This is a genomic window from Streptomyces sp. NPDC058701, assembly GCF_042715295.1.
GTDB lineage: Bacteria > Actinomycetota > Actinomycetes > Streptomycetales > Streptomycetaceae > Streptomyces.
In genome coordinates, this window is sequence record NZ_JBHXSY010000003.1 from 49,255 (window position 1) to 105,897 (window position 56,643).

General features: G+C 73.2%; 47 protein-coding genes and 3 pseudogenes (1 of these 50 only partly in view). 21 read left to right on the forward strand and 29 right to left on the reverse strand.

Going from position 1 to position 56,643, the window contains the following annotated elements:
* Positions 1–412: 412 nt before the first annotated feature.
* Entirely contained in the window at positions 413–1,213 is an 801-nt protein-coding gene (locus ACFWW8_RS03760) for a crotonase/enoyl-CoA hydratase family protein (protein ID WP_386523146.1), read from the reverse strand.
* A gap of 187 nt (positions 1,214–1,400) precedes the next feature.
* Between ACFWW8_RS03760 and ACFWW8_RS03765 the strand changes: the two genes are divergently transcribed.
* On the forward strand, positions 1,401–3,038 hold the full coding sequence (locus ACFWW8_RS03765; protein WP_386523148.1) for an acyl-CoA synthetase: 1,638 nt from the start codon (positions 1,401–1,403) through the stop codon (positions 3,036–3,038).
* Positions 3,039–3,079: 41 nt separating this feature from the next.
* On the opposite strand, the gene ACFWW8_RS03770 is transcribed toward ACFWW8_RS03765, so the two are convergent.
* Both ACFWW8_RS03770 and ACFWW8_RS03775 read right to left on the reverse strand, forming a co-directional pair.
* Positions 3,080–3,586 (reverse strand): CAP domain-containing protein, encoded by a 507-nt coding sequence (locus ACFWW8_RS03770; RefSeq protein ID WP_386523150.1) that lies wholly within the window; start codon positions 3,584–3,586, stop codon positions 3,080–3,082.
* Positions 3,587–3,665: 79 nt separating this feature from the next.
* Complete coding sequence (locus ACFWW8_RS03775) at positions 3,666–3,881, reverse strand: hypothetical protein (RefSeq protein ID WP_386523153.1); 216 nt, start codon at positions 3,879–3,881, stop codon at positions 3,666–3,668.
* Positions 3,882–4,082: 201 nt separating this feature from the next.
* Between ACFWW8_RS03775 and paaK the strand changes: the two genes are divergently transcribed.
* The 7 genes and pseudogenes from paaK to ACFWW8_RS03810 form a co-directional block, all read left to right on the forward strand.
* Positions 4,083–5,396, forward strand: coding sequence for a phenylacetate--CoA ligase PaaK (gene paaK / locus ACFWW8_RS03780; protein WP_386523156.1), 1,314 nt, complete (start codon positions 4,083–4,085; stop codon positions 5,394–5,396).
* A 150-nt stretch (positions 5,397–5,546) separates the two neighbouring features.
* Positions 5,547–6,392 carry a YhjD/YihY/BrkB family envelope integrity protein gene (locus ACFWW8_RS03785; protein ID WP_386523159.1) on the forward strand — a complete coding sequence of 282 codons (846 nt, stop codon included), beginning with the start codon at positions 5,547–5,549 and terminating at the stop codon, positions 6,390–6,392.
* A gap of 482 nt (positions 6,393–6,874) precedes the next feature.
* Positions 6,875–7,426, forward strand: a complete 552-nt coding sequence (locus tag ACFWW8_RS03790) for an SseB family protein (protein ID WP_386523161.1) — start codon at positions 6,875–6,877, stop codon at positions 7,424–7,426.
* Positions 7,423–8,067 carry a hypothetical protein gene (locus ACFWW8_RS03795; protein WP_386523164.1) on the forward strand — a complete coding sequence of 215 codons (645 nt, stop codon included), beginning with the start codon at positions 7,423–7,425 and terminating at the stop codon, positions 8,065–8,067. Before ACFWW8_RS03790 ends, ACFWW8_RS03795 begins: the two co-directional genes overlap by 4 nt.
* Positions 8,067–12,767: a putative T7SS-secreted protein gene (locus ACFWW8_RS03800; RefSeq protein ID WP_386523167.1), complete on the forward strand. Its 4,701-nt coding sequence runs from the start codon at positions 8,067–8,069 to the stop codon at positions 12,765–12,767. The genes ACFWW8_RS03795 and ACFWW8_RS03800 overlap by 1 nt, the downstream gene beginning before the upstream one ends.
* A 27-nt stretch (positions 12,768–12,794) precedes the next feature.
* Positions 12,795–13,226, forward strand: a complete 432-nt coding sequence (locus ACFWW8_RS03805; protein WP_386523170.1) for an SMI1/KNR4 family protein — start codon at positions 12,795–12,797, stop codon at positions 13,224–13,226.
* Positions 13,225–13,452 (forward strand): annotated as a pseudogene (locus tag ACFWW8_RS03810) (penicillin acylase family protein); the annotation flags it as partial. The gene ACFWW8_RS03805 and the pseudogene ACFWW8_RS03810, both read left to right, overlap by 2 nt.
* Before the next feature lie 113 nt (positions 13,453–13,565).
* Here ACFWW8_RS03810 and ACFWW8_RS03815 read toward each other — a convergent pair.
* The 3 genes from ACFWW8_RS03815 to ACFWW8_RS03825 form a co-directional block, all read right to left on the reverse strand.
* The gene (locus ACFWW8_RS03815; protein WP_386523173.1) at positions 13,566–14,705 is read right to left on the reverse strand and encodes a calcium:proton antiporter; all 1,140 of its coding nucleotides are present in this window, start codon (positions 14,703–14,705) and stop codon (positions 13,566–13,568) included.
* A gap of 283 nt (positions 14,706–14,988) precedes the next feature.
* A complete protein-coding gene (locus tag ACFWW8_RS03820; protein WP_386523176.1) occupies positions 14,989–16,545 on the reverse strand; it encodes an acyl-CoA synthetase in 1,557 nt (518 codons plus the stop codon).
* A gap of 39 nt (positions 16,546–16,584) precedes the next feature.
* On the reverse strand, positions 16,585–17,691 hold the full coding sequence (locus ACFWW8_RS03825) for a nitronate monooxygenase (RefSeq protein WP_386523178.1): 1,107 nt from the start codon (positions 17,689–17,691) through the stop codon (positions 16,585–16,587).
* A gap of 149 nt (positions 17,692–17,840) precedes the next feature.
* Here ACFWW8_RS03825 and ACFWW8_RS03830 point away from each other — a divergent pair, with 149 nt between their 5' ends.
* Entirely contained in the window at positions 17,841–19,856 is a 2,016-nt protein-coding gene (locus ACFWW8_RS03830) for a serine hydrolase (protein ID WP_386523181.1), read from the forward strand.
* Positions 19,857–19,921: 65 nt separating this feature from the next.
* On the opposite strand, the gene ACFWW8_RS03835 is transcribed toward ACFWW8_RS03830, so the two are convergent.
* Positions 19,922–20,296, reverse strand: coding sequence for a hypothetical protein (locus ACFWW8_RS03835; RefSeq protein ID WP_386523183.1), 375 nt, complete (start codon positions 20,294–20,296; stop codon positions 19,922–19,924).
* Between the two features lie 414 nt (positions 20,297–20,710).
* Positions 20,711–21,349, reverse strand: coding sequence for a TetR/AcrR family transcriptional regulator (locus ACFWW8_RS03840; protein WP_386523185.1), 639 nt, complete (start codon positions 21,347–21,349; stop codon positions 20,711–20,713).
* 80 nt (positions 21,350–21,429) lie between these two features.
* On the opposite strand from ACFWW8_RS03840, the gene ACFWW8_RS03845 reads away from it, so the two are divergent.
* Positions 21,430–22,635 (forward strand): FAD-dependent monooxygenase, encoded by a 1,206-nt coding sequence (locus ACFWW8_RS03845; RefSeq protein ID WP_386523186.1) that lies wholly within the window; start codon positions 21,430–21,432, stop codon positions 22,633–22,635.
* Between the two features lie 74 nt (positions 22,636–22,709).
* Positions 22,710–23,159, forward strand: coding sequence for a nitroreductase family deazaflavin-dependent oxidoreductase (locus ACFWW8_RS03850; protein WP_386523189.1), 450 nt, complete (start codon positions 22,710–22,712; stop codon positions 23,157–23,159).
* A 131-nt stretch (positions 23,160–23,290) separates the two neighbouring features.
* Here ACFWW8_RS03850 and ACFWW8_RS03855 read toward each other — a convergent pair whose 3' ends face one another.
* The 10 genes and pseudogenes from ACFWW8_RS03855 to ACFWW8_RS03900 form a co-directional block, all read right to left on the reverse strand.
* Positions 23,291–24,889 (reverse strand): phytoene desaturase family protein, encoded by a 1,599-nt coding sequence (locus tag ACFWW8_RS03855; protein ID WP_386523192.1) that lies wholly within the window; start codon positions 24,887–24,889, stop codon positions 23,291–23,293.
* Positions 24,886–27,069: a tetratricopeptide repeat protein gene (locus tag ACFWW8_RS03860; protein ID WP_386523194.1), complete on the reverse strand. Its 2,184-nt coding sequence runs from the start codon at positions 27,067–27,069 to the stop codon at positions 24,886–24,888. The genes ACFWW8_RS03855 and ACFWW8_RS03860 overlap by 4 nt, the downstream gene beginning before the upstream one ends.
* Positions 27,051–28,115: an oxygenase MpaB family protein gene (locus ACFWW8_RS03865; RefSeq protein WP_386523197.1), complete on the reverse strand. Its 1,065-nt coding sequence runs from the start codon at positions 28,113–28,115 to the stop codon at positions 27,051–27,053. Before ACFWW8_RS03865 ends, ACFWW8_RS03860 begins: the two co-directional genes overlap by 19 nt.
* A 137-nt stretch (positions 28,116–28,252) precedes the next feature.
* A complete protein-coding gene (locus tag ACFWW8_RS03870) occupies positions 28,253–29,068 on the reverse strand; it encodes an anti-sigma factor domain-containing protein (protein WP_386523201.1) in 816 nt (271 codons plus the stop codon).
* A complete protein-coding gene (gene sigK / locus ACFWW8_RS03875) occupies positions 29,068–29,685 on the reverse strand; it encodes an ECF RNA polymerase sigma factor SigK (RefSeq protein WP_386523204.1) in 618 nt (205 codons plus the stop codon). Before sigK ends, ACFWW8_RS03870 begins: the two co-directional genes overlap by 1 nt.
* Positions 29,686–29,829: 144 nt before the next feature.
* Positions 29,830–30,282 (reverse strand): hypothetical protein, encoded by a 453-nt coding sequence (locus ACFWW8_RS03880; RefSeq protein WP_386523207.1) that lies wholly within the window; start codon positions 30,280–30,282, stop codon positions 29,830–29,832.
* A gap of 157 nt (positions 30,283–30,439) precedes the next feature.
* Positions 30,440–31,554 (reverse strand): annotated as a pseudogene (locus tag ACFWW8_RS03885) (ABC transporter substrate-binding protein).
* A gap of 191 nt (positions 31,555–31,745) precedes the next feature.
* The gene (locus tag ACFWW8_RS03890; RefSeq protein ID WP_386523209.1) at positions 31,746–32,936 is read right to left on the reverse strand and encodes an acyl-CoA dehydrogenase family protein; all 1,191 of its coding nucleotides are present in this window, start codon (positions 32,934–32,936) and stop codon (positions 31,746–31,748) included.
* Positions 32,937–33,134: 198 nt separating this feature from the next.
* On the reverse strand, positions 33,135–33,971 hold the full coding sequence (locus ACFWW8_RS03895; RefSeq protein ID WP_386523212.1) for a class II fructose-bisphosphate aldolase: 837 nt from the start codon (positions 33,969–33,971) through the stop codon (positions 33,135–33,137).
* A complete protein-coding gene (locus ACFWW8_RS03900; RefSeq protein ID WP_386523214.1) occupies positions 33,968–34,870 on the reverse strand; it encodes an SIS domain-containing protein in 903 nt (300 codons plus the stop codon). The genes ACFWW8_RS03895 and ACFWW8_RS03900 overlap by 4 nt, the downstream gene beginning before the upstream one ends.
* A 157-nt stretch (positions 34,871–35,027) precedes the next feature.
* Here ACFWW8_RS03900 and ACFWW8_RS03905 point away from each other — a divergent pair, with 157 nt between their 5' ends.
* Positions 35,028–35,807, forward strand: coding sequence for a DeoR/GlpR family DNA-binding transcription regulator (locus ACFWW8_RS03905; RefSeq protein ID WP_386523217.1), 780 nt, complete (start codon positions 35,028–35,030; stop codon positions 35,805–35,807).
* Positions 35,808–35,878: 71 nt separating this feature from the next.
* Here ACFWW8_RS03905 and ACFWW8_RS03910 read toward each other — a convergent pair whose 3' ends face one another.
* The 3 genes from ACFWW8_RS03910 to tdh all read right to left on the reverse strand — a co-directional run bounded on the left by ACFWW8_RS03910 (position 35,879) and on the right by tdh (position 39,208).
* The gene (locus ACFWW8_RS03910) at positions 35,879–36,793 is read right to left on the reverse strand and encodes a LysR substrate-binding domain-containing protein (protein WP_386523220.1); all 915 of its coding nucleotides are present in this window, start codon (positions 36,791–36,793) and stop codon (positions 35,879–35,881) included.
* A 12-nt stretch (positions 36,794–36,805) separates the two neighbouring features.
* Entirely contained in the window at positions 36,806–38,008 is a 1,203-nt protein-coding gene (locus ACFWW8_RS03915) for a glycine C-acetyltransferase (protein ID WP_386523222.1), read from the reverse strand.
* Positions 38,009–38,179: 171 nt separating this feature from the next.
* Positions 38,180–39,208, reverse strand: a complete 1,029-nt coding sequence (tdh, locus tag ACFWW8_RS03920) for an L-threonine 3-dehydrogenase (RefSeq protein WP_386523224.1) — start codon at positions 39,206–39,208, stop codon at positions 38,180–38,182.
* A gap of 198 nt (positions 39,209–39,406) precedes the next feature.
* On the opposite strand from tdh, the gene ACFWW8_RS03925 reads away from it, so the two are divergent.
* Positions 39,407–40,315, forward strand: coding sequence for an alpha/beta hydrolase fold domain-containing protein (locus ACFWW8_RS03925; protein ID WP_386523227.1), 909 nt, complete (start codon positions 39,407–39,409; stop codon positions 40,313–40,315).
* Positions 40,316–40,410: 95 nt separating this feature from the next.
* Here the strand turns inward: ACFWW8_RS03925 and ACFWW8_RS03930 are convergent, their stop codons facing one another.
* Both ACFWW8_RS03930 and ACFWW8_RS03935 read right to left on the reverse strand, forming a co-directional pair.
* Positions 40,411–41,148, reverse strand: a complete 738-nt coding sequence (locus tag ACFWW8_RS03930; protein ID WP_386523229.1) for a class I SAM-dependent methyltransferase — start codon at positions 41,146–41,148, stop codon at positions 40,411–40,413.
* A gap of 226 nt (positions 41,149–41,374) precedes the next feature.
* Positions 41,375–42,409, reverse strand: a complete 1,035-nt coding sequence (locus ACFWW8_RS03935; protein WP_386523232.1) for a magnesium and cobalt transport protein CorA — start codon at positions 42,407–42,409, stop codon at positions 41,375–41,377.
* A 68-nt stretch (positions 42,410–42,477) separates the two neighbouring features.
* Between ACFWW8_RS03935 and ACFWW8_RS03940 the strand changes: the two are divergent.
* The 3 genes and pseudogenes from ACFWW8_RS03940 to ACFWW8_RS03950 form a co-directional block, all read left to right on the forward strand.
* A pseudogene (locus ACFWW8_RS03940) lies at positions 42,478–42,804 on the forward strand (SpoIIE family protein phosphatase); the annotation flags it as partial.
* A 214-nt stretch (positions 42,805–43,018) separates the two neighbouring features.
* Entirely contained in the window at positions 43,019–43,480 is a 462-nt protein-coding gene (locus ACFWW8_RS03945; RefSeq protein ID WP_386523697.1) for a MarR family winged helix-turn-helix transcriptional regulator, read from the forward strand.
* Positions 43,481–43,648: 168 nt separating this feature from the next.
* Positions 43,649–44,848, forward strand: coding sequence for a PP2C family protein-serine/threonine phosphatase (locus tag ACFWW8_RS03950; protein WP_386523234.1), 1,200 nt, complete (start codon positions 43,649–43,651; stop codon positions 44,846–44,848).
* 62 nt (positions 44,849–44,910) lie between these two features.
* Here the strand turns inward: ACFWW8_RS03950 and ACFWW8_RS03955 are convergent, their stop codons facing one another.
* The 4 genes from ACFWW8_RS03955 to ACFWW8_RS03970 form a co-directional block, all read right to left on the reverse strand.
* A complete protein-coding gene (locus ACFWW8_RS03955) occupies positions 44,911–45,381 on the reverse strand; it encodes a MarR family winged helix-turn-helix transcriptional regulator (protein WP_386523236.1) in 471 nt (156 codons plus the stop codon).
* A 177-nt stretch (positions 45,382–45,558) separates the two neighbouring features.
* A complete protein-coding gene (locus ACFWW8_RS03960) occupies positions 45,559–46,743 on the reverse strand; it encodes a PP2C family protein-serine/threonine phosphatase (protein WP_386523238.1) in 1,185 nt (394 codons plus the stop codon).
* A gap of 547 nt (positions 46,744–47,290) precedes the next feature.
* The gene (locus tag ACFWW8_RS03965) at positions 47,291–47,920 is read right to left on the reverse strand and encodes a DUF305 domain-containing protein (protein WP_386523240.1); all 630 of its coding nucleotides are present in this window, start codon (positions 47,918–47,920) and stop codon (positions 47,291–47,293) included.
* A gap of 126 nt (positions 47,921–48,046) precedes the next feature.
* Positions 48,047–48,457, reverse strand: a complete 411-nt coding sequence (locus tag ACFWW8_RS03970) for a DUF6153 family protein (protein ID WP_386523243.1) — start codon at positions 48,455–48,457, stop codon at positions 48,047–48,049.
* 221 nt (positions 48,458–48,678) lie between these two features.
* On the opposite strand from ACFWW8_RS03970, the gene ACFWW8_RS03975 reads away from it, so the two are divergent.
* Positions 48,679–50,847 carry a SpoIIE family protein phosphatase gene (locus ACFWW8_RS03975; RefSeq protein ID WP_386523246.1) on the forward strand — a complete coding sequence of 723 codons (2,169 nt, stop codon included), beginning with the start codon at positions 48,679–48,681 and terminating at the stop codon, positions 50,845–50,847.
* A 180-nt stretch (positions 50,848–51,027) separates the two neighbouring features.
* Here ACFWW8_RS03975 and ACFWW8_RS03980 read toward each other — a convergent pair whose 3' ends face one another.
* Positions 51,028–52,356, reverse strand: a complete 1,329-nt coding sequence (locus ACFWW8_RS03980) for a serine hydrolase domain-containing protein (protein ID WP_386523249.1) — start codon at positions 52,354–52,356, stop codon at positions 51,028–51,030.
* A gap of 161 nt (positions 52,357–52,517) precedes the next feature.
* Positions 52,518–52,907 carry a VOC family protein gene (locus tag ACFWW8_RS03985; protein ID WP_386523252.1) on the reverse strand — a complete coding sequence of 130 codons (390 nt, stop codon included), beginning with the start codon at positions 52,905–52,907 and terminating at the stop codon, positions 52,518–52,520.
* Between the two features lie 140 nt (positions 52,908–53,047).
* On the opposite strand from ACFWW8_RS03985, the gene ACFWW8_RS03990 reads away from it, so the two are divergent.
* The 4 genes in view from ACFWW8_RS03990 to ACFWW8_RS04005 are tightly spaced (at most 1 nt apart) and all read left to right on the forward strand, a layout consistent with a single transcriptional unit that may run on beyond the window.
* A complete protein-coding gene (locus ACFWW8_RS03990) occupies positions 53,048–53,995 on the forward strand; it encodes an STM4015 family protein (protein WP_386523255.1) in 948 nt (315 codons plus the stop codon).
* Positions 53,992–55,155 (forward strand): STM4014 family protein, encoded by a 1,164-nt coding sequence (locus ACFWW8_RS03995; protein WP_386523257.1) that lies wholly within the window; start codon positions 53,992–53,994, stop codon positions 55,153–55,155. The genes ACFWW8_RS03990 and ACFWW8_RS03995 overlap by 4 nt, the downstream gene beginning before the upstream one ends.
* Position 55,156: 1 nt before the next feature.
* Complete coding sequence (locus ACFWW8_RS04000; RefSeq protein WP_386523699.1) at positions 55,157–56,002, forward strand: STM4013/SEN3800 family hydrolase; 846 nt, start codon at positions 55,157–55,159, stop codon at positions 56,000–56,002.
* Positions 55,999–56,643 carry the 5' end (the start) of an STM4012 family radical SAM protein gene (locus ACFWW8_RS04005; RefSeq protein WP_386523260.1) on the forward strand. Its footprint extends 699 nt past the window's final position, so only the first 645 of its 1,344 coding nucleotides appear in the window; it begins with the start codon at positions 55,999–56,001; its stop codon lies off the right edge, out of view. The genes ACFWW8_RS04000 and ACFWW8_RS04005 overlap by 4 nt, the downstream gene beginning before the upstream one ends.

The following is a 56,643-nucleotide window of genomic DNA, read 5'->3' on the forward strand; positions in this document are numbered from 1 at the left end:
GCGCGGGGCCGCACATCCAGCCCCGCCGGCGTTTGAGGCGCGGGGCCACACATCCAACCCCGCCGAGGTTTGCGACGCGGGGCCACACATCCAACCCCGCCGAGGTTTGCGACGCGGGGCCGCACATCCAGCCCCGCCGGCGTTTGAGGCGCGGGGCCACACATCCACCCCTGCCGGGCGATTGAGACGCGGGGCCGCACATCCAGCCCCGCCGGCGTTTGAGGCGCGGGGTCCGGGGCGGAGCCCCGGTCTTGAGCCCCGGCAGGGATGGACGCGGGAGCCGGGCTCGGAGCCCGGCGGGCCCAAGCCGAGCCGGGAGGGGTCCGGGGCGCCGCCCCGACGGGCCCGGGCCCGGAGACGGGCCCGGAGACGGGAGTGAACCCCGAGCGGGAGCGAACCGGCGGGGCGGGGGCTACTCGCGGCGGTACACCGCGGGCCGTTTCTCCGCGAAGGCCCGCGCCCCCTCCTTGGCGTCCGCCGTGTCGAAGACCGGCCACCCGCGGAGCAGTTCCGCGGCCAGACCCTCCCGCTCGGTCATCTCGGCGGTCTCGTACACGGAGGCCTTCACCGCCTCGACCGCCAACGGCCCGCACGCGTTGATCCGTTCGGCGATCTCCAGCGCCGTCTCCAGCGCCGTGCCGTCCGGCACCACCCGCCCGACGAGTCCGATCCGCGCGGCCTCGGCCGCCGCGTACGGGCGCCCCGTCAGCAGCATCTCCAAGGCGTGCGTGCGCGGGATCTGGCGGGGCAGCCGCACCGTGGAACCGCCGATGGGGAAGAGCCCCCGCTTGACCTCGAAGAGGCCGAAGGTGGCGCCCTCGCCCGCGACCCGGATGTCGGTGCCCTGCAGGATCTCGGTCCCCCCGGCCACGCAGTAGCCCTCCACCGCCGCGATGACCGGCTTGCGCGGCCGGTGGTGGCGGAGCATGGCCTTCCAGTGCAGGTCGGGGTCGGCCCGCAGGCGGTCCCGGTACTGGTCGCCCGCCATGCCCTTTCCGGCGAGCGCCTTGAGGTCCATGCCCGCGCAGAAGTCGCCGCCGGCTCCCGTCAGCACGACCGAGCGGATCCCGTCGTCGGCGTCCGCCTCCAGCCAGCCGTCGTACAGCCCCACCAGCAGCGGCAGCGAGAGCGCGTTCTTCGCCTCGGGCCTGTTCATGGTGAGCACCAGCGTGGCGCCGTGGCGATCCACGGTCAGGTGTTCTGTCCCACCCATTGCCGTCCTCCCGTCTCAAGACCTAGAACAGGTTGCAGTAGGGGCGGGTGCAGTTCAATAGTTTTCTGACACTCAGTCAGTTTTCTTGGGCGGCTCCCTTCCCAGTTGTGCCGGGCGGCGCTCTAATGACCGCCGAGCAGACCAGCCATGGGTCCGGCCATGGGAACTGTCAGGGTCAGGAGGAACGGTGGAGTACAACCTTGCCGACCTGTTCGAGTCGGTCGTGGACGTGGTCCCGGACCGCGAGGCCCTCGTGTACGTGGACCACCCGGGGACCGGCGCCGAGCGCCGCCTCACGTACGCGGAGCTGGACGCGGCGGCGAACCGCATCGCGCACCACCTGCTGGACAGCGGACTGACGGCCGGCGAGCACCTGGGCCTGCACCTCTACAACGGGGTCGAGTACCTGCAGACCGTACTGGCCTGCCTGAAGGCCCGGCTGGTACCGGTGAACGTCAACTACCGCTACGTGGAGGAGGAGCTGGTCTACCTCTACAACGACGCGGACCTCGCCGCCCTCGTCTTCGAGGGCGAGTTCACCGCGCGGGTCGCGGCCGCGCTGCCCCGGACGACGGGGCTCCGCCACCTGATCCGGGTGGGCGAGGTCCCCGAGGGCGCCCCGGAGCCGTCGATCGCCCCGGTGGCGTACGGGGACGCCGAGGCGTCCGGCTCGCCCGCCCGCGGGTTCCCGGCCCGCAGTGCCGACGATCTCTTCATCATCTACACCGGCGGCACGACCGGACTGCCCAAGGGCGTGATGTGGCGCGCGGAGGACCTGTTCTTCGCAGGCCTGTTCGGCGGCGAGCCGACGGGCGAGCCCGTGCAGCGGCCGGAGGAACTGGCCGAGCGGGTGGCCGCGCGCGGCGCCGGGCTCACCTTCTTCCCGGCTCCCCCGTTGATGCACGGCACGTCCACCCTGACCTCGTTCATCGCCTTCAACTACGGCCAGCGGGTGGTCATCCACCGCAAGTACGCACCGGAGGAGGTGCTCCGCACCATCGAGAAGGAGAAGGTCTCCAGCGTGTCGCTGGTGGGCGACGCGATGCTCAGGCCCCTGATCGACGCCCTGAACGGCCCGCTGAAGGGCACGGACCTCTCCTCGCTGTTCAGCGTCTCCTCGTCCGGCGCGATCATGTCGGAGACCGTGCGCGCCGAGTTCCAGGCACTGGTCCCGAACGTGATGCTCCTGAACAACTTCGGCTCGTCCGAATCCGGGTCGAACGGCCGGGCCACGGACGACTCGGGCCCGGAGAGGGGATTCCGGCTGGAGGTCAACGAGCGGACTCAGGTGGTCGATCCGGTGACCTACGAGCCGGTCCCGGTGGGCCAACCGGGGCGGCTGGCCCAGCGCGGACACGTCCCGCTGGGCTACTACAACGACCCGGCGAAGACCGCCGAGACCTTCTTCCGGAAGGGCGCCGAACGCTGGGTGCTGCTCGGAGACATGGCGACCGTCGACGAGGCGGGCATCGTGACGGTCCTCGGGCGCGGCTCGCAGTGCATCAACACGGGCGGCGAGAAGGTCTATCCGGAGGAGGTCGAGCAGGCGCTGAAATCCCATCCGGACGTGTACGACGCCCTGGTCGCGGGTGTCTCCGATCCGACGTGGGGCAGCCACGTCGCCGCCGTGGTCCAGGTCCGGGCGGGCGCCCCGGAACCGACCCTGGACGAGATCCAGAGCCACTGCCGCACGAAGTTGGCGGGGTACAAGATCCCGCGCCAGCTGGTCATCGCCCCCGCCATCCAGCGCTCGCCCAGCGGCAAGGCGGACTACCGGTGGGCCAAGTCGGTGGCGACGGAGGCGGATTCCGCACCGGCGGGGTAGGGACGGCCGCACCCTGCGGGGCGGCGGCCGGACCACGCCCCCTAGCGCGGAGTCGCGAAGACCTGGACCGCGCGGTCGCCGGACACCGCGACGCCGGTCTCCGTGTAGCTGCACCTCAACATGTCGGCCTTGTGCGGGGCACTGTTCAGCCAGCCGTCGACGTGGGCCTTCGCGGTGTCGTATCCGGGCCCGGAGACGTTCTCGCCCCAGGAGCCCCACGTGTAGCCGGCCTTCTCGATCCGCTGCGGCACGGTCGAACCGTCCGACCCGGTGTGTCCGGTCAGGTTGTTCTTGGACATGTCCGCCGCGTGGGCCTGGGCGGCCTGGGTGAGCTGTGCGTTCTCCGCGAGCGGCTGACAGCCGGCCTTCTCGCGCTCGGTGTTCACGAGCGAGAGGATCTCGCTCGCGCTCGCCTGCTGGACGACGCCCTGGGCTGCGGGGGTGGCGGCCGTGGTGGCCGCGCCGGCGGTGCCGGCTCCGGCGAGCAGCAGGGGGGCCGCGCAGGCGGCCACGGCGATGCGGCGTATGCGGTGGGACCCGGTCTTCATGATGTTCCCTCGGGGTAGGCGGCAGTGGAGGGCGCCCCGTGTCCCGCGGGACGAAGGGGTCCTGCCCGGAGGCGGGCGGCTACAGTCCGGCCCTCAGTTCGGCGGCCAGGGAGCGGCACCATTCGGCCAGCTCCCGGCGGTCCGTGCCCTGCCCCAGCAGGTCGGCCTGCGCCTCGGTCAGACGCAGCGGGCCGGGCTCCTCCAGCAGCTGCGCGGCCTCGGCCAGCATGCGGACCAGCCGCCGGGCGCCGGCGGCGCTCAGGCGTACCGATACGGCGGGATCGACTACTGACATGACCGCCGCTCCCTTCGCCGTACGGCCGCGGGGCTCTCCTTCGACCGTACGCCCGTCCCGGGTGGCCCGCCGCCCGGGTGCGGGGACCCGGCCGCCACCCCCCGGGACGGGACGCCCACTCGTTCGAGTCATTGATTTACCCGGCGGGGTCCGGCAATGTACCGAATGATCGGTCGGTTGGTTGTCGGATGAGGTGACGGCATGACGGCGTACGCGGATCTCCACGACGAGGGCGAGCGGCTCAGCCGCGACGAGCTGACCGCACTCCAGCTGAAACGGCTGCGCGCGACCCTGCACCGGGCCTACGACCGGGTGCCCTTCTACCGTCAGGCCTTCGCCGAGGCCGGGGTGCATCCGGACGACTGCCGCTCGCTCGCGGACCTCGCCCTCTTCCCCTTCACCACCAAAGCCGACCTCCGCGACCAGTACCCGTTCGGGATGTTCGCCGTACCGCGCCCGGACGTCCGCCGGATCCACGCCTCCAGCGGCACCACCGGACGCCCCACCGTCGTCGGGTACACCGACGGCGACCTGGCCACCTGGGCGGACGTGGTGGCGCGGTCCCTGCGCGCGGCGGGCGGCAGACCCGGTCAGATCGTCCACATCGCCTACGGCTACGGCCTGTTCACGGGCGGGCTCGGCGCGCACTACGGCGCCGAGCGGCTGGGCTGTACGGTCGTGCCCGCCTCGGGCGGGATGACGGACCGCCAGGTCAGGCTGATCCAGGACTTCCGCCCCGAGGTCATCATGGTGACCCCTTCCTACATGCTCACCCTGCTGGAGGAGATGGAGCGCCAGGGCATCGATCCGCGCTCGACCTCCCTCAGGACCGGCGTCTTCGGCGCGGAGCCGTGGACCGAGGAGATGCGCCGGGAGATAGAGGAGCGGCTCGCCATCGACGCGGTCGACATCTACGGCCTGTCCGAGGTGATGGGACCGGGCGTGGCGCAGGAGTGCGTGGAGACCAAGGACGGCCTGCACGTCTGGGAGGACCACTTCTACCCGGAGGTCGTCGATCCGCTCACCGGCGCGGTCCTGCCGGGGGGCGAGCCGGGCGAACTGGTGTTCACCTCCCTCACCAAGGAGGCGATGCCCGTCATCCGCTACCGCACCCGGGACCTGACGCGGCTGCTGCCCGGGACCGCGCGGCCGGCGTTCCGGCGGATGGAGAAGGTCACCGGCCGTACCGACGACATGATCATCCTGCGCGGGGTGAACCTCTACCCGACGCAGGTGGAGGAGATCCTGCTGCGGACGCCGGCCCTGGCTCCGCACTTCCAGCTGCGGCTGACGCGGGAGGGCCGGATGGACGCCCTGACCGTACGGGTCGAGGCGCGCCGGGAGGCGGAGGCCGGACAGCGGGAGGCCGCGGCCGCCGCCGTGGCGCGGGCCGTGAAGGAGGGCATCGGGGTCTCGGTGCGGGTCGAGGTCGTCGAGCCGGAGACCCTGGAGCGGTCGGTGGGGAAGATCAAGCGATGGGTGGACCTGCGGGGCACCGGCCAGGGGGTGTCGTGACGGTCGTTGCGTACGCCCGGAGGGCAGGAGGGAGTGTGAGGACACCCCCCAGGGCGTCGTTCCGCCTCCGGGAGGTCGACACAACCCCTTCGGGTCCATTCCGGGCGGGCTTCCGGGAGCGGGCGGCCCCTCGCGGGTAGTGCATGAGGCGTGACCTCGATCCTCCGGCGGCTCTACGACCGGCTCCAGGGCTCCCAGGCCGGCCTGGCGTGGAGCCGTGGCCGTGAGATCGAGCTCATGCACCGGGCCATGGGCTTCGCGGCTCTGGGGTTCCTCACCCTGGTGCCGCTGCTGGTGGTCGTGGCGGCCGCCGCGCCCGGCAGCGGTTCGGGCTTCGGCCGCTGGCTCGGCCAGGCCCTGGGGGTGGCGGAGTCCTCGCGGGCCCGGGTCGAGATGCTGTTCGGCGCGGCGGACCTGGCGCTGGAGCGCACCACCGCGTTCGGCCTGGCCGCGCTCGCCGTCTTCGGCCTGACGTTCGGCTCGGCCGTGCAGACGGGGTACGAGAAGGTCTGGGACGTGCCGACCGCCCGCTGGCACACGATGTGGCGGCACGTCATCTGGCTCGCCGTGCTGGTCTGCTACCTCGCGCTCCTGGTGGTCATCCCCGCCCCCTCGGACGACGCCTTCGGCACGCTTCTCGGCACCCTGGGCGACCTCTCCGGCACCTGTCTGTTCTTCGTCCTCTCTCAGCGGATCCTGCTCGGCGGCCGGGTCCGCTGGCGCGCCCTGGTGCCGGGGGCCGTGGCGACCAGCGTCGGCCTGCTGGGGCTGCGGCTCTTCTCCCAGCTGGTGTTCTCCCCGCTGATCGCCTCGAACGCCGTGACCTACGGCCCGTTCGGCACCCTGTTGGTCGTCCAGTCCTGGCTGGTCGGCGTGGGTTTCGTGGTCTACGGCGGCGCGCTCGTCGGCCGCCTCCTCCACGAGCACCTCACCCTGCGCCGCCTGCGCCGCGACGGAGTCCTCCCCGGCGAGGACCCGCCCGCCACAGCGGCCTGACCACCACCCGCCACCGGGTCCGCCGCACGGCCGCGCCCAGACGCGCGTTGGTTCGTGACCGTCGCCGGGGAGCCCTCGCGCTGGTTCGGCCCCACCGCGGCGCCCGGCGGATCCCTCTCCTCGCCGGCGCGTTGACAATCTCCTGCACGAACGCGCCGATGAGCTTGCTGCTCGCCTCATTGTTCTGCGCGAGGTCAGGGGCTCGGCGCACACCTCTCGGCGGGCGTCACGGTGGCTGCGATCAACCCGTGCGCCGACATGCGCGCCCCGGACCGCGAGGTCATGACGCACCATGTGGCTGTTCGGCAAGTGCCCGTCCGCTCCCGAGGCGACGTAGCTGACCGCCGACTGTCCGGCACTTCTCCAGCGTCGCCGTCACCACGCGACCGGCCGGATCCAGGAGCGCCCCGGAGAGCCACGCGCAACCGTCCGGCTTAGAACCACGTCCCGGAAGAGAAGATCAACATGGCAGAATTCGAACGGTGAGTGATCACGGGGAGCGCATACCTTCACCAAGCGGGCGTCTGAGGTTGACCGATCTGGCAGCAGCGAGTGGTGACCTGCACGATCCTGCGGCGAGCGCGTCAGCCGCCGAGTCCGAAGCGCCGCCGAGCGAAGCGGTGCCCGCGCCGGAGCCCGACCCGCTGCCACATGGATCGGAGGACGACACGGTGGCCGCAGCGCGGTGGGAGTTCGCCGCGCTGCTCGGGGAGTTCCGGCGTACGGCGGTGCTGGTGCCGTTCGACGAGCAGGGCAGCCTGTGGACGGCGGATCTGAACGGGGTGCGCTGGATCTGTGCGTTCTCGAACGAGGAGGCGTTGGCGGCGTTCGCGCGGGCGCGGGGGGCGGCCGGGCGGGAGTGGGCGTACCGGGCGGTGCTCGGTGCGCGGTTGCTGGACGTGATGGTGCCGATGCTGCCGGGCCCTGGTGGGGTCGCGCTGGACGCGGGCAGTGAGGGCGGCGGCATGTTGTTCCCGCCGGTCCGCGGTGTCGTGCCCGACGCCGTGACCGTCGATCTGGAGGAAGCGCAGTGAGTGGTGGGGAGCCGGGCCTGGAGGCGCCGGCGCAGGCGCTGGCGGAGATCGCGGCCGGGATCGATCTCGCGCATGCGGAGTTGAAGGATCTCGGGATGATCGGGCAGGCGTCCGCGGGGCGGGGCTTCTCCGGGCTGGCGCTGTCGGGGCTGGAGTTGGGGGATGCCGGACTGACGGCGGAGTTCAAGACGTTCTGCGACCGCTGGGAGTGGGGCGTACGGGCACTGGCCCTCCGGGGCAACGGCTTCGCGCAGGGTGTGGGCCTGTCGGCCGGGTCGTATGCCGAGCAGGAGCAGTACGTGAAGGACTCGTTCAAGATCGCGGTGAACTCGGTCAACGGGAACCCGCATCTGACCGAGGACGAGGTCAAGCAGATGAGCTGGGACAAGATCAGCACCCAGACGATGTACGACAACCCGGACTACAGCGCCGAATCGTTTGTGCAGGCCCACCAGGAGGTCAAGCAGACCTGGCAGGACACCGGGTACGACGTCATGGACGCGCAGCTGGACTCCATGCAGCGCAACGGCCTGCTCGATCCGGCGACCCGGGCCCGGATGGACCAGGAGTTGCTCGATACGCTCGACCCCTCCCAGGGCGTCGTCGAGCAGGCCGAGCAGCCGCGCTGGGGTGACAGCTGATGGTGAGCTGGGACGACCTGGGCAGGCTCACCGACAAGGGCATCGACCTCGTCGACAAGGGCATCGACAAGGGCAAGGAACTCGTCGGCGAGGGCATCGACAAGAGCACCGACGCCGTCGGCTGGGGCCTGGAGAAGGTCGGCGCCGAGGGCTGGGCGGATTCCGTCGAGGACTGGGGTGATGAGACCGCCTCCTCCCTCGGGGCCGAGGTCGGCGAGCAGCAGCTCGGGCAGACCGGGGAGCCGAACGAGCTCGTGCACGGCAACCCGGGGAAGATCCGGGAGTCGGTCACGAACCTCCGTGACTTCCAGCGGGCGTTCGACCTGGTCGGGGCCGGGATGAAGAAGCTCGACTCGGCGAGCTGGAAGGGCGAGGCCGCCAACAGTTTCCGCGAGAACTTCCAGACGCTGCCCACCGACTGGCTGCACGCCGCCGACGCCTTCGAGAACGCCGCCCAGGCCCTCGAGACGTACGCGAGCGCCGTCACCGCCGCCCAGGGCAAGGCGCGCGAGGCCATCGACCTCTACAAGGAGGCCCAGCAGGACTACAAGGTCGCCGCCGCCGCGCACAACAAGAAGGTCGACGCCTACAGCGACGCCCGCAACAGCGACACCCCCCTCCCCCGCCCCGCCGACTTCACCGACCCGAGCCAGGACAAGCGGCAGCGCGCCCAGGAGATCCTCAAAGCCGCCCGCAGCGCCCGCAAGGAGGCCGCCGACACGGCCAAGGCGGCGGTCACCGCGGCGATGGCCCACGCCCCGAAGGAACCCACCGGCCGGGAGAAGGCCAAGCTCGAACTCGCCGACTACGCCTTCGGGCAGGGCGTGGAGATGACGCACTTCGGCGGCGGCATCGTGAAGGGCGGCGCGGGCCTGGTCAACTTCGTGCGCTCGGTGAACGCGCTGGACCCGTACAACATCACTCACCCGGCCGAGTACTACAAGAACATGAACATGACCCTGGCCGGGCTCGTGTCCACCGCAGCCAACCCCGACCGGGCCCTGAAGAACGCCTGGGACGCCGCCAAGGGCGACCCCTCCGAATTCCTCGGCCGGCTCGTCCCCGAACTCATCGGCACCAAAGGCGCCGGCGTCCTCCGTACCGGGCTCCGGGCCGGGCTGAAGCCCACTCCGGGCAGCACGCTGCGCAGGACCGTCAACGGGGCGCCGATGACGAACAGCCAGATTCCGAGTTCGGTGTGCAAGGGGCCGACCGACCCGGTGAACCTCGCCACGGGGGCCATGTATCTGCCTCAGGTGGACGTCGTCCTTTCCGGAGCCCTTCCCCTCGTGGTCTCACGCAGAGCGCAGTCCACCTTCAGTGCAGGCCAGTGGTTCGGGCCCCGGTGGGCGAGCACCCTGGATCAGCGGCTTGAGATCGACCCCCAAGGCGTCATCCTGGTCAGCGAGGACGGCCTCCTCCTCGACTACCCCCATCCGGCGCCCGGGGTAGCCACCCTGCCGGCGCACGGGCCTCGCTGGCCGCTCGACCGCGACGCCGAGGGCGGCGGCTACACGCTCACCGACCCGGAAGACGGAACCGTACGGCGCTTCGCGCCCCACGGCACCGATCGTGCGCTGCTGACCCGCGTGGAGGACCGCAACGGCCGCTGGATCGCCTTCGAGTACGACGCGGCAGGGGCTCCCACGGCGATCGTGCACCACGGCGGCTATCGGCTGCGCGTCTCGACGTCGCGGGGGCGGGTCACGGAACTGCATCTGGTTGCAGGCGAAGAATCCGAGGACGTGAGGCTCGTCCGCTACGGCTACGACGTCGGCGGCCACCTGACGGAGATCTTCAATTCCTCGGACGAGCCGCTGCTCTTCGAGGTCGATACCAGTGGCATGATCCTGTCCTGGCGCGACAGGAACGGCTACTCCTACGCGTACAGGTACGACACATCGGGACGGTGCGTCGGTGAAGGGGGTACGGAGGGCCACCTCAAGGCTCTCATCGAGTACGGCGCCACGGATCCGGTCAGCGGGCTGCGGACGACGTCCGTGACCGATGCCCTCGGCCACACGTCGCACTATGTTTTCGACCGCCACCACCGGCTCGTGTCCCAGACCGACCCGTTGGGCGCGGCGACGCGCAACGAACACGACGAGCGTGGCCGGCTGAAAGAATGGACGGACGCCCTCGGATACTCCACCCGGTTCACGTTCGACCCAGCGGACAACATCATCGCGGTCACCCGGCCGGACGGGCAGGGCTCGACCGCCACGTACACCTCGACAGGGCGGCCCCTGACGGTCGTCGGCCCCAGTGGGGAGACCTGGCGCTACGCATACGACGAGGCCGGGAACTGCGTTTCGGCCACCGATCCCACGGGCGCCACCACGCGGTACACCTACGACGAGCGCGGCAACCTACGCTGCGCGGTCGACCCGGCGGGCAACCGCACCCTCCTCGACTGCGATGCGGCCGGGCTGACCACACGGCTGACGGAGCCCACGGGCGCGGTCACGTCCCTGCAGCGCGACGCCTTCGGCCGTGTGACCTCGGAGACCGATCCACTCGGGCGCACGACCCACTATGTCTGGAACGTCGAGGGCAGGATCCTGCAACGCCGAGGTCCGGACGGATCCACGGAGACCTGGTCCTACGACGCCGAAGGCAACTGCCTCCTCCACACCGACGCCTCCGGCGCCACGCACACGTACGAGTACGGCCACTTCGACCAGCTCGCGGCCCGGACGGGTCCCGACGGTTCACGCTTCACGTTCGCCTACGACGCCGCCCTGCGGCTGACCAGCGTCACCAACGACCAGGGTCTGACCTGGGACTACGGCTACGACGCAGCTGGCCAGCTGGTGTCGGAATGCGACTTCGACGGCCGCACGGTGGACTACGCGTACGATCCGACCGGCAGACTGGTGGCCCGTACGACACCGGCAGGGCACACCGTCCGTTATCAGCGGGACGTTCTCGGGCGGCCGCTCGTCAAGGACGCGGACGGCGCCGTCAGCCGGTACTTCTACGACCGGTCCGGACGTCTCGTACGGGCGGTCAACGAGGACGCGGATCTGGTCATCACCCGGGACGCGCTCGGCCGGACCACGTCCGAAAGCGTCGGGGAAGCCGTCCTGCACTACGGATACGACGCCGCCGGCCGACGCACGACCAGGACCACACCCTCCGGTGTCCTGCAGGAACTCACCCTGGACCCCGCAGGCCGTCTCATCCAGCTCGCGAGCGGCGACCACCGCCTGTCCTTCCGCTACGACGATGCCGGGCAGGAAGTGCAACGCCACTGCGGTCAGATCGAGATGCGCACCGAGTGGAACGCGGCAGGCCGCCCGCAGGCGCACGTCATCCGGACGAACGGCACGGACCACCGACGCGACTACGACTACCGGGCCGACGGGCATCTCACCTCCGTACGGGACAGCTCGACCGGCGTCCGAACCCTGACCCTGGACGCCGCAGCCCGGGTGACGACTGTCCACGCGGCCGACTGGAGCGAGCACTACGCGTACGACCGAGCGGGCAACATCGCGACGGCCGACTGGCCCCGCCGGCACGCCTCCGCCGAAGCCACGGGCGAGCGCACTTACAGCGGCACCCTCCTTCACCATGCGGGTGGTGTGCGGTACGAGTACGACGCGCAGGGCCGTGTCATCCTCCGGCAGAAGACGCGTCTGTCCCGCAAGCCCGATACCTGGCGCTACGACTGGGACGCCGAGGACCGCCTCCGCTCCGTCACCACCCCCGACGGGACCAGGTGGTGCTACCTCTACGACGCGCTCGGCCGGCGCATCGCCAAACGGCGCCTCGGCGACGACGGCCGGTCAGTGGCCGAAGAGGTGTCGTTCACATGGGACGGGTCCGTGCTGTGCGAGCAGACCACCCGGTCCTCCCACCTGGCCCACCCCGTCACCGTCACCTGGGATCACGACGGCCTGGTGCCGGTGGCCCAGCTCGAACGAATCCTGGACGGACCGTCGGGGCAACGGGAGATCGACCGCCGCTTCTTCGCGATCGTGACGGACCTGATCGGCACACCCACCGCACTGTTGGACGAGCAAGGCGAGACGGCGTGGCGCGCCCGGTCCACCCTCTGGGGCCTCACCGGGTGGTCGACGGACAGCAGCGCCTACACGCCCCTGCGCTTCCCCGGACAATACAGCGACCCGGAATCCGGCCTGCACTACAACGTGCACCGCTACTACGACCCGGAGACCGCCCGCTACATGAGCCAGGACCCGCTGGGCCTGGCGGCCGCTCCCCACCCCGCCTCATACGTGTCCAACCCGCTGAGCTGGTCGGATCCGCTGGGACTCATCCCGTGCGAGGAAGCAGCCAAGATCGCGGCGGCCAAGAAGGAGTCGGTCCTCGGAACCGGCGTGCCCACCCGTCAGGGCGCCAGCGTCGGATACACGGACAGCTTCTCCTACAAGAAGACGTTCTTCGCCGAGCATCCCGAACTCAAGGGCAAGGTGGTCGTCCACCACGCGATCGAGCAGCAGACCCTCAACAGATACCCGGGGCTGTTCAAGCCGGAAGAGATCCACTCGATCGAGAACCTTCGCGGAATACCCAAGGGCGATATCAACAGCCGTATCCATCTCAGCGAAATACGTGTCGAGTGGAATCGGTTCTACGAGAGCCATCCGAACCCGACCCGGCAAGAAGTCCTCGACCATGCGACGAAAATCGACGACAAATTGGGCAACTGGTTCAGCCCCAGGATAAGGTGATGCGAACCTTGGAGCCCTGGAGGACCCGTGTGGCGTGAACTGGTCGGACAGTACGAAGACGTCGAGGCGGCCGAGCCCGCGGCCGAGCGGGACCTGCTCGGCCTGGAACACCGGATCGGGACCCCCTTGCCGACTTCTCTGCGGGCATTGCTCACCGAATTCAACGGCCTGGTGGACGAAGACGGAACGGACGTCGTCTGGAACGCGGAGCAAATCGGCCGCACCAATGAGGAATTCCGGACCAGGGAGGACCTCCGGTCTCTCTACATGCCGTTCGACGCCCTCCTCTTCTTCGGAGACAACGGCGGCGGTGACCAGTTCGCCCTCCCCATTTCTCCCAGGCGTCCCGACGTTTTCGTCTGGAATCACGAGAACGACAGTCGGACCTGGGTGGCGTCGAACATGGAGCAGTACCTCCGCAACGCGCTGTCACGGCCCGGCGAGGACTGGTACCGCTGAGCCTGGAGGTACGCGTCACCGGCGCGGCTGTTTCGAGGTGGTGCACGGCTCCCGCCACGTCCAGGCGGTCGGCTGGGACGGCGGGCGCTGCCCGGTGGCCCGCACCCTGCTGACGTACGGCCGTCCCTCGGACGCGGACTCCCCGTACTCCGCGGACCAGACCCGGCTGTTCTCACAGGAGCGGTGGGTGACCTCGCGGTTCTGCGCGCGGGACATCCTCGCCTAGCCGCGGCTGAAAGACGGTGTGGCCGCGCGAGCGCCGGTGACCCCGTGACCGGGCCCGGCGGAGGCACCCCGCGCGGACGCGGGGGCCTCCGCCGGGCGGGGCGCGGCCTGCGGCTACGGGCTGACGGCCAGGAACAGGAAACCCGCGAACACCACGAGGTGGACGCCGCCCTGGAGCAGGGTGGCGCGGCCCGGGACGATGGTGAGGGCGCTGACCACGATCGTCAGCGCGAGCAGGACCATGTGGATCGGCCCGAGGCCGAGCATCAGCGGTCCGGACAGCCAGATCGAGGCCAGGGCGATGGCCGGGATGGTCAGGCCGATGCTCGCGATGGCGGAGCCGTAGGCGAGGTTGAGGCTGGTCTGCACCCGGTCGCGGCGGGCCGCGCGGACCGAGGCCAGGGTCTCGGGCAGCAGCACGAGCAGCGCGATGATCACACCGACGACGGCATTGGGCAGGCCGGCGCTCTCCACGGCCCGTTCGATGGTCGGGGAGACGGCCTTGGCGTTGCCGACGACCGCCACCAGGGCGACCAGCAGCAGGCCGAGGCTGATCAGGGCGGCTCGGGAGCTGGGCGGCTCGGCGTGCTCGTCCTCCTCCCCGGCGGCCGCCGCGGCGGCGGCCTGCGCCGCCTCCTTGCGGATCCGCTTGGTGTCAACGGGCAGGAAGTAGTCCCGGTGACGGACCGTCTGGACGGTGATGAACAGACCGTAGAGGGCGAGCGAGGCGACGGCGGCGAAGGTCAGCTGGGGGGTGGAGAACTCGGGGCCGGGCTTGCTGGTCGTGAAGGTCGGCAGGACGAGGCTGAGCACGGCGAGCGTCGCGACCGTCGCGAGGGCCGCGCCGGACCCCTCGGCGTTGAAGACGGCCACCCGGTTGCGCAGGGCGCCGACCAGCAGGGACAGGCCGACGATGCCGTTGCACGTGATCATGACGGCGGCGAAGACGGTGTCGCGGGCGAGCGAGGAGGTCTTGGGCCCGCCGTCGGCCATCAGGGTGACGATGAGCGCCACTTCGATGACAGTGACGGCGACGGCGAGGACGAGTGACCCGAAGGGTTCCCCGACTCGGAGGGCGACGACCTCGGCGTGGTGGACGGCCGCCAGCACCGCGCCCGCGAGGCAGAGGGAGACCAGGACCACCGCGAGTGAGGGCAGCTCGCGTCCCCAGCTGAAGGCGAGCGCGATCAACGCCACCACGGGGACCACGACGGTCCAGTCGGTCAAGGGCGATCTGTGCGTTGCCGTACTCATGTCTGCAAAGTTGCCAGAACCGGTCCCCGGGTGCGGTGAAGGGCGCGCGCTCCCGAGAGACTGACGTGGGCCCTCGCACGAAAAGGCCGGGCTCGGCGGCGCAACGGACGACCGCCCGCCGGCACGGCCGGGCACACGGCGGCCGGCTCGGTTGGATCTCCACGGGCTGACCGGGCGCGCCCGCCCGGCGGGGGCGCGCCCACTGCGGCGCGCCCCGCCTCGCCCGGGGTTCCGCTCCGTTCCCGTACGCCCGTACGGCCGCGCGCCCGCGCGCCAACCCGCCTCACATCGCCCGGTCGTGGCCCTCCCAGTACGGTTCGCGCAGACGCCGCTTGTAGAGCTTGCCGTTCGGGTCGCGCGGCATCGTCTCGATGAAGTCGACCGTCTTGGGGCGCTTGTAGCCGGCCAGTTGGCGTTCGCAGTGGTGCAGGATCTCCGCGGCGAGGGCGTCACCGGCCTCGAAGCCCTCGGCCGGCTCGATGACGGCCTTGACCTCCTCGCCCCAGTCGGCGTGGGGGATGCCGAAGGCGGCGGCGTCCGCGACGGCCGGGTGGGTCAGCAGGGCGGACTCGATCTCGGCCGGATAGATGTTCACCCCGCCCGAGATGATCATGTCGATCTTACGGTCGCGGAGGAAGAGGTAGCCCTCCTCGTCCAGCAGTCCGAGGTCGCCGACCGTGAAGAAGTCCCCGATGCGGTTCTTCTTCGTCTTTCCCTCGTCCTTGTGGTAGCTGAATCCGCCGGTGTTCATCTTGATGTAGACGGTGCCCAGTTCGCCCGGCGGGAGCCGGTTGCCGTCGTCGTCGAAGACGGCGAGTTCGCTGATGGGCCACGCCTTGCCGACGGTTCCCGGCTTCTTCAGCCAGTCCTCCGCCGTGGCGAACGCGCCACCGCCCTCGCTCGCCGCGTAGTACTCCTCCACGCACCGGCCCCACCAGTCGATCATGGCCCGCTTGACGTGGTCGGGGCAGGGCGCCGCCCCGTGGATGGCGTGCCGCATCGAGGAGACGTCGTACGCGTCCTTCGCGTCCTGCGGGAGCGCGAGGAGCCGGTGGAACTGCGTCGGGACCATGTGGGTGTGCGTGCAGGCGTGCTGGTCGATCAGGCGCAGCATCTCCTGCGGGGTCCACCGGTCCATCAGGACCAGCCGGTGCCCGATGTGCAGGGCGGCGCCCGCGAACTGCAGGACGGCCGTGTGGTAGAGCGGCGAGCACACCAGGTGGACGTTGCCGTCGAAGGGCCGGATGCCGAAGATGCCGAGGAAGCCGCCGAGGTACGTCTCCTCCGGGAGCTTGCCGGGCAGCGGTCGGCGGATGCCGCGGGGGCGGCCGGTGGTGCCGGAGGTGTAGTTCATGACCCAGCCGAGGGTGCGGCCCTCCGGGGGCGATGCGGGCTGCCCGTCCAGGAGTTCGGCGTACGGCCGGAAGCCGCCGACGGCGCCGACGGCGTACCGCCGGCTCGCGGGCAGGGCGGCTTCGTCGGCCGCGGCGGTGGCGGCGTCCGCGAAGCGCTCGTGGGCGATGAGGACCTTGGCGCCGGAATCGGAGACGATCCAGGCGATCTCGGGGCCGACGAGGTGGTGGTTGACCGGTACGAGGTAGAAGCCGGCCTGGGCGGCGGCGAGGTAGGCGGTGAGGAACTCGACGCCGTTGGGGAGGACGACGGCGAAGACGTCCCCCGCTTCCAGCCCGGCGGCGCGCAGGCCGTGGACGAGGCGGTTGACGTCCGCGTGCAGGCGGCCCGCGGACCACTCCGCGCCCTCGGGGGTCACCAGGACGGTGCGCTCCGGGTCGGCTGTGGCCTGGGCCCAGAAGCCGTTGGGGGGCTGCTTGTCGGTCATGCTGCTGCTCGCTCCTCTGGGTCCGGTACGGCCGCCCGCTCAGGCGCGGCCGGCGATGCGGGTGATGCGGTCGACGGCCCGCTCGAAACCGCTGGTGAGCTCGTCGAAGACGGCCTGGACGCTGCGCTCGCTGTTCATCCGGCCGACGATCTGTCCGACGGGGGTGCCCAGCAGCGGCTGAATCTCGTACTTCTGGATGCGCGAGACGGCCTCGGCGACGAGCAGGCCCTGGAGTGGCATGGGCAGGGCGCCGGGCCCCTCCGGGTCGTCCCAGGCGTCGGTCCACCCGGTGCGCAGCTGACGGGCGGGCTTGCCGGTCAGGGCGCGGGAGCGGACGGTGTCGCCGGAGCCGGCGGCGAGGAGCTTCTCGGTGAGGGCCCGCGAGTGGAGGTCGGCCTCGGTGGTGGTGAGCCAGAGCGAGCCGAGCCAGGCGCCCTGGGCGCCGAGGGCGAGTCCGGCGGCGATCTGCCCGCCGCTGCCGATGCCGCCGGCGGCGAGGACCGGGAGGGGGGCGACGGCCTCGACGACCTCGGGGACCAGGACCATGGTGGCGATGTCGCCGGTGTGCCCGCCGGCCTCGTAGCCCTGGGCGACGACGACGTCGATGCCCGCCTCGGCGTGGCGGCGGGCGTGTTTGGCGCTGCCGGCGAGGGCGGCGACGAGGACGCCGTGGTCGTGGGCGCGGGCGATGACGTCGGCGGGCGGGGAACCGAGGGCGTTGGCCAGGAGTTTGATGGGGTAGTCGAAGGCGACGTCGAGCTGGTTGCGGGCGACCTGTTCCATCCAGCCGGTGATCCGCCAGCCGGAGGCCTCGCCCTCGGCGAGCTCGGGCACGTGGTGCTTGGCGAGGGTGTCGCGGACGAACTGGCGGTGCCCGGCCGGGATCATCGCCTCGATGTCCGCTTCGCTGATGCCGTCGACGGCCTTCTTGGCGGGCATCACCACGTCGAGGCCGTAGGGCTTGCCGTCGGTGTGCGCCTGCATCCAGTCGAGGTCGCGCTTGAGGTCGTCGGGGGCGGTGTACCGCACGGCGCCGAGCACGCCGAAGCCGCCCGCGCGGGTGATGGCGGCGGCGACCGCCGGGAAGGGAGTGAAGCCGAAGATCGCGTGCTCGACTCCCAGTTTCCTGCTCAGCTCCGTCTCCATGGGCGGCAGGATGCCGCAGCCCGGCATCCGAGGGAAGAGATTTTCTGATGCAGTGTCAGATTCTTTGCGGGCCGGTAGGTGCGGAGGTCGGGCGGCGGAAGGGCAGATACCCACTAGCGTGCGGCGCAGCCACGGACAGGAGGCCGGACATGGACGGTACGGGGGACGAAACGACGGGCCGACCGGACCGGCCGGCGGCCGGGACGGCGGGGGCTGCCGGGGGTGTTGACCGCACCGGCGTCAGGGGAACCGGTACGGGTGCGGTCTCGGGCACAGGTGCGGTTGCGGGTACGGGCACGGGCACGGGTGCAGGCACGGCCGCGGGGGCGGGCACGGGCACGGCCGGCCATGCGACGGGGCGGGGCGGAAAAGGTGGTGGCGGGGGTGGGCTGAGTCGGCGGCGGCTCGGGGCCCGGCTGCTCGCGCTCGGCGGGGTACTCGTCCTGCACGCGGCCCTCCCCGGGGCCGCCGGGGCCACCGGCAGCCCCGCAGAGCGACGCGCGCTCCAGGGGCTGCGGCTGCGCTACGGGTCCGCGCGTCAGGCCGGGCTGCTGGAGAAGCACCTCGAAGGGGTGGCGGACGAGGCGCGGCGGTTCCTGGGCCCCTCCCCCGAACACCCCTACTACGCGGGCGCCGTGGTCCTCGCCGGCCGCGGCCGCACCGTCGCCCTGCACCGCGCGATGGGCGACGCCGTCCGGTACTCCGACTACGACGGGCGGACCGACCGGGTCCGGGAGTTCCCGGCCGCCGAGCGGATCGCCATGGCCGAGGACACCGTCTTCGACCTGGCCTCGCTCACGAAACTGTTCACCTCCGTCCTGGCCGTCCAGCAGATGGAGCGGGGCCGGCTGGAACTGGAGGCGCCCGTGCGGCGCTACCTGCCGGAGTTCACCGGCGGCGGGAAGGAGATCATCACCGTCCGCCAGCTCCTCACCCACACCTCGGGGCTGCGTTCGTGGGCCCCCTTCTACCAGGAGTCCACACGCGAGGGGCGGCTGAGACTGCTGTGGTCCGTGCGACCTCAGGAGACCCCCGGGACGGTGTACCGGTACTCCGACCTGAACCTCATCACGCTCCAGCTGCTCCTGGAACGGATCACCGCTCGCACGTTGGATGTCCTGCTCCACGACGAGATCACTGCTCCGCTCGGCATGCACCGCACTCGTTACAATCCACCGCTCTCCTGGCGCCGGGTGACCGCCGCCACCGAGGTCCAACGCCCGCCCTGGTCCGGCCTGGACCGCGGCCTGGTGTGGGGCGAGGTCCACGACGAGAACGCGTACGCCCTCGGCGGCGTCGCGGGCCACGCCGGTGTCTTCGGCACCGCCTGGGACCTGGCCGTCCTCGCCCGCGCCCTGCTCGACGGCGGCGCGTACGCCGGCCGGCGCATCCTGCGCCCCGCCTCCGTCGAGCTGCTCTTCACCGACTACAACACGGCCTTCCCCGGCGACGACCACGGTCTGGGCTTCGAGCTGTACCAGCACTGGTACATGGGCGCGATGGCCACTCCGCACTCCGCCGGCCACACCGGCTTCACCGGCACCTCCCTCGTCCTGGACCCCTCCACCGACTCCTTCCTGATCCTCCTCGGCAACTCCGTCCACCCCGTCCGCACCTGGCGGGCCGGCAGCGCGCCGCGCGTGGCCGTCGGCAACCGCTTCGCCCGCGCCGTCCCGGTCCGTACGCGGCACGGCGGCGCGGCGTGGTTCTCCGGCACCGCCCCCGGCGGCTCGGGCACCCTCACCCTGCCTCCGCTCACCCCGGCCACGGACGCCGCCCGGCTGCGCTGCGCCGTGTGGTGGGACACCGTCCCCGGTGAGGGCGCGCTCCACTTGGAGGCATCGCCCGACGGACAGGCCTGGCAGGCCGTGCCGTTCAGTACCGTCCGCTCCACCGGCGGATCTCCCGAGCAGTGGCCGCGCGGCTCGGTGAGCGGCTGGTCGGGGCGCGTCTGGCACCGCCTCGAAGCCCCCCTGACGGCGGAATGGGCGGGCCGCGAGGTGCACCTGCGCTTCCGCCACACCGCCACCGGCCGGTACGTCGGGCGCGGGATCTACGTGGACGTCGTACGCGTGGCGGAACCGTCCCGCCTCCTCTTCACGGAAGACCGCCCCGCGGACGCCGCCCGCCTCGAGGCCGCGGGCTGGACCCGCTCGCCGGACTAGAGGTCCGCTCAGCGAGGCGGGGCCGGGGGCGGCGGGGGGCGGGGCGAGGCGGCGGGGCCGCGAACCTACCCGAGGAGGGCGATCTCCTCGTCCACGGCCCCGGCCTCCCCCGCACGCCCCATCAGGACCAACTGCTCCTTGTACGCGGCCAGCGCGGCCGCGAGGAGCTCCGCCCGCCCGGGCTCCAACCCGTACATGCGCCGGGCGGCCGCCACGGACTCGGCCCGGAGGGCCAGCGCCGTCTCCGGCAGGTGCGCGAACTCCTGACGGCTGTATTCGTACAGGGCGTCTGCCAGCAGGGGCAGGTACGCCAACGGACTCACCTGGGCGAGCACGCGATAGGCGGCCACCTGCTGCCGCACCGGCAGCGCCTGCGATCCGAGGAGGGACACCCGGGCCCGCAGCACCGCGTCGTGATTGATGTTCGCCATGTGATTCATGAGGGTGATTCTGAAAGCCGCACAGGTGCCCGAACAAGGCTGGACGGCTGTGCCCTTGGTCCTACGAAAACGCCCTCTGACCTGTCATGATGGAGACACCTTCACCCCTGTGCCCGCCTCGGGACCCCCCTCCGGCCCCGCCGCCGACACCTCCGGCAGGCCACGGACACCCACCCGCGCACAATGATCGCGGGGCCCGGTCCGCCCGGCTTCGCGACCTCCGCGGCCTCCGCGGACCCGACCGGCCTGAAGGTGCGCAACGGCGGCGAGCCCGTCGCGGCCACATCGCAAGGCGGAAGGCCGGCCTAGCACTGGACGTACTCGGCCGGCCCGACAGCGCGGCGAGGTGCGGTGCGGTGCCGGGCGGCGCGGACCCGACACGATCCGAACCCGACACGATCCGAAAGAGACGGCCTATCTGCCGCCGTTCAGGGCCGCGTTCAGCATGCGGCGGGTGGTACGGGTGAGTTCGGCCGGGTCCGGGGCCGGGCGGGCGTGGGACGGGGCTCCTGCGAGGCGGTCGTAGAGGATGCCGTCCGTCCAGGCCGCCAGCAGCTCGGCGGCCTCCTCCGGGTGCTCCGCCCCGAGGGCGGCCAGGACGGTCGCGGCGCGGGCGCGGGCGGCCCGGCCCGCCCGCTGGAGCTCGGGCGCCAGGTCGGGGGTGCGGGCCGCCTCCAGGCTCAGTTCGAAGCGGGCCAGGTGGCGCTCGCGGCCGACCGTGAGCCAGCGGTACAGCAGCCCCGCGAAGAGCGCCACTGCGGCCTCCAGGTCCGGCGGCGCCGGTGCCGCGGACCCTGCGGGCGACGCTGCAGAGCCGGCGTCGCGCTCCGCGAAGTCGAGCTCCGCGAAGTCGAGCTCCACCAGACGGTGGTAGCAGGCGCCGATCAGCGCCGTCCTCGTACGGAAGTAGTACGAGGTACTGCCCACCGGCAGTCCCGCCGCGCCGTCGACGGCGCGGTGGGTGAGGCCGCGGAGGCCGGCGGAGGACACGAGGCCGATCGCGGCGTCCGCGATCAGGGTCCGGCGGTCGGGGGCACGGGAGGGGCTGGACATGACGCCACTCTACAGGTGTAGAGTGCACAGCCTACAGACTCTACAGATGTAGAGGATCGGTCGGCGGGCAGGAGCGTGTCATGGCAGAGGTTCGGCGTCATGCGGTCGTGGCGGGGGCCGGGATCGGCGGTCTCGCCGCCGCGCTCGCCCTGCACCGCAGCGGCTGGCGGGTCACCGTCTGTGAGCGGGCGCCCGGCCCGACCTCTGTGGGGGCCGGCATCGTGCTCGCACCCAACGCCCTGCGCGCCTTCGACACCATCGGCTTCGACGCCACCCGCGCCGCGGGCCGGGCCGTCCCGGCCGCCATGGGCCTGCGGCGCCCGGACGGCCGCTGGCTGAACCGCGCCGACACCGCCGCGATGACGGCCCGGTACGGCCGGCCGCCGCTCGCCGTGCACCGGGCCGCGCTCACCGACGCGCTGGCGGCCGCGCTGCCCGAGGGCACCGTCCGGTACGCGACCACCGTCACCGCCGTCACCGCCGTCGACCCCGCGGACGGCGGCCCGGTGGTCCGTACGACCGCCGGCGACCTGACCGCCGACCTGGCCGTCGCCGCCGACGGCATCCACAGCCCGCTGCGACGCCGGCACTTCCCGGACCACCCCGGCCTGCGCTACAGCGGCGAGACGGCCTGGCGCACGGTCCTGCCCGCCGACGGCGCCGCCGTCGCGGCCGCCGCCGAGACCTGGGGGCGCGGCGAGCGCTTCGGGATCGTCCCCCTCGCCGACGGGCGCACCTACGTGTTCGCCACGGCCGTGACCCCCGCCACCGACCCCGGGGGCCGGCACCCGGAGGACGCGCGCGCCGAGCTCCTGAGCCGCTTCGGCGCCTGGCACGAGCCCATTCCCGCGCTCCTGGAGCGCATCGATCCCGCCGCCGTACTCCGGCACGACCTCTACGACCTGGCCGCGCCGCTCCCCCGCTACCACCGGGGCCGCCTCGCCTGGCTCGGCGACGCCGCCCACGCGATGACTCCCAACCTCGGCCAGGGCGGCTGCCAGGCCGTCGAGGACGCCGTGGTCCTCGCGCACCTGCTGAGCGGAGCCGGTACGTCCGGCGTGCCCGCGGCCCTGGCCGCCTACAGCGCGGCCCGCTGCGCACGCACCGACGCCGTCCGGGTCCGGTCCCGGCGGGCCGGCCGGGTCGCCGCCGTCACCCACCCCCTCGCGGCGGCCGTGCGCGACCTCGCCGTGAGGGCCGTCCCGGCCCGGGCCGCGCGCCGGGCGACGGACGACCTCTTCGACGGCTTCACCCTTCCGGCCGTCACCGCCCCGATCGGGGCATAGACACCGGGCCCGTGGGCGTTCGTACTCGGTGTTGACGTCCGTTGACCGTTCCACACGAAGGCAGGCCGAGCCGTATGACGACCGACATCGACTGGGACCACCCGACCGACCCCAAGCCGGGCAGCTGGCAACTCGACCACGTGAAGCTGTACGTGAGCTCGAACGGGGCGGACGGCCACCACTGGAACGGCACCCAGACCCTCCTGCTCACCACCATCGGCCGGGTGTCCGGCAAGCCGGTGCGGACCCCGCTCATCTACGGCGAGGACGGCGACCGCTACCTGGTCGTCGCGTCCAAGGGCGGCGACCCGGCGGACCCGCTCTGGTACCGGAACCTGACCGAGCACCCCGAGGTCCGCATCCAGGTCGGCCCGAGGGTCCTCCAGGGCACGGCCCGTACCGCGACCCACCAGGAGCGGGAGGCGTACTGGCCGCTGATGGTCGGGCACTGGCCCGCGTACGACGACTACCAGGCCAAGACCGATCGCGAGATCCCCGTCGTCGTCATCGAACCGACCGGCTGAGCGGGGCGCGGCACAGACCGGCGGCGGGACCCCCGGAACCCGTCCGGCGGTCCCGCCGCCGACGGGTCCCGTACCGCCCGTTGCCGACGGGTCCCGTACCGCCCGTTGCCCGCCGGCCGCCGGCCGCCGCGTCAGCGTTCCAGTACCGCCATCGCCGCGTTGTGCCCGGGAACCCCGCTGACGCCGCCGCCGCGCACTGCCCCCGCGCCGCACAGCAGGACGTTGCGGTGGGCGGTCTCCACGCCCCAGCGGCCGGCGCCCTCCGCGTCCCCCGACGCGTACGGCCAGGACAGGTCACGGTGGAAGATGTGGCCGCCGGGCAGGCGCAGTTCGCGCTCCAAATCCAGCGGGGTCTTCGCCTCGATGCAGGGCCGGCCGTCCGCGTCGAAGGCGAGGCAGTCGGTGATCGGTTCGTCGAGGTGGCTGTCCAGCTGTGCGAGGGTCGCCGTCAGCAGCACCTCGCGCGCCTGCCGGTTGTCCTTCCGGAACAGCCGCGCCGGCGCGTGCAGTCCGAAGAGGGTGAGCGTCTGGTATCCCTGCTCCACGAGCTCCGGGCCGAGGATCGTCGGGTCGGTCAGCGAGTGGCAGTAGATCTCCGAGGGCGGCACGGACGGCAGTTCGCCCGCGGCGGCCTCCGCGTACGCCCGTCCCAGCTCGGCGTACCCCTCGGCGATGTGGAAGGTGCCGCCGAAGGCCTCGCGCGGGTCGACGGCGCTGTCCCGCAGCCGGGGCAGCCGCCGCAGCAGCATGTTGACCTTGAGCTGGGCCCCCTCGGGGGCCCGCGCCGGCGCACGGTCCTCGCCGAGGAGTTCGGCGAGCGCCTGCGGCGAGGCGTTGACCAGGACGGTCCGTCCCACGACCCGGCCCTCCCCGGTCGCCGTACGGAACACCACCTCGGCCGGCCCGGTTCCGTCCGTGTCGATCCGCAGGACCTCGTGCCCGGTGGCGATCTCCGCCCCGGCCGCGCGCGCCGAGCCCGCGAGGGCCCCGGTCAGGGCACCCATGCCGCCCACGGGCACGTCCCAGTCCCCCGTCCCGCCGCCGATGACGTGGTAGAGGAAGCAGCGGTTCTGGGCGAGCGAGGGGTCGTGGGCGTCGGCGAAGGTGCCGATCAGCCCGTCCGTGAGGACGACGCCGCGGACCAGGTCGTCGTCGAAGTGCCGCTCCACCGCCTGCCCCAGCGGCTCCTCGAAGAGCATCCGCCAGGCCGCTTCGTCGTCGATGCGGGTCCGCAGCTCCTCGCGGGTGGGCAGCGGCTCGGTGAGCGTCGGGAACACCTTCCCCGCGACACGCCCGGTGGTCTCGTAGAAGGCGCGCCAGCTGTCGTACTCGCGGTCCGAGCCGGTCAGCCGCGCGAAGGACTCACGGGTACGGGCGTCGCCACCGCCGACGAGGAGACCGCCGGGCCGGCCGCCGCGCGCGGTCGGCGTGTACGAGGAGACCGTGCGCCGGCGGACCGAGAACCTCAGGTCCAGGTCGCGCACGACCTTCGGCGGGAGCAGGGAGACCAGGTAGGAGTAGCGCGACAGCCGGGCGTCCATGCCGGTGAAGGGGCGGCTGGAGACGGCGGCGCCGCCCGTGTGGCCGAGCCGCTCCAGGACCAGCACCGAGCGGCCCGCCCGGGCCAGGTACGCGGCGGCCACCAGGCCGTTGTGCCCGCCTCCCACGATCACCGCGTCGTAGACGGCTGTGTCGAACACGGTCCGGCCGGAGCTCCGCGAGGTCGTCATGGCTCTTGGTAGCACACCTGCCCGAGCCGCTCCAGACAGTACGCCTCGTCGGCGTGGGCCAGCGCCGTGTCCGGGTGCCCGTCGCCCAGGGACCGCTCGCGGATGCCCGCGAGGTCCCGGTAGACGGGCAGCGCCTCGTCCCAGCGGCCCAGCCGGCCGAGGCCCGCAGCGAGTTCGCGGCGGCTGACCAGGGTGTCCGGGTGCTCGGCGCCCAGCGCCCGGGCCCGCGCGTCGCCGACCTCCCGGGCCTCGGCGACCGCCTCCTCCCAGCGGTCGAGGCGGCCGAGGTTGACGCCGAGGACGTGCCGGGCGCGGAGCGTCTCCGGGTCGGCGGCCCCGTACGCGCGGGTGCGGTCGCGGACCAGCGCGCGGAACAGGTCGAGGGCCGCGGCGGGGTTCCCGGTGCGCCCGAGCGCGATCCCGGCCTCGTAGCGCGCGGCCAGGGTGTCGGGGTGGTCGCGGCCGAGCACCCGCTCCCGTACGGCGGCGACCTCGCGGAAGACGCCGAGGGCCTCCTGCCAGCGCTCCAGGCGGCCGAGCGCGTACGCCACCTCGTAGCGGGTCAGCAGCGTGTCCGCGTGCTCGGCGCCCAGGACCGCCTCCCGGTCGGCGGCCGTCTCGGCGGCGGCCGCGTGCGCCTCCGCGAACCGGCCCAGGGCCCCCAGGGCGCAGGCCAGGTTGTGGCGGCAGCGCAGGGTGTCGGGGTGGCGCGGCCCCGTGGTCCGCTCGCGGGCGACGAGCACCGCGCGGTAGATCCCGTACGCCTCCGCGTGCCGCCCGAGCCGGCCGAGTTCGTACGCGGTCTCCTGGCGGGCGGCGAGGGTGTCGGGGTGGTCCGGTCCGAGCACGCGCGCCCGCCCGTCGGCCACGGCCTGGTAGACGGCGAGCGCCGCCTCGGGGCGGCCGGACCGGCTGAGGGCGAAGGCACGGGTGTGGCCGGCGGCGAGGGCGTCGACGCCGGTCTCGCGCGGGCCGGGGAGGCGCGGCACGCCGTACTCCGCGGTGAGGCGCGGGTCCTCGGCGGGCTCGGGGCGGACGATCCGTCGCAGTCCGCCCTGCTTGGAAGCCGGAGGGAAAGCCGGGTTGCGTACCGGCTCGGCGTGCGGTCCGCCGCCCCCGGGCAGGGACGCGGTCGGGGACGTGCGGGCGGGCCGGTCGCCTCCGGTGGCGGCGGCCGCGGCACGGGCGGCCGTCCAGGAACCGGTGACCACGGCCCACTCACCGCTGGCCGGGCGGGCCTCGATGCCGGCCTTGCGTCCGGCGGTCATGGTGCGGGCCCAGCCCGGGAGCGGGGCCTGCGCGCCGGGCAGCCCACCGGGGCCGATCCGGGCCTCGACGAGCCGGTGGTGCAGGAGGCGGGCGTCGCCCGGCCGGTCCTCGGGGCACTTGGCGAGCAGGTCCAGGACCACCTGCTCGAAGTAGCCGGGCAGCTCCGGACGGTGTTCGCGCGGAGGTACGGGCGTGTTGTCCCGGTGGCCCACCAGCACCGACCAGGAGTCGCCGAGGTCGAAGGGCGGGGCGCCGGTGGCGATCTCGTACAGGACGCAGCCGAGGGAGTAGAGGTCGCTGCGGTGGTCGACCTCGCCCCCCGCGATCTGTTCCGGCGACATGTAGTGCGGGGTGCCCATCGCCATGCCGCCGCCGGTGAGTTTGGCGGTGAAGCCGATGTCGTGGGCGAGCCGGGCGATGCCGAAGTCGCAGATCTTCACCGTACCGTCGGTCAACCGCATGATGTTGGCCGGTTTCAGGTCGCGGTGGACCACGCCCTGGTCGTGCGTGTAGCCCAAGGCGGCGGCCATCTGCTCGGCGATGTCGACGACCACGTCCACGGGGAGCGGGCGGGCCTCGTTGTCCTCCAGGAGCTGGCTGAGATTGCGTCCTTCGAGCAGTTCCATGACGAGGTAGAGGCAGCCCCCGGCGGCGCTGTCGTCGCCGAAGTCGTGCACGACGGTGACGCCCCGGTGCTGGAGCGCCGCCGCGACCCGCGCCTCGCGGCGGAACCGCTCGCGCAGCACCTGGGTGAAGTGCGCGTCCTGCTCGGCGCCGATCGGCTTGAGGCACTTCACCGCGACGTGCCGCCCCAGCGACTCGTCGCGGGCGCGCCACACCTCGCCCATGCCTCCGCGCCCGATCAGATCGAGCGACCGGTACCGGCCCTGGATCAGTCTGGACTCCGCCATGTTGTGAAGCCGCCCCCGTCGTCGCGCCACGCCCTCCCCGGCCCGTCCAGTATGGCCGCTGATGTACGCAGTGTGTACGGCGAGGGGCGGCTCCCGGGGCCCATGCGGCGCATCGCTTTCAAGATGTGACCTGGTGGCAGCTGCCAGCGCAGACCTGCGGGAATGCTGCGCAGGGTGAGGCCGGTGAGGCGCAGGCGCCGGGTGGTGACGAGCGGGGCGGGTGCGGGGCGCCCGTACAGCCGGTGCGCCCAGCCGGGGAGCGTCGCGTACGCGAGTGAGGCCAGCGGACCCCACAGCAGGTTTCGGCCAGGTACGAGGAGGGGGTGGATCGGCGGGCTGCGCAGGAAGGCGTCCACGGCGCGGGCGTCGGGGCCGGCGGCGAGCTCGGGGCGCACCGTCTCGAAGTACGCGGCGAGCTGGGCGGCGTCGGCGGGGACGCCGGCCGGGTCGAGGCCGACGAGACGGGCGCCGGCCCGGTTCTCGTCGACGTAGAGGTCGGCCTGGCCGGGGGTGAGGGGGACGCCCGAGCGCCGCAGGACGTGCAGGAAGCTGTCGATCTGGGCGCAGTGGATCCAGAGCAGCAGCTTCGGGTCGTCCACGGGGAACCGTTCACCCGTGTCCGGATCGGTCGCGGAGAGCATGCGGTGGATCTTGCGGACGCGGGCGCCGGCGCGTTCGGCCGCCTCGGTGGTGCCGTAGGTGGTGGTGCCGACGAAGTCCGCGGTCCGCAGGAGGCGCCCCCAGGCGTCGCCGCGGTCCCGTGGGGCGCCCCCGCCCCGCGGGTCCTTCCGGTGTCGTGCGTCCCCCGGGTCCCGCCCCGGTCCGAACACCGTGCTGTTCTCCACGACCCCGCGGACCGCCCTCGGGTGCAGGGCCTGGAGGTACAGGGCGCGGACCCCGGCGATCCACATCACCGGGTCGCCGTGGCACTGCCAGGTGACGGACCGCGGGCCGAAGAGCCCGGGATCGGCGCCGCCGCCGGCACCTCCGGCGTGCGGGGCTCCGTACGCCCCGCCCGCACCGTCTGCCTCGCCCGTCCCGCCCATCGGCTGTCCTCCCGGATCGGCTCGGTTCGCCCGGCCCTGCTCGGTCCCGCCGGGCCCCCGCCGGCCGGTGCCCTGCGGTCCTACCCGGCGCCGCCCGGTCCTACCCGCCCGCCCGGGGGTGGCCCGTACCGCCCGTGTCAGGCCGGAATGTCGATCAGGCCGATGGGCGAACCGGTGGGCTGGGCGGAGCCGCCGGCGGGCTCGACCGTGATGCCGAGGGCGGTGGCCTGTTCGACGGGACCGTCCAGCAGTTTGATGTGCCACTTGCCGCGGCCGCTCAGGGTTCCCGCCGAGCGGGGCGTGCCCGCGTCGTCGTACCAGAGCTCGTACACCTGGTCCGAAGTCAGCTTGGGGAGCCCGGACGCCATGAACGCGGCCCGGCTCTCGGCCCGGGAGACGATCACGCACCCGGTGGCGCCGTCGCCGAAGTCGGCCGTGCTGATCCTGGCGTCGGGGGCGGCCAGTACTTCGGCGAGTTGCGCTGCCGGTCCGGCACGGCGGAGTTCCGTACGGGCCTCGGCGGCCTCCTGGTGCTGCCAGACGGCGATCCCGCCGAAGACGGCCGCGGCGGCCAGGCACGCGGCGAGGGCCCAGCGCAGCGGCGCGCTCGACCCGCCGCGCCCGTCCGCCCGCGGACCGGCGGACGGCCCGGGGGCAGCTTGCCCGCCGAGCAGGGACCGGGCCCCGCCGACCGGGTCCGCGCGGTGGGCGGGGCGCCCGGGTTCCTGGGCCGTACCGGCGATCTGGGCGAGTACGCGCTCGCGCAGTCCCGGCGGCGGCGCGATTCCCTCCGTGGTGCAGAGCCGGACCAGGACGGGCATCAGGGCGGCCAGATCCCGCCGGCAGCTGTCGCAGCCCGCCAGGTGGTTGGCGAACGCGCTCTCCTCGTCCGCCGGCAGCGCGTGCAGCAGGTAGGCCCCGAGGGCGGCGTGCGGCTCGGACGCGATGCTCATCAGGACGCCTCCAGGCACTCGCGCAGCCGCTGCAGTCCGTCGCGGAGCCGGGACTTGACCGTGCCCTCCGGCGACTCCAGCGAGCGCGCCACCTCCCGGTAGGTCATGCCCTGGTAGAACGCCAGCAGGACCGCCTCCCGCTGGACCTCGGTCAGCGCCGACAGGCACCGCCTCACCTGGGCGTGCTCGTCGCGTTCCTCGACCTCCGCGGCCACTGCGTCGAAGGGGGTGGTGCGGTCCAGCAGGGCGGCCTTCTCCTCCCGCTCGCCCCGGGCCCGTACGGAGCGGACGCGGTCCACCGCGCGCCGGTGGGCCAGCACCAGTACCCATGCCCTGGCGCTGCCCAGCTCGGGGCGGAAGCGCCCCGCCGTACGCCACACCTCGACCATCACGTCCTGGGTCACCTCCGCCGCCTGGTCGGCGTCCCGCAGAATCCGGCAGGCCAGCCCCATCACGGGGACGGTCAATGCGTCGTACACCAGGGCGAACGCGTCGCGGTCGCCTTCGGCGGCCCGCAGGAGCTGGGCGTCGAGCCCCTCGGTCTCCCCGGTGCGGAGCTCCTCGGGGTCCTCGGGTTCACCGGGCGGTTCCGCGCCCTCGTTTGCCGTGTCCGCCATCCGACATCCAGTGGTCGTCCGAGTGCAGCGCCGGACTTCCGATCCCATCACCATTCGGGAGCGGCCGCATCCGGAGCGGGTCCGCCGCGGCGAGGGCCCGCGGCTGCGGGCCCCCGCGAACCATCCGTCGTGCCGGAGGCGCCGTCAGCGGTGCCGGTCCCAGCAGATCCACTGGCCCTGGACGTAGTGCTTGTCCCAGTGCCCGGGGACGTACACCCACTTCCAGTGGCCGTTGTGGCCGCGCCAGCCGTCGTGGCCGCCGTAGCGGTTCGCGTCGTTGCGGTCGTCGCCCTTGCGGTGGTCGCCCTTGCGGTCGTCGTCCTTGCGGTGGTCGCCCTTGCGGTCGCGGTCACGGTCCCAGTCGTAGCCCTTGACCCACTTCTTCTCCCAGTGGCCCTTGACCCACTTCTTCTCCCAGTGCCCCTTCTTCCAGTGGCACTGCTTCCCGTGGTCGCGGTCCCCGCTGACGGCGGTCGCCACGGATGACGCGGGGGCTGCGACGGCCGGTGCCGCGGCGCCGAGCGCCGCACCGCCGACCAGCATTCCCGTCGCGGCCGCGGCCACTGCCACGCGCCTGATCCGGATGGGGACGGTCATGGATCCCACCTCCTCGCCCCCGCTGGTGCGAGAGCAGTGAGTGCTGTGACACAAGTAATTCGTAGGGGATCGCCCGCTGGATGGATAAAAAGTTCAGAAATCTGACATAGCTCCCGAAATCTCTCGATTGCCGGCGCGCGTCGGCCACCGCGGCCCCTCAGCCCGTGTGCAGGACCCGGAAGCGATCGGGCTGCGCGGGATCCCGGTCGACGACCTGGACGGGCGCCCACGCCCACTGCCACACGCCACTGTCCGGCGGCGTACGGGAGAACCGGATCCGCCCGCGGGTCCCTTCGAACGCGACGTCCGGCCAGGACGCGGCGACGCGGGCCCGGTCGGTGCCGTGCGCGCGCAGGACGTCGGCGAGGACGGCTGCGGTGTCGTAGCCCTCGAAGGCGACGAAGGAGGGCGCTTCGCCCAGCCGTGCGCGCAGGGCCGCCTCGACGCGTGCGCCGAGCGGGCCGAGCTGTTCGGGCAGGTAGCGCAGGAACGGGATCGCGGCGCCGTCGTCGCCCAGCAGCGTCAGCCACTGGGCGAACTCCGGCTGCCGGCCGGGGCTCCGATCAGGACCCCGGCCAGGCGCGGGTCACGGCGGACGGCCGTGACGAGCGGCACGGCCGGCTCCGGATGGCCGACCAGGAGGAGGAGCGCGGTCGCGCGGTCGGCGGCGAGCGCTTCGCAGACGGCGGCGGGAGCGAGCGTGCGCGCGTCGAGCTCGGCGACGGTGCCGCCGTGCGGCGCGAGGTGGTCCCGCAGGACGCGGGTTCCGGACGCCCAGTAGACGCCCGGCTCGGTGGCGACGGCGATCCGGCGGTGGCCCGCGGCCAGGAGGTGGTCCGCGTAGATCCGCCAGCCGTGGGACTGCGCCGGGGCGAGGCGCGCGACCCGGTCCGTGGGCCGCTCGGTGAGCGCGTCGAGGACGGCCGACGAACAGAGGAACGGCAGACCGAGGGTGTCGGCCCTGGTGGCGGCGGTGTGGGCGACGACGCTGTGGTACTCCCCCGCCAGGGCGGCGACGCCGAGGCGGGCCAGTTCGTCCACGGCCTCCGCGGCCCGCCGCGGGTCGGCCGCGGTGTCCCGGACGACGAGCTCGATCGGGCGTCCGGCGATCCCGCCCGCGTCGTTGGCCTCGTGAACGGCCAGCTCCAGCCCGGCGAGCAGGTGCCGGCCCGCCGCGACCCAGCCGGGCCGGGTCAGCGGTACGAGGGCGCCGATCCGGACGGACGGGCCGTCAGCCGGTACCGGTCCGGGCGGCGAGGGGGGCGTACTCATGTCTCGGTGTCTCCTGTGTGACGACGCGGCGGCGGTGCGCCCGCGGCCCGCCGCGCCGGGCGGCCTCGGTGACCGTGCCGGACATTGCACCCGCCCCCGCCGCCCCCGGCAACCGGATGTCACCGGCCGATGCCGGACTTCCGCGCCGGCCGCCCTTCCCACGTGCCGATGACGAATTCCTGCACACTCCGTCAGCGGCGTACCCGGGGCATGCCGAGGCCGATCCAGGAGATGATCTCCCGCTGGATCTCGTTGTTGCCACCGCCGAAGGTGAAGATCACGGCGCTGCGGTAGCCCCGTTCCAGCTCGCCGTGCAGGACCCCGCCGGCCGAGCCGTCCTTGAGGGAGCCGGCCGCGCCGACGACCTCCATGAGCCAGGCGTAGGCGTCGCGGCGGGCCTCGGAGCCGTAGACCTTCACCGCCGAGGCGTCCTGGGGGGTGAGGGTGCCGGTCTGGACGGCGTTGACCATCTGCCAGTTGAGCAGCTTCATGGCGTCGAGCCGGGCGTGGGTGCGGGCCAGGCGGCCGCGGACCCAGGACAGGTCGATGACGCGCCGGCCGTCGGCGAGCTTGGTCTCGGCGGCCCAGCGCTGGACGTCGTGCAGCGCCCGGATGGCCATCGTGCCGTGGGCGGCGAGCGTGACGCGCTCGTGGTTGAGCTGGTTGGTGATCAGGCGCCAGCCCTTGTTCTCCTGGCCGACCCGGCGGTTCGCGGGGACGCGGATGTTCTCGTAGTGGCTCGCGGTGGTGTCGTGCGAGGCGAGGGTGTTGATGAGGGTGCAGGAGTAACCGGGGTCGGACGTCGGCACCAGGAGCATGGTGATGCCCTTGTGCGCGGGGGCGTCCGGATCGGTGCGGACGGCGAGCCAGACCCAGTCGGCGGTGTCGCCGTTCGTCGTCCAGATCTTCTGGCCGTCGACGACGTAGGTGCCGGTCTCCTCGTCGCCCTCGCGGACCGCCCGGCACTTGAGTGCGGCGAGGTCCGTTCCGGCGTCGGGCTCGCTGTAGCCGATGGCGAAGTCGATCTCGCCGGCGAGGATCTTGGGGAGGAAGTACGCCTTCTGTTCTTCGGTGCCGAACTGCATGATCGTCGGCCCGACGGTGTTGAGCGCCATCAGGGGCAACGGCACGACGGCCTGCGCGGCCTCGTCGAAGAAGATGAACTGGTCCATCGGGGACATGCCCCGGCCGCCGTACTCCTCGGGCCAGCCGACCCCGAGCCAGCCGTCGGCGCCGAGCCGGCGGATGGTCTCCCGGTAGAAGCGCTTCTGGGCGGCCGGGTCCTCGTAGCGGGCGTAGACGTCCTCCGGCACCAGCTCGGCGAAGTAGGCACGCAGCTCGGTGCGCAACTGCTGCTGCTCAGGCGTGTATTCGAGGTGCACGGCCCCTCCGGGAGTCTCGCGGTCCAGCCGGCCGCCACTGCGGCGGCGGGGGCAGACTAGAACCTGTTTCAAGAATCCGGAAGGTCGTCGGCCGGGGTTTCCGCATGCGTACGCGTACGCCCCGGGGCGGGGCGGGGGTGCCGCCCCGCCCCGGTCGGTCCGCCCCGCCCCGGTGCGCGCCCGCGCCCCCGGTGGTGGTCAGTCGAGCGCGCTGATCATGGCTTCGGCGGTCGCCGCCATCGCCGCCCGGGCTGCCGTCAGGTAGGGGCGCGGGTCCGCCGGGGTCAGGTGGGCGCGGATGGCCCCGGTCATGGCCACGTTCAGCGCGGTGCCGATGTTGACCTTGCGGATGCCGCCCGCGACGGCCGCCGCGAGCTCGGCGTCCGGCAGGCCGGAGGAGCCGTGCAGGACGAGCGGCACGTCGACCGTCTTGGCGAGCCGGCCCAGCAGGGCGTGGTCGAGGGACGCGGTCCTGCTGGTCATCGCATGGGTGCTGCCGATCGCGACGGCCAGCGCGTCCACTCCGGAGTCGGCGACGAACCGCCGGGCCTCGTCCGGGTCGGTACGGGCGCCGGGCGCGTGCGGGTCCAGGGGCGCGGCGCCGTTCTTGCCGCCGACCTCGCCGAGTTCGGCCTCGATCCACAACCCGTTGGCGTGCGCCCAGTCCGCGGCGGAACGGGTCGCCTCCAGGTTCTCGCCGTACGGGAGGTGGGCCGCGTCGTACATCACCGAGCTGTAGCCCGCGTCGCAGGCCTGGCGGAGCAGTTCGGTGCTCTTGACGTGGTCCAGGTGCAGGCCGACCGGCACGCCGGCGGCCTCAGCGCAGGCGGCCGCCGCGCGGGAGATGGGGAGGAGCCGGCCGCCGCGGAACTTCACCGCGTTCTCGCTCAGTTGGAGGATGACGGGCAGCCCGGTGGCCTCGGCCCCGGCGACGACGGCCTCGGCGTGTTCCAGGGTGATGATGTTGAAGGCGGCGACGGCGCGGCCGGCGGCGGCCGCCTCCAGGACGAGCCGGCCGGCGGGAACGAGGCTCATCGGACCGCCCCCTCTCCGGCGGTCAGGATCACCGATCGGGTGAGGTGGCGCGGCGCGTCCGGGTCGAGCCGGCGGTGGGCGGCGACGGCGAGGGCGAGGCGGTGCACCCGGACCAGTTCGGCGAGCGGGTCGAGCCGTCCGGCCACCCACGCGGAGCCGGTGGCCAGCACCTGCTCGGCGAGGCCCTCGGGCGCCTCGCCGAGCGACCAGGTGACGGTGCCGGGGCCGGAGACGCTGATCGGCCCGTGCCGGTACTCCATGGCGGGGTAGGACTCGGCCCAGGACAGCGAGGCCTCGCGCATCTTGAGGGCCGCCTCGTGCGCGAGCCCGACGCTCCAGCCCCGGCCCAGGAAGGTGAACTGGCCCCGGCTCGCCAGTTCGGCGGGGAGCGGCTCGGCGAGGGCGGTACGGGCGTCGGCGACCGCGGCCGGGGAGTGCAGTCCGGCGTGGGCGCGGAGCAGGGTGAGGGCGGTGGTCGCGAACCGGGTCTGCACGACGGACCGTTCGTCGGCGAAGTCGAGGACGACGATCTCGTCGGCGAGGGTCGTCACGGGGGCGGCCGGGTCCCCGATGACCGCGGTGGTGGGCACGCCCGCGTCCCGCAGCCCGGCGAGCAGGTCCAGCACCTCGGTGGTGGTCCCGGACCGGGTCAGGGCGAGCACCCGGTCGTAGCGGCGGTGGCGGGGGAACTCCGAGGCGGGGAACGCGTCGGTCTCGCCCTGCCCGGCCTCCTCGCGCAACACGGCGGCGGCCTGGGCCATGTAGTACGAGGTCCCGCACCCGACGATCGCGGTACGCTCCCCCGGCCGCGGCAGCACCGCCCGGCTCGCCGGGGCCAGTTCGGCGGCCCGCTCCCAGCAGGCGGGCTGTGTGCCCAACTCGTACGCGACGTGACTCATACAGGCTCCCTCGTTCGACAGGCGACTCTGGATGCGTATTTCTGCAAGGTATCGCGCCCTTTCGCGCAACTTCAAGCATCCACAGGGGTGACCGGCTGGGTTATCGTCGGCGGGTGGGCCAAGGGAGAACACGCGAGAGCAGCGAAGGGGGCGGCCGATGACCCGCAAGGAGCGCTGGCAGACCCTGCTGGCCCTGTTGGTGGAGCGGGGCGAACTGGAGGTGGAGCCGGCCGCGGAGGCACTGGGCGTGTCCGCCGCGACCATCCGCCGCGACCTCGACCAGCTCGCCGAACAGCAGCTGCTGGTCCGCACTCGCGGCGGCGCGGTCCCGCACGGCGTCTCGTACGAACTGCCGCTGCGCTACCGCAGTTCGCGCCGGGCCGCCGAGAAGCGCCGCATCAGCGAGGCGGTGGCGGCCCTGATCGCCCCGGGCGAGGTGATCGGCCTGACCGGCGGCACCACGACCACGGAGGTCGCGCGGGCCCTGGCCGGGCGCGCCGACCTGGCCTCCGGTTCGCCGGCGCTGACGGTGGTGACCAACGCGCTCAACATCGCGGGCGAGCTGGTGATCCGGCCCCAGTTCAAGATCGTGCTGACCGGAGGGGTGGCCCGCCCCCAGTCGTACGAGCTCACCGGGCCGCTCGCCGAGCAGGTGCTGGGTCAGCTGGCGGTGGACACCGCGGTGGTCGGCGTGGACGGCTTCGACCCGGCCGACGGCGCGGCGACCCGCCACGAGGACGAGGCCTCGGTGAACCGCCTGCTGTGCGAGCGGGCCCGCCGGGTGGTGATCGCGGCGGATTCCAGCAAGCTGGGCGTGCGCGCGTTCGCCCGTATCTGCGCGACCTCGGCGGTGGACGTCCTGGTGACGGACACGGGCCTGCCCGCGGAGGTCACGAAGGCGTTCGAGGCGGCGGGCGTGGACGTACTGCGGGTCTGAGGGAGCGATACCGCGAGGCCGCGGGCCTGAGGGACACCGAGTCCGCGGAGTGCGGGCGGCCGGCCCGGCGGTCAGTGGGCCGGCAGGCGTTCCGACTCGCGCACCAGGGCGGCCAGCACCGGAGCGATCAGCGGGTGGGACTCGGCGCCGCGCCGGGCGGCGGCGAAGACCCGGCGCGTGGCGGCCGGTCCCGTGACGGGGCGCACCCGGACTTCCTTGAGGTCCATGCCCCGCAGCGCCGAACGCGGCACCAGGGCCACCCCGGCGCCCGCGCCCACCAGCGCCGTCACGGCCCTGAAGTCGTCGGAGGAGTGCGCGAACCGGGGCTGGAATCCGGCCAGTTCACAGGCCAGCAGGGTCACGTCGTGGCACGGGTTGCCCGGGTACTGGCCCACCCAGTCCGCGTCGGCGAGGTCGGCCAGGCTCACCGCGGGCAGGTCGGCGAGGGGGTGCCCCGGGGGCAGCACCGCGTCGAAGGGTTCCGCGTACAGAGGGACGACGGACAGCCGCTTGTCGTCCGCGCCCGGACCGCCCCGGTACTCCACCGCGAGGGCCACGTCGGCCTCGCCGTCCAGCAGCATCGGCAGGCTCTGGTCCCCCTCGGCGTCACGGACCCGCAGCCGGATGCCCGGGTGGTCGAGGGAGAGGCGGGAGATCGCCGGGGCGAGGACCTCGGCGATGCCCGTCGCGAAGGCGGCCACGGTCACCGACCCCGCCGTACCGCCCGCGTACGCCGCGAGTTCGGCCTCGGCCCGCTCCAGCTGGGCCACCACCTCGTGGGCGTGCCCGAGGAGGATCTGGCCGGCCGCGGTGAGCCGCACCCCGCGGCCGCTGCGGGTGAGCAGCACGTGGCCCGTCTCCTGTTCCAGCGCCGCGAGCTGCTGGGAGACGGCCGAGGGGGTGAGGTACAGGGCTGCGGCCGCGGCGGTCACCGTACGGTGGTCCGCCACGGCGCGCAGGATGCGCAGCCTGCGGGGGTCGATCACCCCTCCATTGTCTCAGCCGGCGGACGTGCCGAGCGCCGCGCGGGCGTCGATGAAGGCGGCCACGGCGCGCTCGACGTCGGCCGTCGAGTGGGCCGCCGACAGCTGCACGCGGATGCGGGCCGCGCCGAGCGGGACCACGGGGTAGGAGAAGCCGATCACGTACACGCCGCGCTCCAGCAGCAGGTCGGCCATCCTGGCCGCCTCCGCCGCGTCGCCGATCATCACGGGGGCGATGGCGTGGTCGCCCGGCAGGATCTCGAAGCCGGCCTCGGTCATCTTCGTACGGAAGAGGGCGGTGTTGGCGGCGAGCCGCTCGCGCAGGTCACCGGCCGACTCCAGCAGGTCGAGGACCTTGAGGGAGGCCGCGGCGATGACCGGGGCGAGGGAGTTGGAGAAGAGGTACGGACGCGAGCGCTGGCGCAGCAGCTCCACGATCTCGGCGCGCGCCGCGACGTAACCGCCGGAGGCGCCGCCGAGGGCCTTGCCGAGGGTGCCGGTGATGATGTCGACGCGGTCCATGACCCCGTGCAGCTCGGGGGTGCCGCGGCCGCCGGGGCCGACGAAGCCGACGGCGTGGGAGTCGTCGACCATGACCATCGCGTCGTAGCGCTCGGCCAGGTCGCAGATCTCCGCGAGGGGGGCGACGTAGCCGTCCATGGAGAACACGCCGTCGGTGACGATCAGGCGGCGGCGGGCGTCCTGCGACTCCTTGAGCCGGGTCTCCAGCTCGGCGAGGTCGCGGTTGGCGTAGCGGTAGCGGCGGGCCTTGGAGAGGCGGATGCCGTCGATGATCGAGGCGTGGTTGAGGGCGTCGGAGATCACCGCGTCCTCGGCGCCGAGCAGGGTCTCGAAGACGCCGCCGTTCGCGTCGAAGCAGGAGGAGTAGAGGATGGTGTCCTCCTGGCCGAGGAACGCCGACAGCCGCGCCTCCAGCTCCTTGTGCACCTCCTGCGTGCCGCAGATGAAGCGCACGGAGGCCATGCCGTAGCCCCAGCGGTCCAGCGCGTCCTTGGCGGCGGCGACGACGTCGGGGTGGTCGGCCAGGCCGAGGTAGTTGTTGGCGCAGAAGTTGAGTACCTCGCCTGCGGCTCCGCCCGAGGTGACGGCCACGGCCGCGTTCTGCGGGGTGCCGATGACGCGCTCGGGCTTGTGCAGACCGGCGGCGCGGATCTCGTCGAGGGTGGTGCGCAGGTCCTCGCGGACGGACTCGAACATGGTGCGGTTCTCCTTCTACGGCGGAGGCGGGCGTACGGGCGGGCGTACGGACGACGAGGGGGGCCGGGCCCCGCGGAGGGGGGTGGGCGGGGCCCGGCCGGGGGAGGTGGTCGGTGGGCCGGGTCCGGCGGCGACGTGTGCCGCACGATCCCGGAAGGACTCCGGGGTGGGCTACGCCGTCCAGTCCAGGATGATCTTGCCGCTGCGGGCGGTCGACGCCTCGTCGAAGGCGGCCTCGAAGTCGCGGTGCGAGTAGCGGCCGGTGATGACGGGGCTGAGGTCCAGCCCGCCCTCCAGCAGGACCGTCATCGCGTACCAGGTCTCGAACATCTCACGGCCGTAGATGCCCTTGATGGTGATCATCGAGGTGACCACCTTCGCCCAGTCCACCGGGAACTCCTGCGCGGGCAGGCCCAGCATGGCGATCCGGCCTCCGTGGGTCATGTTGTCGATCATGTCGCGCATGGCCTCGGCGCGGCCGGACATCTCCAGGCCGATGTCGAAGCCCTCGCGCAGGCCCAGCGAGCGCTGCGCGTCGGCGATGGAGGTCTCGGCGACGTTCACGGCGAGGGTGGCGCCCGCCTTGCGGGCGATCTCCAGCCGCTCCGGGCTGACGTCCGTGATCACGACGCTGCGCGCACCGGCGTGACGGGCCACCGCCGCCGCCATGATCCCGATCGGTCCCGCGCCGGTGATCAGCACGTCCTCGCCGACGAGGGGGAAGGACAGCGCGGTGTGCACGGCGTTGCCGAAGGGGTCGAAGATGGCGGCGACGTCGAGGTCGACGGCGGTGCGGTGCACCCACACGTTCTGCGCGGGCAGCACGACGTACTCGGCGAACGCGCCGTCGCGGCCGACGCCGAGCCCGATGGTGCTGCGGCACAGGTGGCGGCGTCCGGCCAGGCAGTTGCGGCACTTGCCGCACACCAGGTGGCCCTCGCCGCTGACGAGCGCGCCGACCTCGATGTCCCGGACGTCCGCGCCGAGCGCGGCGACCTCGCCGACGAACTCGTGGCCGAGGACGAGCGGGGTCTTCACGGCGCCCTGCGCCCAGCCGTCCCAGGCGCGGATGTGCAGGTCCGTTCCGCAGATGCCGGTGCGCAGCACCCGGATCAGCACGTCGCCGGCGCCGTACTCGGGCTCGGGGACGTCCATGAGCCACAGACCCGGCTCGGCCTTGTGCTTGACGAGTGCCTTCATGGGTGGCTCCAGGCATGCGGAACGGGACGCCGGGGCCGCGGGGGCGCGGGTGGCGCGAGTGACGGAACCAATCTGCCGAGCGGCGTGGTGATCAGTCCATCGAGACTTTCTTAAGCAGGCCTCCAGCGCAGCTTCACGCCTATGCTCTCCCCGGGGCTCGCGCCGGGGAGGCGCGGGGGAAAAGGGGAGGTGAGGGGCGTGCCGAGTCTGCGCAGCAGGGCGTTTTCGGTGGCGCTGACCGCGACGGGACGGCGAAGACGGTTCGCGAGCGCGGAGGTGGTGCGGACCCGGGTGGCCCAGTCCGCCCGGCGGCCCGCGTCGCACCTGCCGCCGCGGTCGCTGGGCCGGGTCGCGGACATCTCGCGGACGTTCGTCGGGGCCTGGCCGGTGTACGACGTCTGCCCGCGCGGGGCCGAGCCGGACGCCCGGGTGCTGTACTTCCACGGCGGCGGCTTCGTGGACGAACTGGAGCGCCCGCACTGGGCGCTGGTCCGGGAGCTGGTCGTGCGGGCGCGGGCGCGGGTCGTCGTACCGGCGTACATCCTCGCGCCGCGCGGAACGGCGGACCGGACGGTGCCGGTCGCCGCCGACCTGCTCAGCGGCCTGATCGAGAGCGGCGGCGCGGGCGGCACCGTGCTCCTCGGGGACTCCTCCGGGGCCGGGCCGGCGCTGGCGGCCGCCCAGCGGCTGCGCGACCGCACCCGGACGCAGCCCTCCCGGATCGTGCTGGTGACTCCCTGGCTGGACGTGACCATGAGCCACCCGGACCAGGCGGCCGCCGAGGCGGCCGATCCGCCGTCGGCCCGGCCGGGCCTGCTGGAGGCGGGACGGCTGTACGCGGGGACCCTCGCGGCCGAGGACCCGCGGGTGAGCCCGCTGCGCGGGACGTTCGCGGGCCTGGCGCCGCTGACGGTGTTCACGGGGACCCGGGACCTGCTCGCCACGGACGGCAGGGAACTGGTGCGCCGGGCCCGTGCGGCCGGGGTGGAGGTGGAGTTCCACGAGGCGGTGGGGCTGCCGGACGGGTACCCGCTGCTGCCGGTGCCGGAGGGCCGGGCGGCGCGCGACCGGATCGTGGAGCTGGTCAGGTCGGCGGCGGACGGCTGAGGGAGGGGCGGCCCGGGGCCGGCTCGTGAGACCTCGCCGTACGCCGTGCCGCGACACCCGTCGGCCGACCCGCCGGGCGACCCTCCGGACGCGTCCTACGCCGTGCAGGTCATCAGGGAGCTGATCGGCCACGCGCGGTACGCCGTCCAGTAGGCCTCGTCGCGCACGGCGTCGGGCGGCGGCGTCCGGTTCGGCTGCCAGCCGACGGTCGTGAAGCCCGCCTCGACGGCCGCCTGGGCGAGGTCGGCGTGGGCCCACTCCCGGAACTCGAAGGGCTCCGGCGGATCGGTGAGGAAGTGCGCCTTCAGCAGCGGTGCTTCGCCCTGCGGGACCCGGTCCAGGATGCGCACCCCGTACGGCGACCAGTCCACCCGCGGGAACGCGCCCGCGTTCGGCACGATGGCGAGCAGCCGGCCGCCGGGCCGCAGGCTGGTCCGCACGGACCGGAGCACGGCGTGCAGCGCCGCGCGGTCGGTCGCGTGGTTGAAGAGGTAGGCGGCGGTGGCGAGGTCGAAGGGCCCGAGGCCGGCGACGCCGACGGCTTCGGCGACGTGGTATTCGATGTCCGGCCGGCCCTTCGTCGCCTCGTGCGCGCGGGCCTGCGCGATCCGCTCCCCGCAGGGGTCCACGCCCACCGTCCGCCGGGCCCCGCCGCGGGCCAGGAGCCGGGTGTTGTAGCCGTACCCGCAGGCCAGGTCGAGGGCGTCGAGTCCGCGCACCCCGCCGAGCGCGTCCAGGGCGCCGTGCAGGGTGTGGGTGTCGGCCGCCGCGAAGGCCGCCGTGGCCGTGGACTCGGCGTAGCGCTCGCCGATGGTGTCGTACTGGAACCGCATGTTCTGCCTTCCGGGGGCCTGCCGGGGGGGTGGGACGCGTGCGTATCGTGCCCCGTGGCGCGTCCGGGGGACGGCCCGTACGCCCGTGCGTCCCCCGGACGAGCGAAGCGGTCGGCCTATCGCACGACCCCGGTCCCGGACGCCGCCCCGGCATCCAGGTCGGCGGCTGACCCACCCCGTGCGCGGCCGCTTCGGGCACTGCGGTGCGAGGCGACGGGCCGGGCTGTCAGAGCCATTTGTTGCGGCGCAGGGCGCGGTAGACGACCGTGCACGCGGTCACCATGAGTACCCAGACGGCCGGGTAGCCGAAGGGGGAGGAGAGTTCGGGCATGTGCTCGAAGTTCATGCCGTAGATTCCGACGATCATGGTGGGGACGGCGATCAATGCCGCCCAGGCGCTGATGCGGCGCATGTCGGCGTTCTGCTGGACGCCGAGTTGCGCGATGCTGGCGCTGAGCATTCCGCTGATGAGTTCGTCGAAGGACAGGATCTGTTCGCTGACGCGCTGATGGTGGTCGGCGACGTCGCGGAAGTAGGTGGCGACCTCTTCGGGGACCTGGGGGATGGTGCCTTCGCTGAGGCGCTGCAGCGCGGGTGTCAGGGGCATGACGGCGCGCTTGAACTCCAGGAGTTCGCGCTTGAGCTGGTAGATGCGCCCGGCGTCGACCGGCCGGTCGGGGGAGAAGACTTCGCTTTCCAGGGTGTCGACGTCGCCGGCGAAGGCATCGGCCACCTCCACGTACCGGTCGACGACCCGGTCCGCGACCGCGTGCAGGACGGCCGCGGGACCGCAGCCGAGCTGCCGCGGGTCGTCCTGGAGCTGTTGACGTACGCCGTCCAGGGACGGGGCGCTGCCGTGGCGGACGGTGATGGCGTACCCGGGGCCGGCGAAGACCATGATCTCGCCGGTGTCCACGATCTCGCTCGTCGTGGTGACCTTCTCGTGGTCGACGTAGACGATCGTCTTCAGGACGAGGAACAGCATGTCGCCGTAGCGTTCCAGTTTCGGCCGCTGATGCGCGTGGACCGCGTCCTCGACCGCGAGCGGGTGCAGGCCGAACGCCTCGGCGACCTCCTGCAGTTGTTCTTCGCTCGGCTCGTACAGGCCGATCCACGCGAACCGACCCGCCTCCGGGTCTATCCGCTCCGTGATCCCGCCCAGGTTCAGCTGGCCCGGAATCCGCTTCCCGTGCTCGTACAGCGCGCAGTCCACGACCGCCGACGGCAGGCCCCCACCCTCACCGCTGCGCTGCGCCGCCATGTGATGCCCCTTGTCTGCCGTCGAACGCGTAGGGAGGGAACCTACCCCCGACCAGCGGAGGATCACCTCCGCGGTCTCTCGGGTGGGGGCGCTCGGGGAGCGATCGCGTGCTCACCGCCCGCCTGGACCCGGAAGACCTCCTTCTCCTCTACACCGACGGCCTCACGGGCAGCCGCAAAGACGTGGTGGAGGGCGAAACCCGGCTCGTCCAAGCAGCGCGGACCCACGCCCGCCTGCCCCTGGCGGACCTTCCCCACGCCATCGCCGCCGACATGCGCACCATCGTTCTCCACGCCGGCGACACCCCGGCCGTGGCCCTGCGCATCACCCTCCCGCCTCCTGAGGACGCGAGGCACACTCCGGGGCTTCGCCTCCGCGCGTTACCCGGCCGGTGACTCTCGGCTAGCCTCATACCCGGCGGCAGAAGCCGCTGGAGCAGCCCGTCCCGCTCCGAGCAGGCCCGCGCACCCGTACCAGCCGCAAGCCGGTCCCCGTTCGTCCATCGAGAGGTACCCACAGGTGCTCGACAACGAGGCGACTGACACAGAGGCATTCGGCCGTCAGAACGAGCAGGTGCCCCGAGCCGCGCCGTCCGTCAGCTACGACCAGGTGGCCCTCGAGGCGTGCACGCTCCTGGAAATCCTGGAGGTGCTGTGGGGCCGAGGTGGAGAAGCCCCCGACCTCTCCCCGGTCTCCCCCTCGCAGCTCCGCGCGCTGACCGTGATCGAGAAATGGGACCGCGTCAACCTGCGCGACCTCGGCGAAGCGCTCGGATCCACACCTCCCTCGGTCAGCCGCCTGTGCGACCGCCTGGAAGCGGCCGGCCTCATCCAGCGGTCCCGCGGCACGGCCAACCGCCGGGAAGTCGAACTGAGACTGAGCCCCGGCGGGCACCGGACGCTCGCGCAGATGCGCGCCTGGCGATCCAGCGAGATCGAGGCCGTTCTGGCGAAGATCCCCGAAGCCGATCTCGGAGCGCTGGCCGAAAGCCTGCACACCTTCCGCACCGCGGCACTCCTCCACATAGGCCCCGACGAAACGGCACGCGGCGATGGCCGCGAAACCGCCTGACAGACCCGCACGGCAACGCAGACACAGATCTTCGTGCGAGAAGGCACCTCAACCGCGGCGAGCCCCGCGACTCGCCCGCACGGCACGGGGAACCCGGCGCGCTCTCGGCAGCGCGGCCGGACTTTCACGCCGACCGGCGGGCCCGCGCGGGTCATGAGGGAAGAGACTATGAGCAACCGTTCCGAAGTCTGGCTCGGCGCCGCAGAGAGCGCACTGCGGGCCGCACCCCCCACCGCACTCCCGTCCGCGGCCGGGGAACTGCTGGCCACCTACGTGCAGGCGAGCGAGGTGACCCTGCTGCTCGCGGACTACAGCCTTTCCGTGCTGCAACCGGTCACGCGGCTCCCCCACACCGGATCCCAGGTGCACGTCCGCGACGGGACACCGGCCGGACGGTCGTTCACCGCCCAGGCTCCGGTCGTGGAAGTCACCGACGGCCCCGGCATCGTGATCGCCCACCTACCGGTCACCGTCCGGGGCGACCGTCTGGGCGTGCTCTCCGTGCGCCTTCCCGAGCCCCGCGAAGGCGCCACGCGCATGCTGGAACTCGCCGCCTTCGCCACAGCCCTGGGGCACGAACTGATCGTGGCCGAACGGGACACCGACCTCTACCTGCAGGCCCGCCGCAGCCGACGGCTCACGCTGGCCGCCGAAATGCAGTGGCAGCTCCTTCCGGGCCGCGGACTGACCCGGAAGGAGTACACCCTCGGCGCCCACCTGGAACCGGCCTACGCCATCGGCGGGGACAACTTCGACTGGAGCACCACAGGCGACGTCCTGACCGTCACCTGCACCGACGGCCAGGGACACGGCATCGACGCCGCCCTGCTGACGAGCCTCGCCGTCAACGCGCTGCGCAACGCCCGCCGGGCGGGCGTCCCCCTCGACGAGCAAGCCGGTCTCGCGAGCGAAGCGGTCTACGCCCAGTACGGAGGGAGGCAGAGCGCACCCTCGCTGCTGCTGCGCTTCGACCTGACCACCGGTTCCGCTCACGCGGTGGACGCGGGGTCACCCCACGTGTTCCGGGTGCGCGACAGCCTTGTGGAGCAGGTGGTCTTCGAAACGCAGACACCCCTGGGGATGTTCCAGGAGACCGAGTACCGCCAGCAGCCCTTCACCGTCTCCCCGGGGGACCGTCTGGTGATCGTGAGCAGTGGGGTGCACGGTTCGCCGGGCGCGGACGGCCGGGCCTTCGGTGAACGCGCCCTGCGCGAGACGATCGCCGCCACCCAGAGGTCTTCGCCGCACGAGACCGCGCGGGCGCTCGTCGACGGCCTCGTGCAGCACCACGGCGGCATCGACCTTCCCGAGGACGCGGCAGTGGTCTGCCTGGACTGGAGAGGGACGCAGCAGCCCCTTGACGGCTGAGCGCTCCGGGCCGGACCGGCACCCCGGGCGGCGAAGAGACTCCACCCCGGCCCGGCCGGCGCTCACCGCTCGCGCTCGGACAGGGCGGACCCCGACGCTCGGGTGAAGGCCCGCAAGCCGTCCAAGAGCTCCCGGCACTGCTCGGGGGGTACGCGCCCGAGGACTTCGTGGATGGCCCGACAGCGCTGGTCGGCCAGCGCTCTGATGGCCTGGTCGCCCTGCGCTGTCAGCGTCAGGACGATCTCGCGCCGGTCGGAGTCAGCGCGGTCGCGACGCAGCAGCCCGGCAGCCTCCAGCCGGTCACACAACCGACTGGTGGCAGGCGCCGCCGCGTCGATGTCCTCCGCGAGCCGCGTGAGATTGATGCGCGGCGCCCCCTGCACTGCCACCAGCGCCCGCAACTGCAGAGGCGACAGGCGCGGAGGGGTGCTCTGCGCCGACCGCTCCCAGATGTCCATCAGGGCCCCGGCGGCCTCGGTCACCTCGCAGGCCATCTCGTACAGGGGATCTTCGGGCGGTTCCGCGCGGCTCACTGTGGCGTCACTCCCTGTAGGCAGGTGCGATTCCCTTCGGAAAAGGCGCCGCCGGCGACAGGTCTCTGTCTGAACGGATACGCCTCGTCTGCCCTCTTTCATGAAAGTATCCCCGCTGCGTGACCCGAGCCCGCGCCCCGCCGCGCAGCGGGCGCGCCGCGTGTCCTACAGGACCCTTCAGGGTGCGGCGGGCCGCCCGAACCAGTCCATGCACAAGACCATGGCGTCATCATCGGCGTCGGCGGCGCGGTGGACCGCCAGTTCCTCGAGGATGGCCCGGGGTACCGCCGCGGCCGGCAGCAGGCTGGTGGCCTGGATCGCCCGGGCGAGAGCGCGTTCGCTGTACGCCTCGCCACCCGCGCTCGCGGCCGCGTAGACACCGTCGCTCACGAAGATCAGCCGGTCGCCGGGCAGGGCCTGGAACTCCTGCGCCGTGTAGGGGGTCTCCTCGAACATCCCGAGGGGCAGCTGTGCCTCGAACTCCAGGCGCTCCACGGACCGGTCCCGGTAGCGCCACAGCTGGGGAGAACCGGCGTCCACCACCTGCGCCCGCCCGGTGCTCAGCTCGAAGCACAACAGGAGGGTCGACACGTACTCGCGCCCCCGGTACTGCCCGTAGACGGCCTGGTCGGCCAGCGCCGCCTGGTCGGCGATGCTGATCCCGGCCCTCCGGGCGTTGCGCAGTGCGTTGATCGCGAGATTCGTCAGGAGCGAGGCCTGGATCCCCTCGCCCATGCCGTTGGTGACCGTGAGGGTGAGGGTCTCGGCGGTGGTGGACCAGTCGAAATTGTCCCCGTGGATGTCGTACGCCGGCTCCAGCTGGGCCCCGATGGCGTACTCCGGCCGGGCGCAGGCCCGGGCCGGCAGCAGCTGCCACTGCATCTCGGCCGCCAGGGTCAGACGGCTGGCTCGCCGTGCCCGGAGATACAGGTCGGTGTCACGTTCGGCCACGATGATCTCGTGCCCCAGCAGCTCCGCCAGGTCGGTCAGCTCGCCGACGGTCTCGGAGGTACACGCGTCCTCGGGCATGCGGACCGTGAGGATGCCCAGGCGGTCGCCGCGCACGGTCACCGGCAGGTGGAGGTCCACCGCGCCGTCCTGTGCCGCGTACTGGCCGTACGGTTCCTGACTGCCGAACGCACGGCCTTCCGGGCTGGCCTGGACGGGCAGGGGTTCCGACGTGTGCGGCAGCGCGGTCACCGGCTGCAGCACGGTAAGGCTGTAGTCGGCCATGAGGAGTTCGACCTCGATCGCGTGGAAGTGCTCGATCAGGGCGGCGCGGACCGTGCGGAGAAGATCATGGGGCGCCGCCGTGCGCAGGGCACGCTCCACGGCCAGGAAGTTCGTCATGGTCAGGGTCATTTCTTCGAGAAGCGCCGGTTGGGTCTGGGTCCGTCCTCGGATTCCCCGGCGGGCGCGGAGCGCGTCCGCGCCAGAGGAGGCGTCCTCGTACTGGCGGATCCTCGGATCCGTCCCATCCCGTCCCGTCCCGCATCGGGAGGGTGCGTCTGCCGACATAGTTGTCATGTGACAACTATCAACTCTACCGCCTTTCTCCACTCGGGAACGGAGAGGAGACGAACGACGCGGCTGCACGCTTCCACGGCACGAGTTCCGCGCCCGCGCGAGTGCCTCCGGCAGGACGGCGCCGCGGTGTCACCGCCCCCTGGATCAGCTCGGAGCGGACGCGCGCACCACCGCCGGCGGTGACTTCGACCACCCCATCACGGAGCATCGACGCCTTCTGCCTCGACACCGCGGCCCGCCCCCGTCACACCTGAGGCGAGACCGGCACCCACAGACGGGCGTACGCGGCTGGTCGCGCACGCCGCCGTGCTGGGACCCGGTAAGGAAGCGGCGGGGTGCGCCGGGCCACACGGGCCCGGCACACCCCTCCGCCCGGGTGGGGTCAGCTCTTGCCGAGCAGGGCTTTCATCGTGGTGATCTCGGCGGTCTGCGAGGTGATGATGGCGTCCGCCATCGTCTTGGCCTCGGCGGAGGATCCGTCGGCCTTCTCGGCCTTCGCCATCGCCACCGCACCCTCGTGGTGCTTGATCATGAGCTGCATGAAGGCGGTGTCGAAGGCCTTGCCGGACGCCTTCATCAGGTTGTCCATCTCCTCGGGTGTCATCATTCCGCCGTCGGTGCCGTGCACGGAGTGGTCCATGGCGTCCTCGGCGGGAACCTGCTCCCCCCAGGAGGTCAGCCAGCCGGAGAGGGTCTTGATCTCCGGGTCCTGGGCCTTCTCGATCTCGTCGGCGAGCTTCTTCACCGCGGGGGACTCGGCGCGCGTCGCGGCCAGATCGGCCATCTCGATGGCCTGACGGTGGTGGGGGATCATCCCCGTGGCGAACGCGACGTCGGCCGCGTTGTGCTGCCCCGGAGAGGCCGGAGCGGACGAGGACGCCGGGGGCGACGCCGGGCTGTGCCCGTTGTGCCCGGCAGAGGTGTCGTCGCCCGCCCCGCACGCCGCGAGCACGAGGGAGGCGGCGCCCGCGGCGGCGACGAGGGCGGTCCGGCGGATGAGGTTCTGGTTCATGGTGGTGCGACTCCTTGGTGCGCCGGCCCTGAGCGGGCGGGCGCCGATGCGGAAGTGAGGACGTGCCGAAGCGGGGCATCCCCCGCCGGCCCGGGCCGGGGCAAGGGGGTGCCGAGCGGGCGGTCCCTATATCCGCAGGAGTTGCAGTTCGGCGAGATCGGGGGGCGCACGCCCGCTCTCCGGTGTCCCTGGCGCACTGCCGGGCAGCGTCACCGGCACGGGTCCGGTGTCGAGCGCTGCGGCCAGGACGGGAGGCGTGTAGGCGGCGCCGACACCGGCTGCCGCACACGTGGCGTCCGCATGGTCCGCGTGGCCCGTCCCGCCATCCGCGTGGGAGCAGCCGCCCGCCACCTGGTGGGCGTCTTCGTCCTGGACCATCGCCATGACGTGGCCACGGCCCGCCGTCGGCGCCTTCGCGGGAGCGGGTCCCGGCCCGAGGCCGTGCATCGCCAGCACACCGGTCAGCACCGCCAGCACCAGCAGCACGAAGCCACGCCCGGCAGGGCGACGGTTCGACGGCTGCATCGTGCTGGTCATGCGGTCATCGTACGATCCCGACCCGGGGCGCGCGTGCCTGCGCCAGGCCGGCGACACGTGGACGAGGGCGATGAGGAAGGGGAAGTCCACGGAGCACAGGCCCACCTCGTGACGCAGCGCGGTCCCGCTGCGCGCGGCGGTTGCGCTGCGGCCGGATACCGGGGCTCCGGCCGCAGCCCCGGCGGGAAGCGGCCCCGCCGGGACGCGGGGCCGGCGCCGGGGTGCGGCCACCACCGCCGAGGGGTCATGCTGACTGGGTGACGGCAGGACCGGACGACCACGGCCCCGCTCCCTCCCGTGACGCCACGGCCCCGGCGCTCGCCCGGGCCACCGTCGAGGCGGTGGCGGCCGTCGGCGGGTACGCGGGCGGGGTCTACCTGCGCTCCGGCACCGAGGGACTGCTCCGGATGGCCGTGCTCGCCGGGCTTCCAGGGCGGCTGTTCCGGCCGTGGTGGCGGATGCACGTGAACCGCCCGTACCCGGTGGCGGAGGCGTTCCGGTCCGGTCAGGCCGTGCACCTGGCCGACGTGGAGGCGGCCATGCGGCGCTTCCCCCAGCTGATGGCCGGGCTGCCGTTCCCCTTCGCCTCGCTGTACGAGCCGGTGACCGCGGACGGGCAGCGGTTCGGCGTCCTGTTCGCCCTGCGCGCGGCGACCCCGGGGATCCCGGTCGGGGCCGTGGACCGGGAGCGGCTGCGGGAGGCCGCGGACCGGCTGGCCCACGAGCTGGCCGCGCGGGCCGAGGCCGGGGACCCGGTGGTCTGGGACGGGGACCCGATGGTCCTGCGGGCCCCGGCCGGGCACGCGGGCCCCCGCGAGGCCGTGGACCGGCTCGCACAGGCGGTCCTGTCGGTGGACCGGCTGGGCAGGATCGGCTTCGTCAACTCCGCCGCCCAGGACCTGCTGGGCCTCGGCGAGCCGCAGCTGCTCGGGCGGGTGGTGTGGGAGGCGGTGCCCTGGCTGGGGCATCCGGCGTACGAGGACCACTTCCGGGCCGTCTTCATGTCCACCGAGCCGGTGCGCTTCGCGGCCCGGCGCGGCTGGCACCCGCCCGGGGACTGGCTGTCCGTGGTCCTGCATCCCGGGCCGGACGGGGTCACCTTGACGATCGGGGCGGCCGAGAAGCCCTCGTACGCGCCCGCGACGGTGGTCCAGCCCACCCCGGGACCGGGCTCGCCGGCGGACCGGGCCTCCGCGCTGTACCGGCCGGTGGCCCTTGCCATCGCGCTGACCGAGGCGGTCACGGCCCGCCAGGTGTCGGCGGTGGTGACCGAGGAGCTGCTGCCGGCCTTCGGCGGCCGCCAGCTCGCCATCTACCTGCTGGACGAGCGGCACCTGCACCTCGCGTGGGAGACCGGCTTCCCCGCGGGCTTCCTCGACCGCTTCGACGGGGTGGGGCTCGACGTCCGGCTGCCGGGCGTCGAGACCCTGACCTCGGGGCGGCCGCTGTTCTTCGAGTCGATGCAACACCTGGCCGCCGCCTATCCGGGGGTCCCGCTGGACGCCGACGTCGGGGCCCGCGCGTTCCTGCCGCTGATCGCCTCCGGGCGGCCGGTCGGCTCGTGCATCCTCGGGTTCGACGCGCCCCGCGACTTCAGCCCGGAAGAACGTACGGTGCTCACCGCACTGGCCGGGCTGATCGCGCAGGCCCTGGAGCGGGCCCGGCGCTACGACAGCGAGGCCGCGCTCGCCCGCGGACTGCAGGCGGCGCTGCTGCCGCACCGGCTGCCGGTGCGCGACCACGTGCAGACGGTCGGCCGCTACCTGCCCGGCACCCTGGGCATGGACGTCGGCGGCGACTGGTACGACGTCATCGAGACGGGAGCCGGAATGCTCGCCCTGGTCATCGGGGACGTCCAGGGCCACGGGGTGGCCGCCGCGGCGACCATGGGCCAACTGCGGAGCGCCGTAAGGGCGTTCGCGCTCAGCGGGAGCAGCCCCGAGCAGGTGATGAGCGGCACGAACCAGCTCCTCATCGACTTGGACCCGGGCCAGTTCGCGAGCTGCTGCTACGTGCTGCTGGACCCCGAGACGGGCGCCGCCCGGGCCGTCCGCGCCGGGCACCCCCAGCCGCTGCTGCGCCACCCCGACGGCCGCACCGAGGTGCTGGACCTGGCGGGCGGGGTGGTGCTCGGCATCGACACCGAGGCCTCGTACCCGGTGACGGAACTGCGGCTGGAGACCGGGTCGGTGCTCGCCCTGTACACCGACGGGCTGGTGGAGGAGCCGGGCACCGACATCGACATCGGGGTGGAACGGCTGCGGCTGTCCCTGTCCGCGGCCCGGCCCACACCGCTGACCGAGGCCGCGGACCGGCTGATCGGGGTGGCGGGCAGCACGGCGAACCGGCCGGACGACACGGCCCTGTTGCTGGCGTCGCGCACGCCGTAGCCCCCCCGTAGCCCCCCGGGGCCGGGCGGGCACCGTGTCGCGCTCGCCGCCGCCGCCGTGACCGAACCGGCCGGCGCCCCGCTGGGCTCCGTCCCCGGTGGGAGCCGTCGCCGTCACCCTGGCCCCGGCCCTCGGCGGCGGCCCGGAACCGGTGCCGGCCGCCGCCGGGGACGCGCGCCGCTACCGCGCGCGCTGACCGGCCGCCCGCTGCGGGACGCCCGTGACCACGAGCGCGTCCAGCGGTTCGGGGAAGGCGGCCGGGGCCGCCTCCCGGGCCGTTCCCCCGGACGCGGGGCGGCCTCCGCAGAGCGCCTCGTCGAGGAGTTCGCCGAAGGCGGCGTCGACCGGGTGCGGGATCGGGACACCGTCCGCGTCGAAGCGCTGGTACTTCATCAGGTTGTACCCGACGGCGTACTGCCGTTTGCCGTCCGGGCTGCTCAGCGCCGAGGTGCCGGCCCCCCACACCCCTCCGTCGTGGCCCCAGACGGGCCCGCAACGCGTGTCGGCGGAGTAGATGCCGAGGCCGTAGCGCAGGACGACGGTGCCGTCCCCGTCCTTGACCGGCACCGTCGTGCGCATCTCGCGGAGCTGTGCGGAAGGCAGCAACCCGCCCTGGAGCAGGGCCCGGTAGAAGGTGTTGAGGTCGTGGGTGGTGGAGATCAGCGCGCCGGCCGTGCCGGCCATCGTCATGTTGTACTCGCTGTAGTCGCGCGGCGGGTCGATCAGCCCGTAGAAGCTCTCGTACATCTTCGCGTGCGGGCCCCGGATGCGCGGATCGGTGCCGGGGAAGTAGGTGTGCTGGAGGCCGGCCCTGCGGATCACGTCCTTCGTGATGACCGTCTCCGGGTCCTGGCCGGTGACCTTGCGCAGCAGTTCGCCCAACAGGATGTAGTTGGTGTTCGAGTAGGACCAGTCCGCGCCGGGTTCGAAGAGCTGCGGCTGGTCGACGCCGTGGGCGATCAACTCGGCGGGACGCAGCGTCCGGTGGCGGAAGGCGTCCAGGTCCTTCGTGGATCCCTCGTTCAGGGAGGGGAAGACCCCGGGGAGGTAGTCGGCTATTCCGCTGGTGTGGTTGAGCAGCATCCGTACGGTGATCTTGCGGCCTCGCTCGCCGGGGACGAGGGCGGGCAGGTAGTCGCCGACCGGCCGGTCGAGCCGGAGACGGCCCTCGGCGTCCTGCTGGAGCACCGCGACCGCGGTGAACGACTTGGTGACGCTGCCGACGCGGTGGCGCAGGCCGGGGCGGGTGGGCCGGCCGGTCTCGACGTCTGCCGTACCCGTGGCCCCGTTCCACCGTGCCCGCCCGTCGCGCACGGAGGCGTACGCCCCGTACATCCCGGCGTCGTGGACGGCGTCGAGCCGCTGGTCCAGCGCGGTCCGGTCGATCCCGCCAGCCGGCGCGGCGGCGCTCGCCGCGGGTATCGCACCGGCCGACAGGGCCAGCGCGACGGCGGCCGCGGCCCCCGTGGTCCGTAACCGGTGGCGCCGGTCGAAGCGTGCGAGAGGCATGTCGGTCTCCCCGAGTATCCAGCCCCGCAGGGCAGTCGGACGATCTTCTGCCTCTCGATTCTGTCGGCCGGCCTCCGGCCCCCCATCGCCCGCGAGGACGATTGTTCCGCACCCCGCGTGCACCCCGGGTACGAGGCACGCCTCCCCCGTGCGAACGGGATTCAGCGGGACAGGCTGGTGGCGGCCAGGATGAAGGAGTGGCCCGCCGGGTCACCGAACAGACGGGCGTCGCGCGGACCTTCGCCCACGTCGACGGCCAGCGGGCGGGCGCCGAGCGAGACGGCCTCCCGCTCCGCCTCGTCCAGGTCCTCGGGGGCGACGAGGATGCGCAGGTGGGCCTGCTGGGAGTCCTCCGGACGCGGCCAGCTCGGCGGCGCGTAGCCGTGGTCCCGGCACAGGGCGAGGTGGACGCCGGCGCCGCCGACGACCTCCACCATGTCCGGGCCGTCCCCCGCCCGCACTTCGGCGCCCAGCAGCTCGGCGTAGAACGCGGCAAGCGCCTCGGGATCGGCGCAGTCCAGTACGAGAATGCTCGTCTTCGCGACAGTCATGGCCCGCGCTTACCCGCGGTGCCCGTCCGTACGCGGTGCGCAGGGCCTTCCCCGCGGGCGGGGATGTCGGTGGCCCTTGGTAGAACTGGTGTCGCACCGGCCACTCACCCGGACGGCCCGTTCACCCTCAGGAGCAGCGCATGAGCCAGGTCGCACACCTCTCCGAGCTGGGCGGGCTGCCCGCCTTCGACTTCCCCGCGCCGGGGGACGAGCGGGCCCTGCCCGAGGCCGGCGCCGTCGCCTGGCGGGTGCGCGCCGACGAGCACGACACCGGGGAGACCTGGAGCGAGGCCTACGCCCGTTTCACGGCCGCCGTCGACACCCGCCGGGTCACCTCGCTGATCGTGGGCGTCTGGGAGGAGTCGTACGAGGTCTCCAGCGCGGCCGTCGTGTCCGCGCTCGTCGCGGCCGCCGACGACTTCCCCCTCCTGCGGCACCTCTTCCTCGGTGACATCGAGGGCGAGGAGTCCGAGATCTCGTGGATCCAGCAATCGGACGTCACCCCGCTCCTGAAGGCCTTCCCCGAGCTGCGCGAATTCGGGGTGCGCGGCGGTACGGGCCTGGCGCTGGCGCCCGTCAAGCACACCGAGCTGCGGAAGCTGGTGGTGCAGACCGGCGGGCTGCCCAGGGAGGTGGTGCGCGGCGCCGCCGCGAGCGACCTGCCCTCCCTGGAGGTCCTCGACCTGTGGCTCGGCACCTCCGAGTACGGCGCGGACACCGAGGCGGAGGACCTGGCGCCGATCCTGTCGGGCGAGCGGCTCCCGTCCCTGCGCCACCTCGGGCTGCGCAACAGCGAGATCCAGGACGCGTTGGCCGTCGCGGTGGCGGGCGCCCCCGTGGTGGGCCGGCTGGAGACCCTGGACCTGTCCATGGGCATCCTCACCGACGAGGGCGCGACCGCCCTGCTGGAGGGCGGGTCCCTCGCCCACCTGTCCCGCCTGGACCTGGACCACCACTTCATCGGCGCCGACCTCCAGGACCGGCTGCGCGCGGCGCTGGAGCCGCACGGCGTGGTCCTCGCCCTGGAGGCGGGCGACGAGGACGACTACGACGGGAAGATCTACCGGTACGTCGCGGTGGCGGAGTGACCCCGGGCCCGCCGGCAGCCCTGCCGGCCGCCGTGCCGGCGGTCGTCGGCAACCCGGCGGGCCGCCGCGTGGCGCTCTACCAGGACGCCGTGCGCGGCCGCGGCCTGCCCCCGGCCCGCGTGGTGGCCTGGCGGGACGTCCTGGACGGCTGCGCCCGGTTCCGGCCGGGTGAGACCGTACGGATCGACTCGCCGGGCGAGGACCCCGAGGTCGAACGGCTGCTGCGCGGGGTGTCCGACCCGACCCGGGTGGAGGGCACCGCCCGCTGGTACGCACGGTTCACCGCGGCCGTGGAGGCCGTGGCGGCCGGGGTCGCGGAGGCCGGCGGCCGGCTGCTCACCACCCCGGCGGACGTCGCCGCGCTGTTCGACAAGCGCCGGTGCCACCACGCCCTGGACCGGGCGGGGGTCCCCGTGCCGGCCTCCACGACCTCCGGCCCCGGCGCGACGCCGGTGCGCGGCTGGGCGGACGTGCGGGAGGTGCTCGGACGGCCCGGTTTCCGGCGGGTGTTCGCGAAGCTCGCGCACGGGTCCTCGGCCTCCGGCGTGGTGGCCCTCGAGGCGGGCGCGGGCGGCCGGTTCCGGGCGACGACCTCGGTGGAGCGCTCCCCCTCCGGCGCCCTGCACAACTCGCTGCGGGTGCGCCGGTACGAGGACGAGCGCGTGATCGGCGCGGTCCTCGACGCGCTCGCCCCCGACGGCCTGCACATCGAGCGCTGGCTGCCGAAGGCCTCCCAGCGGGGCCGCTGCGCCGATCTGCGCGTGGTGACCGTCGCGGGCCGCGCGACGCACGCCGTGGTCCGCACCGCCCGCGGGCCGATGACCAACCTGCACCTCGGCGGCGCGCGCGGCGACCTCGACGCCGCCGTCGCCGCCGTGACCGCGGCGGGGGGCAGCTGGGAGCGCGACGCGCTCGCCGTCTGCGAGCGCGCCGCGGCCGTCTTCCCCGCCACCCTCTGCACGGGGGTGGACCTGCTGCCCGCAACCGGCTGGCGCGGGTTCGCCGTCGGCGAGGTCAACGCCTTCGGGGACCTGCTGCCCGGGCTGGCCGGGCTTCCCGGCTCGCCCGCCGAGGGTCTCGACACCTATGCGGCGCAACTGGCCGCCGTACACGCACCGGCACGACAGGACCACCATGCACCCCGCACCGCCCGCCCCTGACATGAACGAGGTCGTCGGCCGTGACGACCTGCTGCTCGTCACCCTCGACACCCTGCGGTACGACGTCGCCGTCCGGCTGGCCGCCGAAGGGCGCATCCCGCGCCTCGCCGCGCACCTGCCCGGCGGCACCTGGGAGCGCCGGCACGCTCCGGGCAGTTTCACCTACGCCTCCCACCAGGCGATGTTCGCCGGCTTCCTGCCGACTCCGGCCGGGCCGGGCCCGCACCCGAGGCTGTTCGCCGCCCGGTTCGCGGGCAGCGAGAGCACCGCCGGACGCACCTGGGTGTTCGACACCCCGGACCTGGTGTCGGGGCTGGCCGGGGCGGGCTACCGCACCGTGTGCGTGGGCGGGGTCGGGTTCTTCAACCGGAGCGGCGCGCTGGGATCCGTCCTGCCCGGGATGTTCCAGGAGAGCCACTGGGAGCCGGAGTTCGGGGTGGCGTCACCGTCCTCCTTCGAGGCGCAGGTCGCGTGCGCCGAGCGGGTGGTGGCCGCGCTCCCGGCGGACCGGCGGCTGTTCCTCTTCCTGAACGTGTCGGCGATGCACCAGCCCAACTGGTTCCACCTGGACGGCGCGACGGCCGCGGCCGGGGACTCGGGGGAGTCGCACGCGGCCGCGCTGGAGTACGTGGACCGCCACATCGGCCGGCTGTTCGACGCGATGCGCTCGCGCCGCCGGTGCTTCGCCATCGTCTGCTCCGACCACGGGACGACGTACGGGGACGACGGGTACACGGGCCACCGCCTCGCGCACGAGGCGGTGTGGACCGTCCCGTACGCCCAGTTCTCCCTGGAGCCGCCGCGACCGCGGTGCGCCCCCGCACCGAAGGAGGCGGCCGCACGATGACGACCGATATCAACACGTCGACGCCGTACGAGAGTTACGTGTACGCCTACCCGCACAAGACGGCGTACCGGCGGCTGCCCGAACGGCCGGGGCTGCACGGCCTGTGGGCGGACCAGCCGAAGCACGCGCTCTCGCTCTACCTGCACGTCCCGTTCTGCGAGGTCCGCTGCGGATTCTGCAACCTGTTCACCCGGATCGGCGCCCCGGAGGGGCTGACCACCGCCTACCTCGACGCGCTGGAGCGTCAGGCGGGAGCGGTCCGCGAGGCCCTCGACGGCACGGACGGCGGGCCGGTCCGGTTCGCGGCGGCCGCCTTCGGCGGTGGCACGCCGACGTTCCTGACCGCCTCCGAGCTGGAACGACTCTGCGACATCGCGGAGAAGGGGGCGGGCGCCGACCTGCGGGCGGTCCCGCTGTCGGTGGAGGCCTCGCCGGCCACCACCACGGCGGACCGCCTCGCGGTCCTGGCCGACCGGGGCGCGACCCGGCTGAGCCTGGGCGTGCAGAGCTTCGTACCGCAGGAGGCGCGGACGGCGGTCCGCCCGCAGAAGCGCGCGGATGTGGAGGCGGCGCTGTCGCGGGTTCGGGACGCGGGCATCCCGGTGCTGAACATCGACCTGATCTACGGCATCGACGGCCAG

Bases quoted from the DNA above. Each gene is read 5' to 3' on its own strand.
- ACFWW8_RS03760 (WP_386523146.1), bottom strand. From the start codon at position 1,213: ATGGGTGGGACAGAACACCTGACCGTGGATCGCCACGGCGCCACGCTG.
- ACFWW8_RS03770 (WP_386523150.1), bottom strand. From the start codon at position 3,586: ATGAAGACCGGGTCCCACCGCATACGCCGCATCGCCGTGGCCGCCTGC.
- ACFWW8_RS03775 (WP_386523153.1), bottom strand. From the start codon at position 3,881: ATGTCAGTAGTCGATCCCGCCGTATCGGTACGCCTGAGCGCCGCCGGC.
- paaK (WP_386523156.1), top strand. From the start codon at position 4,083: ATGACGGCGTACGCGGATCTCCACGACGAGGGCGAGCGGCTCAGCCGC.
- ACFWW8_RS03800 (WP_386523167.1), top strand. From the start codon at position 8,067: ATGGTGAGCTGGGACGACCTGGGCAGGCTCACCGACAAGGGCATCGAC.
- ACFWW8_RS03815 (WP_386523173.1), bottom strand. From the start codon at position 14,705: ATGAGTACGGCAACGCACAGATCGCCCTTGACCGACTGGACCGTCGTG.
- ACFWW8_RS03820 (WP_386523176.1), bottom strand. From the start codon at position 16,545: ATGACCGACAAGCAGCCCCCCAACGGCTTCTGGGCCCAGGCCACAGCC.
- ACFWW8_RS03825 (WP_386523178.1), bottom strand. From the start codon at position 17,691: ATGGAGACGGAGCTGAGCAGGAAACTGGGAGTCGAGCACGCGATCTTC.
- ACFWW8_RS03830 (WP_386523181.1), top strand. From the start codon at position 17,841: ATGGACGGTACGGGGGACGAAACGACGGGCCGACCGGACCGGCCGGCG.
- ACFWW8_RS03835 (WP_386523183.1), bottom strand. From the start codon at position 20,296: ATGAATCACATGGCGAACATCAATCACGACGCGGTGCTGCGGGCCCGG.
- ACFWW8_RS03840 (WP_386523185.1), bottom strand. From the start codon at position 21,349: ATGTCCAGCCCCTCCCGTGCCCCCGACCGCCGGACCCTGATCGCGGAC.
- ACFWW8_RS03845 (WP_386523186.1), top strand. From the start codon at position 21,430: ATGGCAGAGGTTCGGCGTCATGCGGTCGTGGCGGGGGCCGGGATCGGC.
- ACFWW8_RS03850 (WP_386523189.1), top strand. From the start codon at position 22,710: ATGACGACCGACATCGACTGGGACCACCCGACCGACCCCAAGCCGGGC.
- ACFWW8_RS03855 (WP_386523192.1), bottom strand. From the start codon at position 24,889: ATGACGACCTCGCGGAGCTCCGGCCGGACCGTGTTCGACACAGCCGTC.
- ACFWW8_RS03860 (WP_386523194.1), bottom strand. From the start codon at position 27,069: ATGGCGGAGTCCAGACTGATCCAGGGCCGGTACCGGTCGCTCGATCTG.
- ACFWW8_RS03865 (WP_386523197.1), bottom strand. From the start codon at position 28,115: ATGGGCGGGACGGGCGAGGCAGACGGTGCGGGCGGGGCGTACGGAGCC.
- ACFWW8_RS03870 (WP_386523201.1), bottom strand. From the start codon at position 29,068: ATGAGCATCGCGTCCGAGCCGCACGCCGCCCTCGGGGCCTACCTGCTG.
- sigK (WP_386523204.1), bottom strand. From the start codon at position 29,685: ATGGCGGACACGGCAAACGAGGGCGCGGAACCGCCCGGTGAACCCGAG.
- ACFWW8_RS03880 (WP_386523207.1), bottom strand. From the start codon at position 30,282: ATGACCGTCCCCATCCGGATCAGGCGCGTGGCAGTGGCCGCGGCCGCG.
- ACFWW8_RS03895 (WP_386523212.1), bottom strand. From the start codon at position 33,971: ATGAGCCTCGTTCCCGCCGGCCGGCTCGTCCTGGAGGCGGCCGCCGCC.
- ACFWW8_RS03900 (WP_386523214.1), bottom strand. From the start codon at position 34,870: ATGAGTCACGTCGCGTACGAGTTGGGCACACAGCCCGCCTGCTGGGAG.
- ACFWW8_RS03905 (WP_386523217.1), top strand. From the start codon at position 35,028: ATGACCCGCAAGGAGCGCTGGCAGACCCTGCTGGCCCTGTTGGTGGAG.
- ACFWW8_RS03915 (WP_386523222.1), bottom strand. From the start codon at position 38,008: ATGTTCGAGTCCGTCCGCGAGGACCTGCGCACCACCCTCGACGAGATC.
- tdh (WP_386523224.1), bottom strand. From the start codon at position 39,208: ATGAAGGCACTCGTCAAGCACAAGGCCGAGCCGGGTCTGTGGCTCATG.
- ACFWW8_RS03930 (WP_386523229.1), bottom strand. From the start codon at position 41,148: ATGCGGTTCCAGTACGACACCATCGGCGAGCGCTACGCCGAGTCCACG.
- ACFWW8_RS03935 (WP_386523232.1), bottom strand. From the start codon at position 42,409: ATGGCGGCGCAGCGCAGCGGTGAGGGTGGGGGCCTGCCGTCGGCGGTC.
- ACFWW8_RS03950 (WP_386523234.1), top strand. From the start codon at position 43,649: ATGAGCAACCGTTCCGAAGTCTGGCTCGGCGCCGCAGAGAGCGCACTG.
- ACFWW8_RS03960 (WP_386523238.1), bottom strand. From the start codon at position 46,743: ATGACCCTGACCATGACGAACTTCCTGGCCGTGGAGCGTGCCCTGCGC.
- ACFWW8_RS03965 (WP_386523240.1), bottom strand. From the start codon at position 47,920: ATGAACCAGAACCTCATCCGCCGGACCGCCCTCGTCGCCGCCGCGGGC.
- ACFWW8_RS03970 (WP_386523243.1), bottom strand. From the start codon at position 48,457: ATGACCAGCACGATGCAGCCGTCGAACCGTCGCCCTGCCGGGCGTGGC.
- ACFWW8_RS03980 (WP_386523249.1), bottom strand. From the start codon at position 52,356: ATGCCTCTCGCACGCTTCGACCGGCGCCACCGGTTACGGACCACGGGG.
- ACFWW8_RS03985 (WP_386523252.1), bottom strand. From the start codon at position 52,907: ATGACTGTCGCGAAGACGAGCATTCTCGTACTGGACTGCGCCGATCCC.
- ACFWW8_RS03990 (WP_386523255.1), top strand. From the start codon at position 53,048: ATGAGCCAGGTCGCACACCTCTCCGAGCTGGGCGGGCTGCCCGCCTTC.
- ACFWW8_RS04000 (WP_386523699.1), top strand. From the start codon at position 55,157: ATGAACGAGGTCGTCGGCCGTGACGACCTGCTGCTCGTCACCCTCGAC.